Origin of the sequence: Streptomyces sp. NPDC091972 (genome assembly GCF_044756385.1) — a bacterium.
Taxonomy (GTDB): domain Bacteria; phylum Actinomycetota; class Actinomycetes; order Streptomycetales; family Streptomycetaceae; genus Streptomyces.
The window spans coordinates 1-55,397 of record NZ_JBIVSV010000023.1; the positions used below are offsets into that span (position 1 = coordinate 1).

A 55,397-nucleotide genomic window follows, 5' to 3' on the forward strand; every position below is an offset into this window, starting at 1 on the left:
CCCGGTTACATTCCGAACCCGGAAGCTAAGCCTTACAGCGCCGATGGTACTGCAGGGGGGACCCTGTGGGAGAGTAGGACACCGCCGAACAATTTGTGAGGAAACCCCCGTGCCATTCGGCATGGGGGTTTTCTGCGTTTAGGGTCAATGGCATGCGCTGTGACCTCGTGATCTTCGACAATGACGGTGTGCTCGTCGACAGCGAGCCCATCTCCAACCGGCATCTCGCCGCCTATCTGACGGAGCTGGGGCACCCGACCTCCTACGAGGACTCCATCCGGGACTACATGGGCTCCGCCATGCACCGGATCCATGAGCTCGTCCTGGAGCGGACCGGACAGAAGTTGCCGGCCGACTTCGACGACGTCTTCCACGCGAGGGTCTTCGCCGCGTTCGAACGGGAGTTGAAGGCGGTGGCCGGGATCACCGGCGTACTCGAGAAGTTGGCCGCGGACGGGGTGCCGTACTGTGTCGCGTCCTCCGGGAGTCATGCGCGGATTCGGGTGGGGCATCGGGCGGCCGGTCTCGACCGGTGGTTCGAGGACGGGCGGATCTTCAGCTCGGAGGATGTGGGGCGGGGGAAGCCGGCGCCGGATCTGTTCCTGTACGCGGCCGAGCGGATGGGGGTCGAGCCTCGCCGGTGCGTGGTCGTGGAGGACAGTCCCCTGGGAGTGCAGGCGGCCAACGCGGCGGGGATGGACGTGTTCGGGTTCACCGCGATGACGCCCGCGGCGAAGCTGGCCGGGGCCACCCAACTCTTCTCCGACATGGGTGAGTTGGTGGACCTGCTCGTCTGACATTTGTCATGCCGAGGTCCGGACGATCGTTTCTGTCGGGGGACCAGGCCCGGGCGAGAAGCTGAGGGCATGACGACGAAGACGAACTCGAAGCGCGCGAACCTGGCTCCTCTGATCGTGGACGTGGCTGTGCCGATCGGGGCGTACTACCTGCTGAAGGACGGGCTCGGGACGAGCACGTTGACGGCACTCGGCCTCAGCAGTGTCGTCCCGGCCGTGCGGACCGGCTGGAGTGTGGTGAAGGAGCGGACCGTCAACGGACTGGCCGCCCTGATCCTCCTGGTCAACATCGCCGGGGTGCTGCTCAGCTTCGTCGCGGGTGACCCGCGGCTGATGCTCGCCAAGGACAGCGGGGTCAGCAGTGTCGTCGGCATCGGCATCCTCGTGTCCGTCGCCCTCGGGAAGCCGATGATGACCGCCGGCATGAAGCCCTGGCTGGTGAAGGGGCTGTCCGAGCGGGAGGAGGCCTGGACGCGGCTCCAGGGCGGGTCGGCGGACTTCCGCCGGGCCGAGCGGCGGTTCTCCGTGGTGTGGGGCGTCGTCCTGCTGACGGAGTGTGTGCTGCGGGTCGTGGGGGCGTACACGCTGCCGGTCGACACGATGGTGTGGCTCGGGTCCGTGGTCATGGTCGTGTCGATGGCGGTGGCGTTCCTGGTCAGCGGGGCCGTCGGGGCCGGGCCCATGGCCCGGATGCTGATCGCCGAGACGAGGACCTGCGCTCCCGCGCGGCCCGAGGTCGCGCTCGCCCGATAAAGCTGAGGGAAATTCATCTTTGGCTGGATCTACCCACGAGTACGCCGGGGCCCTACGCTCGCCGCCATGACAGATGTGCTGCGGCGCGGCAGGGCCTCACTGGCGTTCAGCTTCTTCGCGCAGGGCGCCGCCTTTGCTCTGCTGGTGACGCGGATCCCCGCGATCCAGGACCGGTACGGGGTCTCCGACGCGCTGCTGCCCGCCTTCCTGGCCGCCGTCCCGATCCTCGCCGGGGTCGGGAGCGTCTCGACCGAGCATCTGGTGAAGCGGATACGCCCCAGTCGGCTGCTGCGGTTCGCCCAGCCCGTGGTGCTCCTGGCGCTGCTCGGTGTGGGAGCCGGGGAGTCGACGCTCGAACTGGGGGTCTCGCTCGCCGCCTTTGGGCTCGCCGTCGGCATGCTCGACGCGTCCATGAACATGCTCGGGGTGAGCCTCCAACGGGCGTACGGGCGCAGCATCATGCTCAGCTTCCATGCCGTCTTCAGCCTCGGCGGGATCGTCGGGGCCTCGCTCGCCTGGGTCGGGGCGCACTGGCATCTCGCGTTGTTCGTGTCTTATCTGCCGGTCGTGGCGGTGCTGGTGCCGCTGTGCCTGGTGGGGAGCCGCTGGTACGTCGACGGGGACGGGGCCGCCGTCGAGGAGAAGGCCGAGGGCGGGGACGGGGTCGTCTTCAAGCTGTTGCTGCCGCTCTGCCTGGTGATGACCTTCGCCTACATCGGGGACTCCACCGTCTCCAACTGGAGTGCGAAGTACCTCCAGGACGTGCTCGGGAGCAGTGAGCAGCTGGCGACCGTGCCGTACAACGTCTACATGGTGACGACCCTGCTGGGGCGGGCCGTCGGGGACTTCGGGGTGCGGCGGTTCGGGGCGGCGGCGGTCGTACGGCTGGGGGCGCTGGTGGCGGCCGGGGGGTTCGCGGTGGTGGCCGTGGCGCCCGGGCCGTGGGTGGGGATGCTCGGGTTCACGCTGCTGGGGATGGGGCTGTGTGTGCTGGTGCCGCAGACCTTCGCGGCGGCCGGGCGGTTGTTCCCGGGGGCGTCGGACGCGGCGGTGGCGCGGCTCAATGTCTTCAACTACGTGGGGTTTCTTGTGGGTTCGCCGTTGGTGGGGGCCCTGGGGGACGCGTGGAGCTATCGCGGGGCCATGCTCGTGCCGATGGTGTTGGTGCTGGTGACGCTGGTGTACGCCAAGTCGTTCGCGGCTCAACCGGACCGATACGGTGGCGGGCATGAGCGGCCGCGCACAGCTGATGTGGGACGAGGCAGTAACGGGCTATGACTTCGGCCCGGACCATCCGATGGATCCGGTCCGGCTCGATCTGACCCGGCGACTGGTGGACGCCTTCGGGCTGGACCGGGACGTGGAGGTCGTGGCCGCGAAGGCGGCGGGCGAGTCGACCCTGCGGCTCGTGCACCGGGAGGACTACGTCGAGGCCGTGAAGGCGGCTTCCGTGGACCCGGATGCGGCCGACCAGTCGTACGGGCTGGGGACCATGGACGACCCGGCCTTCGAGCGGATGCACGAGGTGTCCGCGCTGATCGCCGGGCAGTCGGTGGGGGCGGCCGAGGCCGTGTGGCGGGGTGAGGCGCTGCACGCGGTGAACTTCGCGGGCGGGCTGCACCACGCGATGCCCGGCGGTGCCTCGGGGTTCTGCATCTACAACGACGCCTCGCTCGCCATCGCGCGGCTGCTGGAGCTGGGGGCTTCGCGGGTCGCCTATGTGGACGTGGACGTCCATCACGGGGACGGGGTGCAGGCGGCGTTCTGGGAGGATCCGCGGGTACTGACGATCTCCTTGCACGAGCACCCCAGGACTTTGTTTCCGCAGACCGGGTGGCCGGAGGAGACGGGGGCGGACGCGGCCGAGGGCAGCGCGGTGAACGTGGCCCTGCCGGCGGGGACGGGGGACGCCGGGTGGCTGCGGGCGTTCCACGCGGTGGTCCCGGAGCTCATCGCCGACTTCCGGCCGGATGTGCTGGTGACGCAGCACGGGGCCGACACGCACTTCGAGGATCCGCTGGCCCATCTCGCCGTCTCGCTGGACGCGCAGCGGGCGGTGCAGGTCGCCTGCCACGAGCTGGCGCACGAGTACGCCGGGGGGCGGTGGATCGCGCTCGGCGGCGGGGGATATGCCGTGGTGGATGTCGTGCCCCGGTCCTGGACGCATCTGGTGGCGATCGCCGCGGGGCGGCCTGTCGAGCCAGAAGCGATGATCCCTGAGGGGTGGCGGCAGGAGGTGTTCGCGCGGACCCGGCAGTTGGCGCCGGCGCGGATGACGGACGGGCGGTGGCCGGTGTCCTACGCGGAGTGGGAGGCGGGGTACGACCCCGCGGACCGGCTGGATCAGGCGGTGCTGGCCACGCGGCGGGCGGTGTTTCCGTTGCGGGGGTTGTTGGCCTAGTAGTGCGCTGCCGGCTGCCGGCTGCCGGGTGAGGTCGTGAGGTCGTGAGGCGGCTGCGGGTGCGGGTGCGTCGTGGCCGGTAGCGCTCACGCGGCGGAGCCGCATGTCGACGCAGCCCCGCGCGCCTGCGTTACTCCGACTGTGCGGTGTTTTTCCGTTCCCCCGCCTTCCTCACTCCCCGTCCGCCACCATCACCCTCGTGTTGAGCACCGGCGCTCTCCGCGCCCATCTGCTGGCCGCTCGTCTAGCCGGGCCCGTGGCCACCTCGCGGGAGGAGAGTCTGCGGAGCTATCGGTTGTTCGCGGCCCGGGACCCCAGAGTGCTGATCGGGATTGACCCTGAATGGTCCTGGAGTGAGCGGGATCTGATCGGTCTCATGGCTGACAAGTGCGGAGTTTCGGGCGATCCGAGGTGTACAACTGGCCATGACGTGATCGATCCTGAACGGACGCTCGTCGCGCTGGACGCCTTCGCGGAGCGGCTCGCGGCAGTTTCCCAGCGCAGCGGGGCCGTGCTCCTGGGCACCGGCCACCCGCACCGACTGCTCGGTTTCTACGCCGCCCTCGCGGACGCCCTCTCGGCGGCGGGATGTACCGTCCTCACCCCTGCGCATGGTCGCTGTGTCGACATAACGACCCGGTTCGGTCTACGTACGTACAACCTTGAGTACGTACGAGGAGTCGCGCTCGTGCGGGAACCGGCCGCGGAGAGCTCCGGTGGTGAGACCGGCGCACACACGCATTCGCCGCTCCCGGTTCGTACTGCCCTGGCGGCCGCGGCGGAGAGCGGCGGGCCGCTTCCCGAGCTCGTGATCGGGGACCACGGATGGGTCTGCGGGGCAGGTCAGCTCGGGTGTGAGGCCATTGGGCTGGCGGATACGGACGACCCCGCGCTCTTCGTGGGGGAGGCGGAGGGGGCCGTGTCCGTGGTCGTTCCACTTGATGACGCTGTGCGGTCTGATTACTACCGGCCGCTGACCCGCTACGTACTCAATCGAGCGTGTCTGTCACAGTAGGCCGCCGATGGGTGCACCTCTTCCCCACTTGCATCACCCGCCCCTACATTGGGGAGTGAGCACGCAGCGACGAAGAGTCACCGGAAGGGGAAGCCGGTGGCCGTCGAGTGCGGAAGGTTCAGGTGTGTCATGGCTGCTGAACAGAGGCCTCTGAGTGAGGTTCAGTTCCTTACCGTGGCGGAGGTCGCCTCGGTGATGCGAGTGTCGAAGATGACCGTGTACCGGTTGGTGCACAGCGGTCATCTGCCCGCGATCAGGGTGGGACGGTCCTTCCGTGTCCCCGAGAACGCGGTTCACGAGTACCTCCGCGAGAGCTATGTGGGGGTGGAGACGGCCTGACGACGACCGGACTCGGGGAGGTTCCAAGGGGCCTCAGGGCACTCGTGGACCCCTGCCGGATCTCCCCGGTTCACCTCGATTACGACCTCAGCGCTCGGGCGGGTAGGCTAGCCCCTCGTAGGTCGTATGGGCCCATGGCGCCCAGCACCGAGTGATGAGAAGTGAGCGAGGGTAGTCGTGGGCTCTGTTATCAAGAAGCGGCGCAAGCGGATGGCCAAGAAGAAGCACCGCAAGCTGCTCAAGCGCACGCGCGTTCAGCGTCGCAACAAGAAGTAAGCGACGCCGCGTAAGCGTGGTTGTGGCCCCCCACCTGATATCGGTGGGGGGCCACACGCGTGTCATGGGGTGCGTTCGGGCCGGATGTCGTCACCTCGCGCAGTGGGCGGTCATCACAGGGCGACATCGAACCGCTAAGTTGGCGGGACACGGGGAACGCGGCACAGGACCGGGGCTGTACACGGGTCCTGTCAGGGCTGGACTACGGCTGGAAGGAAGGCGCGGATCTTGGGAAAGGTCGTGCTCGTCACCGGAGTGGCCCGACAGCTGGGCGGCCGGTTCGTCCGGCGCATACAGCGTGACCCCCAGGTGGACCGGGTGATCGCCGTGGACGCGGTGTCGCCGGAGCACCACCTGGGCGGGGCCGACTTCATCCAGGCGGACATCCGGCAGCCCGGCATCGCCCGGGTGCTGGCCGAGACGGCCGCCGACACGGTCGTCCACCTGGATGTGACGGCGATGGCGCTCGGCAGCGGGAGCCGGACCACGGTCAAGGAGACCAACGTCATCGGCACCATGCAGCTCCTCGGTGCCTGCCAGAAGTCGCCGAACGTGCAGCGGCTCGTGGTGAAGTCCAGCACCAACGTGTACGGCTCCGCGCCCCGCGACCCCGCCGTGTTCACCGAGACCACCCCGCCCAAGTCCCTGCCCTCCGGCGGCTTCGCCAAGGACACGGTCGAGGTCGAGGGGTACGTGCGGGGATTCGCGCGGCGGCGGCCCGACGTGGCCGTGTGCGTGCTCAGGTTCGCCAACATCCTGGGACCCACGGCGGACACCCCGCTCGCCTCGTACTTCGCGCTGCCGGTGCTGCCGACCGTGCTCGGGTACGATCCGCGGCTCCAGTTCGTGCACGAGGACGACGTGATCGACGTGCTCAGGATCGCCTCGCACGAGCCCGAGCGGGGCACGCTCAACAGCGGCACCTTCAACATCGCGGGCGACGGGGTGCTGCTGCTGTCGCAGTGTTCCCGGCGGCTCGGGCGGCCCACCGTGCCCCTGCTGCTGCCGGCCGTCACCTGGGCCGGCTCGCTGGTCCGTACGCTGGGGATGACGGACTTCTCGCCCGAGCAGATCCGGCTGCTCACCCACGGCCGGGTCGTGTCGACGGTCCAGATGCGCGAGACGCTCGGATTCCGGCCGAAGTACACGACGGCGGAGACCTTCGCGGACTTCGCGCGCAGCCAGGGTCCCGGGCTGCTGCCGCCGGAGGCCCTCGCGGGGGCCGTCGACCGGATCGCCGCGCTGCCCCTGGCGGGCGGCGGCAACCCCCCGACGCAGAGCGCCAACTGAGGAGCGCATCAACGATGGCGGACGCCAAGGTCATTCCGTTCGACGACGACCGGTCCCGCGCAGGCGCCGTACAGCGGCCGGCGCGGCGCCGGAGCGCGGGGAGTCGACGCAAGGGCTCCGAGCCCGCGCTGGTCCGTGAGGTCCAGCCCCTGCCCAGCGGGGCTTTCGCGCAGGATGATGATCCCGTGACGCGTGAGGAACAGCCGCCGCAGGCGCACGACGAGGGCGGCCTGGAGCGGCGGATCGCCGGGGGCCTCAGCTTCCTGCGCCGCCGGCTCACCGGGGACTACGAGGTCGACGACTTCGGCTACGACGAGGAACTCACCGACCAGGTCCTGATGTCCCTGCTGCGGCCGGTGTACGAGAAGTACTTCCGGGTCGAGGTGAAGGGCGTCGAGAACATCCCGGCGGAGGGCGGCGCGCTGATCGTCGCCAACCACTCCGGGACGCTGCCGTTGGACGGTCTGATGATGCAGGTCGCCGTCCACGACCACCACCCCGCGAACCGGCATCTGCGGCTGCTGGCGGCGGACCTGGTGTTCATGCTGCCGGTGGTCAACGAACTCGCCCGCAAGCTCGGCCACACCCTGGCCTGCGCGGAGGACGCCGAACGGCTGCTCGGGCAGGGCGAGCTGGTCGGTGTGATGCCGGAGGGCTTCAAGGGCATCGGCAAGCCCTTCAGCGAGCGCTACAAGCTCCAGCGCTTCGGCCGGGGCGGTTTCGTCTCGACGGCCCTGCGGCAACGCACCCCGATCATCCCGTGCTCGATCGTGGGAGCGGAGGAGATCTACCCGATGATCGGCAACGCGAAGACCCTCGCGCGTCTGCTGGGCTTCCCGTACTTCCCGCTGACGCCGACGTTCCCCTGGCTGGGACCGCTGGGCGCCGTCCCCCTGCCCACCAAGTGGACGATCCAGTTCGGCGAGCCGATCCCCACGGACGGCTACCCGCCGGAGGCCGCCGAGGACCCGATGCTGATGTTCAACCTGACCGACCAGGTGCGGGAACAGATCCAGCACACGCTGTACAAGCTGCTGGTGCAGCGCAGGTCGGTGTTCTTCTGAGGCTGTCTGTCCTCTCGTACGACGGTGGGGGCGCCCTTCACAGGAAGGGCGCCCCCACCGTCGTACTCGAAGGGCTAGTTCGCGTCCTCGCCCTGGATGCCCAGGCCCGGGAGGAGGCCCGGGAGGAGGGGCGGGAGGGTGACGTCCGGGTCGGCCGAGGGGGCCGGGGACGTCGGTGTGGTGGTGCCGGTGTCCTTCGGCGGGTCGAGGAGGCCGCCGGTGTCGCCGCCGAGCAGTCCGTCGTCCTCGCTGCCGGAGGGGGCGGACTTGCTGGGGCTGCTGTCGCCGCGCTTCTCGGCGGAGCCGCCGGTGCCGGGGTCCGTCGAGCGGCCGGAGCCGGTGGAGGTGTCCGAGGACGCCGAGCCGGAGCCGTCCTGCCGTTGACCGCCCGTGCCGCCGCCCTGGGCCGGGGGCTCGGGGAGCAGGGACTGGAGCGGTGCGACCTCTTCGTCTATGGCGTCGAAGACCTCGGACACCTGGTCGCTGACGTCGCCGAGCTGGACGGGCAGCCGGTCGCGGAGCGCGCCCCAGGCCTCGCGGTGCGAGCGCGAGAAGCCGGCGAGGGCCTGGATGGGGCCCAGCGAGTTCGGGTCGCGCTCGTACGCCGCGTGCAGCAGCCGGTGGCCCTCGGAGGCGTCGTGCTGCATGCCGGACAGGGCACGGCGGATCTCGCCCAGGGACTCGTGGTCGAGGTGGCCGCCCCGGCCGCGCTCCATCAGGCGCCGGGCCTCGTTCAGCCGGGTGGAGGCCTGGTCGAGGTAGGCGACACCGCGCTCGTCGTCCCCGTCGGACAGGTAGGTGAGCTTGAAGTCCTCGATGCCGCGTTTGAGGCCGTACAGCGAGTCCCCCGGCAGGGCGTCCGAACTGGCCGCGGCCACCCCGCCGAAGGCTCCGGCGGCGACGCCGACGCTCAGACCGCCCGCGGCCAGGCCCTTGGTGAGCCGGGAACGCGGGCGCAGCTTTCCGAGCGGACTCGCCCGGTGGGTGCCCTTGGCCCGATGGGAGCGCTGCTCGGGGACCGCGGGTTCCGCCCCGTCGCCCTCCAGCAGCATGGCCTCCATCGCGGCCACGAGCTGGGCTCGCTGGACCACCTTGACCTCGGGGTCCAGCTCAGGCCTGGGCAGCTCTTCGAGACACTCCGCGAGGGCCAGAAGACGGCCCGGATCGGGGTGTTCCTCGGCGGCCGACGCCTGTCCTTCGGACTGCTCGGCCGCCGGTTCCCGGTCGGACAGCTCCTCCAGGGCCTGGGCGAAGGCGTTCGCCCGCCGGTGCGCCGATACGTTCGCGATCACTGGCGGCACCTCCTCTCGTCATGACGGTCGACTCCCCAGGGGGTCCTGAGGGTTGCACACCCAGAGCACAAGCCCACGATCGGGTGATCGGAGCCGGTCGGGGGGTGACCACAGGGAGCCTGCATCCCGCACAACGAGTGGCGCGGCACTTGGGTTACGGACTGCGGATGATCGGATCGGGGAGTCAACGGACTTTCACCGAGAGCGAGTTGATGATTACCCGGTGTGCGCTCTCAGCGGGCGTCGTCCGGGAGGAGCCGGGCCAGGGTGCGGACGGCCCGGTACTGGAGGGTCTTGATGGCGCCCTCGTTCTTGCCCATCACCCGGGCGGTCTCGGCGACCGAGAGGCCCTGGAGGAAGCGGAGGGTCACGCACTCCTGCTGCTGCGGGTTCAGTCGGCGGACGGCGTCCAGCAGCGCGGCGTTGGAGAGGGACTCCAGGACGGAGTCCTCGGGCGAGCGCTCGACCTCGTTGGCGTCGAGCATCTCGCCGGTGGTGACCTCCAGCCGGAACCGGCTCGACTTGAAGTGGTCGGCGACGAGGTTGCGCGCGATGGTGACCAGCCAGGCGCCGAAGTCGCGGCCCTGCCAGGTGAAGGTGCCGATCCTTCTGAGCGCGCGCAGGAACGTCTCGCTCGTCAGGTCCTCGGCGGTGGCCTTGCCTCCCACTCGGTAGTAGATGTACCGGTACACCGTGTCGCTGTACTGGTCGTACAGGCGGCCGAAGGCGTCGGCCTCGCCGGCCTGGGCGCGTTCGACCAGGTCCATCATGCGGGCGCTGTCGCTGTCCGCGGCCGGACGGCGGGCCGGCGCGGCACCGGTCGAACGCCCTCGTCTGCCGACGGCCGCGGAGCCGTCGGCCAGTGCGTAGCACGGGCCGATCGGTGCCGCGGCTACGGCGAGGGCGGGGACGGCGTACGCGGTGGGGACGAAGCCGCGCAACAGGTCGAGGACCGTTGCGCGCAGCGTAGCCAGGCCCGAGGCGTCAACCCCGACGTGTGGGTACACGGGACTCCCAGAGGCAGAGCTTCCATCACGTGCAGTGCGGGACCGTTCACCCGTCGTAGCGACGGAGGGGTACCGGATTGCGTCTGAGGAGAATAACGCTTAGTGCAGGCGCTGCTACACCCAGTTGCTCTATTCATCGATTACGTCGCTTCTGTAACCGATTGAGAGCCGTTCAAGTGCCACAGAGTGACCGGTTGTTGATCGAAAACGGTCGCACTCTGTCAGGGAAGAGGGCGTGTTGTGGCCGTGTGCAGCCAATGTGCCTGCACACGGAGTTACGCGTATAAAACCCGTGGATTGGTGTGTTCGCCCGGTTACCGGCGGCGCTTGTGCAGGGCGATCGCCGCCGCCGTGCCGCCCGCCACCGCTCCCACACCCGCGGCCGCCGGGATGCCGACCTTCGCCGCCTTGCGGCCGGTGCGGTAGTCGCGCAGCCGCCAGTCCAGTTGACGGGCGTGCTTGCGGAGCTTGGTGTCCGGGTTGATCGCGTAGGGGTGGCCCACCAGCGAGAGCATCGGGATGTCGTTGTGGCTGTCGCTGTAGGCCGCGCAGCGCGACAGGTCGAGGCCCTCGGCCGCCGCCAGGGCCCGGACCGCCTCCGCCTTCGCGGGGCCGTGCAGGGGCTCGCCGACCAGCCTGCCGGTGTAGACGCCGTCCACCGACTCCGCCACCGTGCCCAGCGCGCCGGTGAGGCCGAGGCGGCGGGCGATCACCTGGGCGATCTCCACGGGGGCCGCCGTGACCAGCCACACCTTCTGGCCGGCGTCCAGGTGCGCCTGTGCAAGTGCGCGCGTGCCCGGCCAGATGCGCTCGGCCATGTACTCGTCGTAGATCTCCTCGCCGATCGACTGGAGCTCTGCGACGCGGTGGCCCTTGACGATGGAGAGCGCCGAGTCCCGGGCCTCCTGCATGTGTTCGGGGTCCTCGGAGCCGGCCAGCCGGAACCAGGCCTGCTGCCAGGCGAAACGGGCCAGATCGCGGGTCTCGAAGAACTTCCGTTTGTACAGGCCGCGGCCGAAGTGGAAGAGGGACGCGCCCTGCATCACCGTGTTGTCCAGGTCGAAGAAGGCGGCGGCCTTCTCGTCGCCCAGGACCGGGAACTGCGACTCCGGTCCCGCACCAGGGGTCTCCGCGACCTCCTGGGAGGACTTGCGCGCTGCCTCCGCCGAGGCCTCGCCTGCCAACACGCTTCGCGCCGTGGCGGAGCGCCTACGAGGAGTGAGCCATCCGAGAGCGGCCATGGCGTGAGCATAGCCAGTTTGTTCGGTGGTTCCGGAGTCGAGAGGTTTGGAGGGTGTGAACACTCCGGGACTGTGCCGTTAAGCAGGCGGTCCGGCCCGCTCCGACGCGCGGGACAATGGCCTGTATGAGTCCCATCTTCCGCCGAAAGCAGGCCGTGGCCCCCGAGGACCGGCTCGTCACACTGATCCGCAAGCCCGGGTGCCATCTGTGCGATGACGCACAGTTCGTGATCGAGAAGGTGTGTGGAGATCTCGGGGTTCCCTGGGAGCGCAAGGACATCGAGCAGGATCCTCAACTCCACGACCAGTACTGGGAACAGATCCCCGTCGTGCTCGTCGACGGCGAGCAGCACACCTTCTGGCGGGTGGACGAGCAACGCCTCCGCAAGGCACTGACGGACTAGTCCGGCCGGGCCGGTCGGTCGCTTAGGATCGATGGCGAAGTGGTCTTGGGGGCGGGATTGATGAGGGAAGTGTGCGGTTTTGCCTCCGAGAGAGACGCGCGTGACCCCGGTCACGTTGGCCGGGCAAATCGGACACCATCTTTGTGCACGCGTTCACAAAGACATAGCCTGCTATCGACGGGGCGGTCCGGGGACGTGTGGCCGCCTACAGCCCCGCTCTACCCGCAGGAGCACCGTGGCAACTGGCCGAACTCACCGACCGGCGACCCGTAGCCGAGGGATTCCCGAGGCCACCGTCGCCCGGCTTCCGCTGTACCTCCGCGCGCTGACCGCACTGTCGGAGCGCTCGGTGCCCACGGTCTCCTCCGAGGAGCTCGCGGCCGCGGCGGGGGTCAACTCCGCGAAGCTGCGCAAGGACTTCTCCTACCTGGGCTCCTACGGAACCCGCGGTGTGGGCTACGACGTCGAGTATCTCGTCTACCAGATCTCCCGCGAACTCGGCCTGACCCAGGACTGGCCGGTTGTGATCGTCGGAATCGGCAACCTCGGTGCCGCTCTCGCCAACTACGGCGGCTTCGCGTCCCGTGGCTTCAGGGTCGCCGCGCTGATCGACGCCGATCCCGCAATGGCCGGAAAGCCCGTGGCGGGCATTCCCGTGCAGCACTCGGACGACCTGGAAAAGATCATCGAGGACAACGGCGTGTCCATCGGTGTCATCGCCACCCCCGCCGGTGCCGCCCAGCCCGTCTGCGACCGGCTCGTGGCCGCCGGGGTCACCTCCATCCTGAACTTCGCGCCGACCGTGCTGTCCGTGCCGGACGGCGTCGACGTGCGCAAGGTCGACCTCTCCATCGAGCTGCAGATCCTCGCCTTCCACGAGCAGCGCAAGGCCGGTGAGGAGGCCGCCGCGTCCGACGGCGCCGGACCGGTCGCCGCAGGCCGCGACGGTTCCGCCGCCGCCGACAAGGGACCCGACGGGGACGTACCCGCCGTGATGCCGGCATGAGTCTCCTCGTCGTCGGGCTGAGCCACCGCAGCGCTCCGGTCAGCGTGCTGGAGCGGGCGGCGCTGCATGCCGATGCGCAGATGAAGTTGCTCCAGGACACGGTCGCCGCGGAGCCGGCCACCGAGGCCGCGGTCCTCGCGACCTGCAACCGGATCGAGCTGTACGCCGACGTGGACAAGTTCCACGCGGGCGTCGCCGAGCTGTCGACGCTGCTCGCCCAGCACAGCGGGGTGGGGCTCGACGAGCTCACTCCCTATCTCTACGTGCACTACGAGGACCGCGCCGTCCACCACCTCTTCTCCGTGGCCTGCGGGCTCGACTCCATGGTCGTGGGAGAGGGACAGATCCTCGGGCAGATCAAGGACTCCCTCGCCCGGGCGCAGGAGCTGCACACCGCCGGGCGGCTGCTGAACGACCTCTTCCAGCAGGCGCTGCGGGTCGGCAAGCGGGCGCACTCCGAGACCGGGATCGACCGGGCCGGGCAGTCGCTGGTGACGTTCGGACTGGAGCAGCTCGCGCTCGGTGCGGACGTGCCGGACTGGGCGCGGGGCAAGAAGGCGCTGGTCATCGGGGCCGGGTCGATGTCCTCGCTGGCCGCGGCGACGCTGGCGCGGGTGGGTGTCGCGGAGATCGTGATCGCCAACCGGACCGCCGAGCGGGCCGAGCGGCTCGCGGAGATCCTCAACGACGCCGGGGACGTGGTTGCCCGTGCGGTACCGATGGACTCGGTGTCGGACGAGCTGACACGTGCCGATGTCGTGGTGTCCTGTACGGGGGCGACGGGGCTTGTTCTGACTGCTGAGGCTGTTGCTGCCGGGCGGGGGTTGGACACGCAGCCCGGCACTGACGGGGTGCCGTCCTTCCGTGGGTCGGGAGCCGCCCGAGCGGCACGACTGCCCGCGGACCATGGGACGGAAGAAAACTGCCCCCTGGATTTGGCCCCCGTACAAGCCACCCCCGGTTTCTCCGTGCTCGGTGAGGCCGCCGTCGCCGGGATGGCCGCTTCCGAGCTGGAGCAGCATGCCGCGTGGGTGGACAACGCGCCCCGGCCGCAGGGGGCCGTCGCGCTGGTCGATCCCGTCGCGGAGGCCGACGTCATCGCCGCGCTCGCCGCCACCGCCGCCGCCATCGGGCGGGTGCCCGAGCGGCGCAGGCCCGAGCCCGTCGCCGAGATCCCCCGGCCGACCCCCTCGCTCTTCCTGCTCGACCTCGCCATGCCCCGGGACATCGACGCCGCCGTGCACCGGCTGGCCGGGGTCCGTCTCGTAGACATCGAGTCCCTCGCGGAGGCGTCGGCGGACGCTCCGATGGCGGCCGACGTCGACCAGGTCCGTCGTATCGTCGCGGACGAGGTGGCCGCCTTCGGGGCGGCGCTCAGGGCCGCGCACATCACGCCCACCGTCGTCGCGCTGCGGACCATGGCCGCCGATGTCGTCGCGAGCGAGATCGCGCGGCTCGACGGGCGGCTGCCCGGCCTGGACGACAAGCAGCGCGGGGAGATCACGCAGACCGTGCGGCGCGTGGTCGACAAGCTGCTGCACGCGCCGACCGTACGGGTCAAGCAGCTCGCGGCCGAGCCCGGCGGTGCCGGGTACGCGGACGCGCTGCGGACCCTGTTCGACCTCGACCCCGAGACGGTGGCCGCCGTCTCCCGCGCCGAGGACAGCACCACCGATGAGAAAGACCGAGGCTCGTCATGAGTACCAAGGCGCTACGGCTGGGGACCAGGCGGAGCAGACTCGCCATGGCCCAGTCCGGGCGGGTGGCGGAAGCCGTGAGCCAGGTGACCGGACGGCCCGTCGAGCTCGTCGAGATCACCACGTACGGCGATGTGTCCAGGGAGGCGCTCGCGCAGATCGGCGGCACGGGTGTGTTCGTGACCGCGCTGCGCGAAGCCCTGCTCAAGGGCGAGGTCGACTTCGCGGTGCACTCGCTGAAGGACCTGCCGACCGGGCAGCCGGACGAGCTTGCGCTGGCCGCGCTCCCCGAGCGCGAGGACCCGCGGGACGTCATCGTCGCCCGGGACGCCCTGAAGCTCACCGACCTGCCCCGGGGTGCCCGCATCGGTACCGGTTCGCCCCGGCGCACCGCGCAGCTGAACGCGTACGCCCGTGCGCACGGACTTGATATCGAGACGGTTGCGATCCGGGGGAACATCGACACCCGGATGCGGTTCGTGCGCGAAGGTGAGCTGGACGCGGTCGTGCTGGCAGCCGCTGGGCTGCAACGCATCGGCCGTATCGACGAAGTGACCGATTTCCTCTCGGTCGACACGGTTTTGCCCGCTCCCGGCCAGGGAGCACTCGCGATCGAGTGCACCGCGGACAACGCGGACCTGATCGCGGCGCTCGGCGAGCTCGACGACCCGTTCACGCGGGTCGCCGTGACCGCCGAGCGGTCACTGCTCGCCGCCCTGGAGGCCGGCTGCTCCGCCCCCGTGGGCGCGCTGGCCGACCTTCTGGCCGACGGGCAGATTGTCAAGGAAATGCGCCTGCGGGGCGTCGTCGGCACCACCGACGGCTCGCGCATGGTGCAGTTGTCCACCACCGGTCCCGTGCCCGAGTCGCACGACCAGGCAATGGCGCTCGGCCGTGAACTCGCGGCCGACATGCTTGCCCAGGGCGCGGCCGGTCTGATGGGGGAGCGAGCACAGTGAGCCCCACCACCCTTCCCGTCGGTCCCGAACACGGGCACGTCACCTTCCTCGGTGCCGGACCCGGAGATCCGGGACTGCTGACCCTGCGCGCCGTCGAGGCGCTCACGAACGCGGACGTCCTCGTCGCCGGGCACGAGGTGCTCGACGTCGTACGCGTCCACGCTCGGTCGGGCGTCGCCGTCGTGGACACGGACACCGAGTTGCCCTCGGCTCCGGGTCCGGGCACGGGCGCACCCCAACTGACAGTCGTTGACGGCACGTCAACAACCGCTCCAGTCCCCGCTGTACGGGATGCGGCACATCTTGTCATGGAGGCCGCGCGGGGCGGCAGGCGGGTCGTGCGTGCGGTGTCCGGGGACCCCGGGCTCGACGCGTACGCCGCCGAGGAGATGCTGGCCTGCGCCCGCGCGGGCGTGCCCTTCGAGGTCGTGCCCGGTGTGGCCGCGGCCGTCGGCGTGCCCGCCTACGCCGGTGTTCCGCTGCGGGACGCGCAGGGCGCGGACGTGCGGTTCGTGGACGCGCGCACGGCCTCCGACCGGTGCTGGACGGAGGTGGGGGTGTCGGACGGGACCGTGGTCGTGTCGACGACCCTGGACTCCGTGGGCGCCGCCGCCGGTGAGCTGGTCGCGGCCGGGCGCAAGCCCGACACCCCGATGACCGTCACCGTCGCCGGTACGACCACGCGCCAGCGGACCTGGACGGCCACCCTGGGCACCATCGCCCAGACGCTCAAGCAGGCCAAGGTGCTGCCCTCGCCCGAGGGCGGGCGGCCGGTGATAGTCGTGGTCGGTGAGCGCTCGGCCGCCGCGCAGCGCGACCAGCTCTCGTGGTTCGAGAACAAGCCGCTGTTCGGCTGGAAGGTTCTCGTGCCGCGCACGAAGGAGCAGGCGGCCTCGCTCTCCGACCAGCTCAGGTCCTACGGGGCCGTGCCGCACGAGGTGCCGACCATCGCGGTCGAGCCGCCGCGGACGCCCCAGCAGATGGAGCGCGCGGTCAAGGGGCTTGTCACCGGGCGCTACGAGTGGATCGCGTTCACCTCGGTCAACGCCGTCAAGGCCGTACGGGAGAAGTTCGAGGAGTACGGGCTCGACGCCCGGGCCTTCGCCGGGATCAAGGTCGCGGCGGTGGGCGAGCAGACCGCCAAGGCGCTGATCGCCTTCGGCGTGAAGCCGGACCTGGTGCCGAGCGGTGAGCAGTCGGCCGCGGGCCTGCTCGAGGACTGGCCGCCGTACGACCCCGTCTTCGACCCGATCGACCGGGTGTTCCTGCCGCGCGCCGACATCGCCACCGAGACGCTGGTCGCCGGGCTCATCGAGCTCGGGTGGGAGGTCGACGACGTCACCGCCTACCGGACCGTGCGCGCCTCGCCGCCGCCCGCGGAGACCCGGGAGGCGATCAAGGGGGGCGGGTTCGACGCCGTGCTCTTCACGTCGTCCTCCACCGTGCGCAACCTCGTCGGCATCGCCGGGAAGCCGCACAACGTCACCGTGATCGCCTGTATCGGTCCCGCCACGGCCAAGACGGCCGAGGAGCACGGGCTGCGGGTGGACGTGATGGCTCCCGAGCCGTCCGTGCACAAGCTGGCCGAGGCTCTCGCCGACTTCGGGCTGAAGCGGCGGGCGGCGGCGGTCGAGGCCGGCGATCCCGTGACGCGGCCGAGCGAGCGGCGGCCGGGGGCCAGGCGGCGGCGGTCGACGACCTGACGGTTCCGTTCCGGTGGCCGCGGCGGCCCGGTTCAGGCCGCCGGGGTCACCGTGTGGCCGTAGCGCAGGAGGTTCTCCGGGTCGTACGCCGACTTCGTGCGGCGCAGACGGTCGTAGACCTCGGGGGTCCAGGCCCGGGCGCGGTCCCTCTCGTCGCCCGGGGTGCCGTGCAGGTTGACCATGGTGCGGCCGGTGCCGTACGCGGCCATCGAGGTGTTGAGGGCGGTCGTGGCGCGTTCGACCGCCTCGGCCATGGGCGGTGCGGCCAGGACGCCCACCGCCTCCAGGAGGTACTCGGCGTCCCGGGCGCAGACCGCGTCCGCCACGGCGGCGGGGCGGGAGAGCGCCGCGCCCATGTGGCGGATCTCCACCATCAGCAGAGGGAAGTCCGCGACGCCGGCCGCCGGGCCCACCTGGTCCAGGAACGTGTCGATCGCCTGCGGTGTCAGCTCGCGCAGCAGCGTGCAGGACTCGCGGGCCGGCAGCGGGTCCTGGGGGTCCAGATAGATGCGGTCCACCGCCGCGTAGTCCATCTCCTCCACCGTGTCGATCACGACCGGTGCGGCCGCGCGGAGCGGGGCGAGCAGGTCCTGGCCCGCTGACGGGTCGCCGGTCCAGGCGAGGCAGACCCTGGCCCAGAAGCCGCCCCGGAAGGGTTCGGGGATCTCCGGGAAGGGCGGCAGGCGCAGGATGCTGAAGGTGCTGTTCATCTCCGGCGGGACGTCCTGGGTCCAGGGCGCCCAGGTGGTCAGCAGGGCCTCGGCGTCCTCGCCCGCGCAGTAGATGCCGCCGCCGAGGACGCGGGGCAGCGGGAGGAGCTCGGTGACCAGCGAGGTCACCACGCCCACGTTGCCCTTGCCGCCGCGCAGGGCCCAGAAGAGGTCGGGTTCAGTGTCGGGGTCGGTGTGGTGGAGCGTTCCGTCGGGGGTGGCGACCTCGAAGGAGCGGACCTTGTCCGCGGCGTAGCCGTAGGTCCGGCCGAGGACCGGGAGACCGCCGCCGAGGGTGTAGCCGACGACGCCGGCGTCGGTGGAGGAGCCGTTGAGGGTGGCCAGGCCGTGGGGGGTGGCGGCGGCCAGGACGTCCCGCCACTTGGCGCCGGCCTCGATCGTCGCGGTGCGGGTGTCCTCGTCGACGCGTACGCCGTTCATGCGGGCGGTGTTGATCAACAGGCCGTTCTCTATGGGGAAGTTGGCGCCGTGGCCGGTGGCCTGCACGGTGACGGGGGTGTGGGTGGCCGAGGCCCAGCGCAGGGCGGTGACGATGTCCTCGGCGCGGGTGGCGCCGACGACCACGTCGGGGGTGTGCAGGGCGGCCAGGTTGAAGCCGGTGACTTCTTCGGCGTAATCGGGTTCGCCGGGGTGGATCACCGGGCCGTGGATGTTGTCGAGGGTGGGGTGGGCGGCGGGGGTGTGGTGGGTGGCAGCCATGGGGTCCTCCTGCCTTTGTTCTTTCAGCTTGGACCTGGGGGTGGGGCGGCGCATGTGGGGGTGGATGGCTGCGGGTCTGGTGGGGGTTGATCGCGCAGTTCCCCGCGCCCCTGGGGGGGTGCGGTGGCGTGCGGGGGTGGATGGCTGCGGGTCTGGTGGGGGGTGCTCGCGCAGTTCCCCGCGCCCCTGATGCCTGCGGCAGCCCGCCCGGGTCCGTCGTGGCGAACGGTCCGTGGTGGCGCGGGTGACCGCAACCCCCAGGGGCGCGGGGAACTGCGCGGCCGGTCACCGCGTGCCCGCAGGCGCCCGGCGGCGTTGCACGGCACCCTCGTAGGCGCCCCGCCCCGGCCCAGCGCAGCGGGCCGTCCGACGTCGCGTCGGCAAAGGGGGTCTCGGGGCGGGCGTAGCGTAGGGACATGACGACGTACGGATCCTTTCCCGGTACCCGGCCCCGTCGGCTGCGGACCAACCCCGTCATGCGCCGCATGGTCGCCGAGACCCGCCTGCACCCCGCCGACTTCATCCTTCCGGCGTTCGTGCTGGAAGGGGCGAGCGAGCCCGTGCCGATCTCGGCGATGCCCGGGGTCGTGCAGCACACGCGGGACAGTCTGAAGAAGGCGGCCGCGGAGGCCGTGGCGGCCGGCGTGTCCGGGATCATGCTCTTCGGGGTGCCGGAGGAGTCGAAGAAGGACGCTGTCGGCACGCCGGGGACCGATCCGGACGGGATTCTTCAGGTCGCCATCCGGGACGTGCGGGCCGAGGTCGGCGACGAACTGCTCGTGATGTCCGACCTGTGCCTCGACGAGACCACCGACCACGGGCACTGCGGGGTGCTGGACGCCGAGGGACGGGTCGACAACGACGCGACCCTGGAGCGGTACGCCGAGATGGCCCAGGTCCAGGCCGACGCGGGCGCCCATGTCGTGGGGCCCAGCGGGATGATGGACGGCCAGATCGGGGTCGTAAGGGACGCCCTCGATCAGATCGGGCGGGAGGACGTCGCCATCCTCGCCTACACGGCCAAGTACGCGTCGGCCTTCTACGGGCCGTTCCGGGAGGCCGTCGCGTCCTCGTTGCAGGGGGACCGCAAGACCTATCAGCAGGACCCCGCGAACGCGCGCGAGGCGCTGCGGGAGCTCGCCCTCGACCTGGAGGAGGGCGCCGACATGGTGATGGTCAAGCCGGCCGGCCCCTACCTCGACATCCTGGCGCGGGTCGCGGACGCCGTCGACGTGCCCGTCGCCGCCTACCAGATCTCCGGTGAGTACTCGATGATCGAGGCCGCCGCCGAGAAGGGCTGGATCGACCGGGACCGGGCGATCCTGGAGACGCTGACCGGCATCAAGCGTGCCGGGGCGCGGAACATCCTCACCTACTGGGCCACCGAGGTGGCGCAGAAGCTCGGCTGACGAAGCCGCCGGGCGGCGTGTCGCGGCTACGGTTCGAGCTCGGTCCGGACACGGGCGGAGCTCGTTCCGGCCAACGTCCGACAACGGCCCCTGATCGGCGCGGTGATCTTCTGGCGGTCTGTCCGGAATCCGCCCTCACGGGTGGTGGATTTGTCGGACTCTGACAGGTGCGCGACTTGATGAACCGCTTACATCCGTCGAATTGACGAGTTCTCGACATCCTTCATATCTTCTGCGCCTGGCCTGATCCATTCGGAATGGTCCGAACGTCGATCCCTGGGGGACACCACCATGAACTACTTCCTCGATGTGCTGAAGAAGTACGCCGTGTTCAGCGGCCGCGCGCGCCGCAAGGAATACTGGATGTACACCCTGTTCGTCGCGATCATCTACATCGTGCTGGCCGTCATCGGTGTCGTGGCCAAGCAGGCGTGGATCCCGATCGTCTTCTACGTCGCCGTCCTGCTCCCCAGCCTCGCCGTCCTCGTGCGCCGCCTGCACGACACCGGCCGCAGCGGCTGGTGGGTCCTGTTCGGTCTGGTTCCGCTGGTCGGTGGCATCACCCTCTTCGTCTTCACCTGCCTCGACGGTGAGCCGGGCGAGAACAAGTACGGCCCCAACCCGAAGGGCTTCGCCCCGGCGCACGTGTGATGCCGTAGATCTGCTGCGAGGCCGCCCGGTCAGTCCCGGGCGGCCTTCTGGTTTTCCCCGGCGGTGACGGCGGCCGCCCGGTCGGCGGCCGGACCCTCGTCGCGCACGCCCTGGCCGTCCTTGCAGCCCGTCGCAGTGGTGAGGGCGAGGAGGACGAGGAGGGCGGTCGCGGTGAGCCTGCGGGGGGTGGGGGGTCGGCTGGGCATGGGATCAGGCTGCGGGGGAGCCGGGGCATTCGCCAGACCCTGACCGGGGATTCGGGACGGGCCTGCTCGGGCCACCACGCCGACCTGCGGGGACGTGGTTTCCCAAGTCCTCCGCGCGGGACGCGGGACGGAGCATCCGGCGTCCCGGGCACCATCAAGTCGCCCCGGGAGTTAGGTTCTTGACCAACGCGGTGGTTGTCCGTCGAAGGACCGACACATTCCCAGGGGAGACGCCATGTCCGGTGACGCGCTGAGCCATGACCCGGCCGAACTGGCCAAGAGGATCGACACCACCAAGGCACATCCGGCCCGCGTCTACGACGTCTTCCTCGGCGGCAAGGACAACTACCCCGCCGACCGCGAGGCCGCCGCAGCCGCGCTCGCCGCCAACCCCCGCGGCTACCTCGACGTGCGCCACAACCGCGACTTCATGCGCCGGGCCGTCCTCCGGCTGACCGAGCAGCACGGGATCCGGCAGTTCCTCGACATCGGCACCGGGCTGCCCACCGCGGAGAACGTCCACCAGATCGCCCAGCGGATCCGGCCCGACGCACGGGTCGTCTACGTCGACAACGACCCGGTGGTGCTGGCGCACGCCCGCGCGCTGCTCACGAGCGGGCCCGAGGGGCGCACGGACTACATCGACGCCGACTTCAGGAGTCCCGCGCAGATCCTCGAACAGGCCGCCAGGACGCTGGACTTCGACCAGCCGATCGCGCTGTGCCTGGTCGCGATCCTGCACTTCGTCGAGGACGACGAGGCCCTTCCGATCGTGCGGGAACTCGTGGCGGCCCTCCCGGCGGGCAGCAGGGTCGTGCTCAGCCACCTGACCGACGAGATGCACCCGGAGCCCGCCCGCGCGGTCCAACGGACCTACACCGAGCGCGGGTTCACCTTCGTCTTCCGGTCCAAGGCACAGGTGGAGCGCTTCTTCACCGAGGTGCCGGGGCTCACCCTGGACGAGCCCGGCGTGGTGCCCGCACATCTGTGGCACCCCGCTCCCGCGCCCGCGCCGCCCGCCATCGACGGGGAGGACTTCGACTCCCTCGACGACATCGAGAAGATCCGCTACCGCGACATCAACGACGTCACGGACGACGACATCAACGTCTACGGGGCCACCGGCACCAAGGCGTGAGCGGGTGCCCGGCGTCCGTATCGCGGAAAGGTGCTTGTAGGCGGCACTCAGTTCCTTAGGCTGCGCTGCACCGGCCGTCGCGGTCAGCGGGCGGCAGTCAGCAGACAGCAAGTCGAAGGAGCCGCGCCATGACGGTGCCCACATTCGCTTCCGTGCCGCCGCTCGCCGCCCGGGCCCGGGCGGTCGGCGGGTCGCCGGTGCGGGACATCCTCGCCGTCACCGCCCGCCCCGAGGTCATCAACTTCGCGGGCGGCCTGCCGGCGCCCGAACTGTTCGACGCCGAGGGCATCGCCCAGGCCTACCGGGCGGTGCTCGCCGAGACGCCCGAGCGGGCGCTCCAGTACTCGACCACCGAGGGCGAGCCCGTGCTGCGGACCGCCCTGGCGGAGCGGATGTCGGCGCGCGGGCTCGCCACCGACGCCGACGACGTCCTCGTCACCACCGGCTCGCAGCAGGCCCTGTCGCTGCTCGCCACCGCGCTGATCGAGCCCGGGGACACGGTCCTCGTCGAGAGCCCCTGCTATCTGGCCGCTCTCCAGGCCTTCGGGTTCGCGGGCGCCCGGGTCGTGGCCGTGCCGGGGGACGACGAGGGCCCCGACCCCGTCGCCCTGGAGGAACTGGTCGTGCGGGAACGGCCCAAGCTGCTCTACACCGTGCCCACCTTCCAGAACCCCACCGGGCGGACCATGTCCGCGGGACGCCGGGCCGCCGTGGCGTCCGTGGCCGCGCGGCGCGGACTGTGGATCGTCGAGGACGACCCGTACGGCGAACTCCGCTTCGAGGGCGAGCGGGTGCCGTGGATCGCCGCCCACGAGGAGGCCCGCGACCGGACCGTGCTGCTCGGCTCCTTCTCCAAGGTCATGGCCCCCGGGCTGCGGCTGGGCTGGCTGCGCGCTCCCGGCGAGCTGCGCCGGGCCTGCGCGGTCGCCAAGCAGGCCGCCGACCTGCACACCCCGACCGTCAACCAGCTCGCCGCCGCGCGGTACCTGGCGGACCGGGACCTCGACGCGCACGTGCGGCGCGTCGCGCGGGTCTACGGGGAGCGGCGGGACGCCATGCTCGCGGGGCTGCCGGCGGCCCTGCCCGAGGGGTCGGTCTGGACGCGGCCCGAGGGCGGCATGTTCCTCTGGGCGCGGCTCCCCTCGGCCTACGACACCACCGCGCTGCTGCCGCAGGTCGTGACCCGCGAGGTGGCCTACGTCCCGGGAGCGCCCTTCCACGCAGGTGAGCCCGACCGCTCGACCCTGCGGCTCTGCTTCGTGACGCAGACGCCGCAGGAGATCGAGGAGGGGCTGCGGCGGCTGGGGGAGGCGTTCCGCGCGGCGCGGGACCGGGTCGAGGGCGCCCAGGCGGCGCCGGCGGTGGTGGCCTAGGGCGAAGGTGGCAGGCGCGGTACGGCTCCGGACCGCGGACGGGGGCGGGGCCCTGTGCCTACGGTGTCGGCATGGCCGATGAGATGGTGCGGAGCCCGGGGTTCGACCTGGACGAGTATCTGGCGCGGATCGGGTGGCAGGGGGAGCGGCGGGCCGACCTGGCGACGCTCGCCGGACTGCATCTGGCGCACATGCGGGGCATCCCCTTCGAGAACCTCGACGCCCTGGGCCGCAGCGCCCCCTCCCTCGATCCCGGCGACCTGATGGCGAAGCTGGTGCGCGGCCGGCGCGGGGGGTACTGCTACGAGCACAACACGCTCTTCCTGCTCGCCCTGGAGGCGCTCGGCTTCCGGGTGACTCGGCTGGCGGCCCGTGTCGTCCTCGGCGCGGACAGCGTCGAGAGCCGGCCGCGCACCCACATGCTGCTGCTCGTGGAGATCCCCGACGACCCGCAGCCGTATCTCGCCGACGTCGGGTTCGGGGCGATCGGGGCGCTGCTGGAACCGGTGCCGCTGAGGCCGGACACCGAGTTCCAGGACGCCGGCCGCCGCCACCGGCTGACGCGGGTGCCGCACAGGGGGCCGCTGGACCTGTGGGTGCTCCAGGCCCACCAGGAGGGCTGGACGGACCAGTACGCCTTCACCCTGGAGCCCTTCGAGGAACCCGACTTCGAGGTCATCAACTGGCACATCGGGACCAACCCGCGCTCCCCCTTCACCCAGCGGATCTACGTCCAGGGCGTCACCCCCGAGCGCCATCTCCTCCTGCACGGCAGCCTCCTCACCGAGACCCGCGCCGACGGCACGGTACGCAAGCGGGAGCTGACCGATGAGGCGGAGGTGCGGCTGCTGCTGGAGGAGGAGTTCGGCGTCAGGGCGCCGGAAGGGCTGCGGCTGCTGCCGCCCGGCTGACGCCGGTCAGTCCCACCAGAAGGACCAGACCCGCTGCCCCCGCACCGCGTGCTCGGCGTACTCGCGCAGGGTCTCGTGGTCCCCCTGCGTGATGTTGTCGGGGCAGAACGCGAAGTGCTCGGCGGCGACGGCCTCCGCCTCGCCCCCGGTCGTGGGCGGGGCGGCGACGGACAGGACCAAGCGGTCGAAGCCGAGCGCGAGCACGCGTATGCCGAAGCGGTCCTCCCAGGAACGCAGGACCGCGCAGAGACGGGCCACGTCCTGCTCGTAGTTCAGCGGGCCCGTCCAGCCGATGGCCGCCGGGATGTCGGCGCTGCGGCGGGCCGGGACCAGGGCGAGGCGCGGCTCCTTGAACCACGAACCCTCGTCGAGGAGCGCGTCGGCGGTCTCGGCGGCACGGGTGTCGGGGTCGGCGGGGAGTGACTCGGGGGCCGGGGCGAGGCCGGGCCACGCCTCGGCGTACGGGGCGATGGCCGCGTCAAGCTCGTCGGGCTCGCCGATCGCGTACTCCCAGTACTCCGCGAGGAGTTCCTCCGGGTCGTGGTCGCCGGGGTACGACATCTGACCGGGCATCAACTCCCACTCGCCGGGCCCGCCCTGGCTGCCGCCGACCTCTATCAGCACCGGCAGCAGACCGGTGCGCGCCGCCCGAGCACCCAGCGCGGTCCAGGCCCCGGACGACGCCGCGTACTCGGCGTGCCACAGCAACGGCTCGTGCCACGGACCGTCGTCCGTCTCGTCGATCAGTCTCCCGAGGGGGAGCCCGAGTCCGAGCGAACGACCGCTCGGGTCTGCCGCCAGGGCGGGCAGCGGGTTGGGAAGAGTCGCCATGTCAGTGACTGTAGGGGCAGCCACTGACAACGCCCCCCGCGGTCAGAGCTTCTCGGGCGTCCTGATGCCGAGCAGGGCCATGCCCTGGTGGAGGGTGCGGGCGGTCAGGTCGCAGAGGAAGAGGCGGTTCTCCACCTGGGCCTGCGATTCGGCCTTCAGGACGGGGCACTTGTCGTAGAACGACGTGTACAGGGACGCCAGCTGGTAGAGGTACGCCGCCAGCTTGTGCGGGGCGTACTCCGCCGCCGCCTCGAAGACCGTGCTGCCGAACGAGTCCAGGTGCAGGCCCAACGCCCGCTCCGCGTCCGCCAGTTCGAGCTCCGGGTGGGCGGCCGGCCGGACGTCTCCCGCCTTGCGCAGGATCGACTGGATACGGGCGTACGCGTACTGGAGGTACACGGACGTGTCGCCGTTCAGCGAGACCATCTGGTCCAGGTCGAACTTGTAGTCCCGGTTCGGGGACGTGGACAGGTCGGCGTACTTCACCGCGCCGATGCCCACCTGAGCCGCCCGCTCCTGGATCTCCTCCTCGGTGAGGTCCTGCGCCTTCTCCCGTACGACCTCGGCGGCCCGCTGCACCGCCTCGTCCAGCAGGTCCTCCAGCCGGACCGTCTCGCCCTCACGCGTCTTGAACGGCTTGCCGTCCGCGCCCAGCACGGTGCCGTAGCCCATGTTGTGCGCGGTGACCTCGTCGGACAGCCAGCCCGCCCGGCGGGCCGTCTCGAAGACCATCTTGAAGTGCAGGGACTGGCGGACGTCCACCACGTACAGGAGGGACGTGGCGTGCAGGTCGGTGACGCGGTTCCTGATCGCCGTCAGGTCGCTCGCCGCGTAGCCGAAGCCGCCGTCCGCCTTCTGCACGATCAGCGGCACCGGCTGGTCGTCCTTGCCGCGGATCTCGTCGAAGAAGACGACCAGCGCGCCCTCGGAGCGCACCGCGACGCCCATCTCCTCCAGGAGGCGGGCCGTCTCGGGCATGCCCTCGTTGTACGCCGACTCGCCGACGATCTCGTCCTCGCGGATCTCCATGTCCAGCTTCTCGAAGACCGAGTAGAAGTAGACCTTCGACTCGTCCACGAACTGCTGCCAGAGGTCGAGGGTCTCCTTGTCGCCGGACTGCAGGGCGACGACCCGCTTGCGCGCCCGCTCCTTGAACTCGTCGTCGGAGTCGAAGACCACGCGCGACGCCTTGTACACCCGGTTCAGGTTCGACATGGCCTGCTCGCCGTCGACCTCCGACGCCGGGGCCAGCTCGCCGGGGTGCTCCATCAGGTACTGGATGAGCATGCCGAACTGCGTGCCCCAGTCGCCGATGTGATGCCGGCCGATCGTCTTCTCGCCCGTGAAGTCGAGCATCGCGCGCAGCGCGTCGCCGATCACCGCGGACCGCAGGTGGCCGACGTGCATCTCCTTCGCCACGTTCGGCTGGGCGTAGTCGACGACCGTGATGCCCGGGTCGGCGGCGAGCGGCACACCGAGGCGGCCGGTCTCGTCGGCGTACCGGGCGGCCAGGTTCTCGGTGATCGCCCGGTCGGTGAGCGTGATGTTCAGGAAGCCGGGGCCGGAGACCTCGATGTCCCTCAGCAGGTCGCCCGACTCGACCCGGGCGACCACCTGGGCCGCGAGGTCCCGCGGGTTGGCCTTCGTCCTCTTGGCGAGCGCCAGGATGCCGTTCGCCTGGAAGTCCGCCCGGTCGCTACGTCGCAGCAGCGGGTCCGCGGAGTCGGCGTCCGGCACGGCGGCCGAGAGGGCCGCAGCGAGACGCTGCTGGACGGAGTCGCTGAGGGACGTGACCGAGGCCATAAGGAGGGGTGCCGTTCTCCTGGTGAGGATCGATGGACACCGCCAGTATCCCATGGGGGGTAAAGCGGTTTTTCCGGCCGCACCCGGGTCTGTGACAATGGAGCGTCACCCGTTCAGAAAGAAGGACGTGCCGATCGTGGCTCAGAGCACCGAGACCACCGACTGGGTCTCCCGTTTCGCGGATGAGGTCATCGAGGAGTCGGAGCGTCGGGCCCCGGGCAAACCGGTCGTCGTCGCGTCCGGACTGTCCCCCTCGGGACCGATCCACCTCGGGAACCTGCGCGAGGTCATGACCCCGCACCTCGTCGCCGACGAGATCCGGCGCCGCGGACACCAGGTGCGGCACCTCATCTCCTGGGACGACTACGACCGCTACCGCAAGGTGCCGGCCGGTGTCGCCGGGATCGACGAGTCGTGGGCCGAGCACATCGGCAAGCCGCTGACCTCCGTGCCCGCGCCCAAGGGGTCCGCGTTCCCGAACTGGGCCGAGCACTTCAAGGCCGCCATGGTCGACGCGCTCGCCGAGCTCGGTGTCGAGTTCGACGGGATCAGCCAGACCGCGCAGTACACCTCCGGCGTCTACCGCGAGCAGATCCTGCACGCCATGGCGCACCGCGCGGACATCGACGCGATCCTCGACCAGTACCGGACCAAGAAGGCCCCGGCCAAGAAGCAGCAGAAGCCCCTGGACGAGGCCGAGGTCGAGGCCGCCGAGGGCTCCGGCGCGGCTGCCGAGGACGACGGGTCCTCCGGATCCGCCGGGTACTTCCCGTACAAGCCCTACTGCGGCAACTGCGAGAAGGACCTCACCACCGTCACCTCCTACGACGACGCCACCACCGAGCTGTCGTACACCTGCAACGCCTGCGGGTTCGCCGAGACCGTCCGGCTGAACGAGTTCAACCGCGGCAAGCTCGTCTGGAAGGTCGACTGGCCGATGCGCTGGGCGTACGAGGGCGTCGTCTTCGAGCCCAGCGGCGTCGACCACTCGTCCCCCGGCTCCTCCTTCCAGGTCGGCGGGCAGATCGTCGGGATCTTCGGCGGCAAGCAGCCCATCGGACCCATGTACGCCTTCGTCGGCATCTCCGGGATGGCGAAGATGTCGTCGTCGCGGGGCGGGGTGCCCACACCGGGCGACGCGCTGAAGATCATGGAGCCGCAGATCCTGCGCTGGCTCTACGCCCGCCGCAAGCCCAACCAGTCCTTCAAGATCGCCTTCGACCAGGAGATCCAGCGGCTCTACGACGAGTGGGACAAGCTGGACGCCAAGGTCGCCGACGGCACCGCGCTGCCCGCCGACGTCGCCGCGCACTCCCGCGCGGTGCGCACGGCCGCCGGCGAACTGCCCAGGACCGCGCGCGTGCTGCCGTACCGCACGCTCGCCTCCGTCGCCGACATCACCGCCGGGCACGAGGACCAGGCGCTGCGCATCCTCAGCGAACTGGACCCCGACAACCCGCTGTCGGCCCTGGACGAGGCCCGGCCCCGGTACGACAAGGCCGAGGCCTGGATCAACACCCACGTGCCCGCCGACCAGCGGACCATCGTGCGCGACGAGCCCGACGCCGAGCTGCTGAAGTCCCTCGACGAGGCCTCCCAGCAGTCCCTGCGCCTCCTGCTCGACGGGCTCGCCTCGCACTGGTCGCTCGACGGGCTCACCCACCTCGTGTACGGCGTGCCCAAGGTGCAGGCCGGGTTCTCCGCGGACGCCACCCCCAAGGAACTGCCCGCCGAGATCAAGACCGCCCAGCGGACGTTCTTCGCCCTGCTGTACCGGCTGCTGGTCTCCCGCGACACCGGGCCCCGGCTGCCCACGCTGCTGCTGGCCGTCGGACAGGAGCGGGTCCGGGCACTGCTCGGGGAGTAGACACCGGGAAACGCAGAAGGGGCCCTCGCCACCGGCATTACGGCGAGGGCCCCTTCTGTGTGCGACGTCCGCTAGGCGATGTGGTCTTCCTGGAGCTCCGCCGTGTGACGGTTCGTGAAGCGGTTGACCATGCGCTCGGCCTCGCGCTGCGGGAGCACGATGCCGTACGTGGCCTCCACGTCCCCCCTGAGCTGGCCGGGGGAGGGATAGCTGCCGTCTATCGACTTCTTGAAGACCTGGTAGAAGTCCTCCTCCGTCGGCTCCGGGGTCCCGCCGCCCTCGCCCAGCTCCCGGGTACGGCCGTTCGTCACCGGGATGGGAAAGCTGCCCGTCTCCTCCATCGAGGGCTCCCGGGGCGGCTCCTCGTACTGGATCTGCTGCAACTCGTACTGCTCGGCCTCGATCTGTTCCTCGTACCAGCGCTCGTACTGCTCGGCCGGGTCGTAGTTCGGGTTGTAGCCGCCCTGGTACTCGATCTGCTGGGGCGCCTCGAACCAGGGGCTCAGGTCAGGCTCCGGTTCCGGGGCCGCCTGCTGCGCCTGCGGGTTGGCGTCCAGCTCCAGGCGCTGCTCGCCGGGGGCGGCCGCCCGCTGCGGGGCCGGGGCCGGGGCCGGCCCGGCCGCACCACTGCCCGCGACCGCCTCGGGCGCCGGCGGGAGCAGGACCGGCTCGATGCCCGCCGCCGCCAGGCCCGCCGGAGCCGTCTCCGCCAGCGGAACCCCGTACCGCGCCAGCCGGAGCGGCATCAGGGACTCCACCGGGGCCTTGCGGCGCCAGGCCCGGCCGAAGCGGGAGTGCAGCCGGGCACGGTAGACGAGACGCTCCTGCTCCAGCTTGATGACCTGCTCGTAGGAGCGCAGCTCCCACAGCTTCATCCGGCGCCACAGCAGGAACGTGGGGATCGGCGACAGCAGCCAGCGGGTGAGGCGGACCCCCTCCATGTGCTTGTCCGCCGTGATGTCCGCGATCCGGCCGATCGCGTGCCGGGCGGCCTCCACCGCCACCACGAACAGGACCGGGATCACCGCGTGCATGCCCACACCCAGCGGATCCGGCCAGGCCGCCGCGCCGTTGAAGGCGATCGTGGCGGCCGTCAGCAGCCACGCCGTCTGCCGCAGCAGCGGGAACGGGATGCGGATCCAGGTCAGGAGCAGGTCCAGGGCCAGCAGGACACAGATACCCGCGTCGATGCCGATCGGGAACACATAGCTGAAGTTCCCGAAGCCCTTCTGGATGGCGAGTTCACGGACGGCCGCGTACGACCCCGCGAAGCCGATGCCGGCGATGATCACGGCGCCGAACACGACCACGCCGATGAGCACGCGGTGCATTCGAGTCAACTGCATGGGCGCGGCCACCCGTACTCCCCTCCCTGTACGTGTTGTTGCGCGCAACAGAGTGGCACATGTGTGCTGCGCACGGATGGCCGGTACAGGCCGTCAGTCCTTCTTCAGCCCGACTTCGCGGCCGACTTGGACGGAGATGCCGACTTCGTGGCCGACTTCGACGCCGACGGGGACGGGGACGCCGACTTCGACGGGGCCTTCGAACCCGACGCCGACGGGGCCGGGTTCGCCGTACCCTCGCCGTTCGCCGCCGACACCGCGGCCACCGCCTCCTTGGCGGCCTTCTCCGCGAGCTTCGCGAGCGTGTCCGCGCTCGGCGCCTTGTCACCGGCCAGACCCGCGCCGTTGTAGTCGACGGTGACGACGACGTTCTCCACGCGCGTGACCACCGTCTGCTGCTTGAAGGCGCCTTCCTTCTTCTTCAGGTCGTACCGCACCAGCGTCGCCGCGTCACCCGTCCCGGACACCGCCTGCGACTTGGCGTTCTTCGCACCCGCCACCGACTGCGCGTCCTGGATCTGCTGCGCGTAGTACTTCTGCGCCTGCGCCTCACCCGTACCGCGCGAGGTGTCCGACTCGAACCGCAGCAGCGAGACGTTCAGCCAGCGGAACTGAGAGCCCTTCACGCCGTTGTTGTCGAGGCTGCTCCACGAGCAACTGCCGCGCGTACCCGCCTCCGACGTGCCCTTCTTGCCGGCCTTCGCGGCCTCCGGGACCAAGGACTTCAGCGTCTTCGACGACAGCACCCCGCACGACTCGGGAAGCGACTTGTACGCCGCCGCCTGCACCGTGGGCGCCGCACTCGCGGACGCGGACGCACCGCTGTCCGCACCCTTGCCGCTGTCCGAGCCGCTGCTCGCGCTGTCGCCACCGGAGCCGGAGTCGGAGGAGCAGCCGGCGGCGATCAGCATCACCGGGACTGCGGCCGCGCAGACAAGGACGCGGTGAAGACGCTTCGCTTGCTGAACACCCTGGTCACGCTCTGCTCGTCGCTGCATGGTTCCTTCACTCATGACGCTTGTGGTTCCTGCCGTCGGATCGGGTCCGAGGGGCCACGGTACGCGGTGAGGACGGAGTGCGGGCCGGCATCGAAGGCTTTGTGCGCACGGGTGAGGGGTGTGTGGAGAGCGCTCAGCCGGACAGCGAACCAGCCAGCTGCGAGGCCAGTTTCCGGGCGTTGTCCTGCATTTCCTTGCTGTCCGGGGTCACGCCGAGCGTCGTCGGCTGCTCCTCGTACTCGATGGTCACGATCACGTTGGACGTGCGGAACGCCACAGTCACCTTGCGCTGCTGGGCCGTCGAACCCGAGCCGCCCAACACGTCGTCCAGGAACGCCTCGTCGCCCAGATCGTCCAGGAGGCGGGGCTGGAGATCGGACGGAGTGGCGGAGGCCGAACCGCTCGCGCTCGCGGAACCGCTCGGGGTGGCCGTCGGGGAACCCGTGGGACTGGCGGTGCCGCTCTCCGCCACGTCCGAGGTCGCGCTCGCCGTCGCCGCCGGCAGGTCGGCCTTCTCCTCGGCCAGCGCGAAGAGCTGCTGCGCCTGGGTGTCGTCGCTGACCGCGTTGTCGTACGACACCACCCGCTCGAAATCGACCGACAGGTACTCGGTGGCGTCCGTGGCCTCCACCTTCCAACGGCAGCCGACCTTGCGGTCCGTGTCGTAGGTGAGCGTGGCCTCGCCCTCGTAGGCCCTGGCGCGCCGGTCCGCGTCGGCGATCTGCTGGATGCCGGGCAGGAGCGTGTCGAGGGTGCTCTGGCCGACGACACCGCAGGGCTCGGGGAGGGTGCGGTACTTGCCGGGCTGGGCGGCGACGGAGGCGGTGCCCGCGTCACCGGGGTTCGCGTCGTCCGTCGTGCCGTCGCCACCGGAGCTGCCGGTGCAGCCGGCCAGCAGCGCCGCGAGGAGGGCGGCGACGCCGGGTACGTAGGCCTTCCGCTGCACGGTGGGGCTCCTCTCGGGATGTCTCCGGCTCGTGGGGATCTCAGTGTCCCCGCAGGTTATTCGGTTGCCGCACGGGGGCGTCCCCGGCAGACAATGTGTATCGCACGCACTGCCGTGAACGCCGGTCCGTCATCCCTTACGTCGACCTTGGCGCCGGTTTTGCGATTCGAGACTTCTGTTGTTTTTCCGGGGGAATGAGGACGATATGTCGTACGTGGAGATGCCGGGCGCCAAGGTCCCGATCCGTATGTGGACCGACCCGGCGACGGTCGAGGACGTGGCCCTCCAGCAGCTGCGCAACGTCGCGACCCTGCCGTGGATCAAGGGCCTCGCCGTGATGCCGGACGTGCACTACGGCAAGGGGGCGACGGTCGGCTCGGTCATCGCCATGCAGGGCGCGGTGTGCCCGGCGGCGGTGGGCGTGGACATCGGCTGCGGCATGTCGGCGGTGAGGACGTCCCTGACGGCGAACGACCTCCCCGGTGACCTGTCCCGCCTGCGGTCGAAGATCGAGCAGGCGATTCCGGTGGGACGCGGGATGCATGACGATCCCGTCGACCCGGGGCGGATGCACGGGTTCGCCACCGCGGGGTGGGAGGACTTCTGGGGGCGGTTCGACGGGGTGGCGGATGCGGTCAAGTTCCGTCATGAGCGCGCTGGGAAGCAGATGGGAACGCTCGGCTCCGGAAACCACTTTGTCGAAGTGTGCACGGATACGACCGGTTCTGTCTGGCTGATGCTGCACTCCGGGTCCCGGAACATCGGCAAGGAGCTCGCCGAGCATCACATCGGCGTGGCCCAGAAGCTCCCGCACAACCAGGGGCTGGTCGACCGCGACCTGGCCGTCTTCATCGCGGAGACCCCGCAGATGGCGGCATACCGCAACGACCTGTTCTGGGCGCAGGAGTACGCCCGGTACAACCGCACGATCATGATGGCGCTCCTCAAGGACGTGGTCCGCAAGGAGTTCAAGAAGGCGAAGCCGACCTTCGAGCCGGAGATCAGCGCACACCACAACTACGTGGCCGAGGAGCGCTACGACGGGATGGACCTGCTCGTGACCCGCAAGGGCGCGATCCGGGCCGGTTCCGGCGAGTACGGCATCATCCCGGGCTCCATGGGGACGGGGTCGTACATCGTGAAGGGTCTCGGCAACGAGAAGGCCTTCAACTCGGCCTCGCACGGCGCCGGTCGGCGCATGAGCCGCAACGCGGCCAAGCGGCGGTTCTCGACCCGGGACCTGGAGGAGCAGACGCGGGGCGTGGAGTGCCGCAAGGACTCCGGCGTGGTGGACGAGATCCCGGGTGCCTACAAGTCGATCGACCAGGTCATCGACCAGCAGCGGGACCTGGTGGAGGTCGTGGCGAAGCTGAAGCAGGTCGTGTGCGTGAAGGGCTGAGCCGCGCTCACCTCGGTGCGTGCGTCACGGCGTAGATCATGACGAACGCCACGATGTGGATGCCGAAGAGGAAGTAGGCGAGCCACCACCACATGTGGCGTTCGTCGTGGGGGTCCTTGCGGTCGGGGGTCACAGGTCGCGGTGGACCTTCGTGTTGGAGGCCTGGGCGCGGGGGCGCAGGACCAGGAGGTCGACGTTGACGTGGCTGGGGCGGGTGACCGCCCAGGTGATGGTCTCGGCGACGTCGTCCGCGGTGAGGGGTTCGGCGACGCCCTGGTACACCTTCTCCGCCTTCTCCTGGTCGCCGCCGAAGCGGGTCAGGGCGAACTCGTCGGTCTTGACCATGCCGGGCGCGATCTCGATCACGCGGACCGGGCGGCCGACGATCTCCAGACGCAGGGTCTCGGCGAGGACGTGGGCGCCGTGCTTGGCGGCGACGTAGCCCGCGCCGCCCTCGTAGGTACCGTGGCCGGCCGTGGAGGAGACGACGACGACCGTGCCGTCGCCGCTCGCGTCGAGCTTGGGGAGCAGCGCCTGGGTGAGGTTCAGGGTGCCGATGACGTTGGTCTCGTACATCGTGCGCCAGTCGGCGGGGTCGCCGGTGGCGACGGGGTCGGCGCCGAGGGCTCCGCCGGCGTTGTTGACGAGGACGCCGACCGTCTTGAAGGCCGTGGCGAACTCGTCGACGGCCGCGCGGTCGGTCACGTCCAGCTGGTAGGCGGTGGCCTGGTGCCCGGCCGCGTTGATCTCCTCGGCGAGCGCCTCGATGCGGTCCTTGCGGCGGGCGGTCAGGACGACGCGGTAGCCGGCCGCGGCGAGCTGCCGTGCCGTCGCCGCGCCGATTCCGCTGCTCGCGCCGGTGACGATCGCGATCCGGGACGCGGGGGACGGGGCGGCGGATGCCATGGGCTGCTCCTCGGGCGGGCGTGGGTACGGGCTCCCGCCAGGATAGGTCGGCCGTGGTCCGGGGCTCCGGGCGGTCCGGATGGCGGGCCGGTGGAGCTGTACGCGGAGAGTCGGTCGCCGTGGCCCCCGACGAGGGGGAGACCCACGGGCGAGAGGGAGTGTCCGGGGCGGCTGGGACCGCTGCCCGGCGGGGATTCCCGCGGGCGGCGCTCAGTCGCGCGGCGCGTACATGATCAGCGCCATGCCCGCGAGGCAGATCAGCGCGCCCGCGATGTCCCAGCGGTCGGGGCGGTAGCCGTCGGCCGTCATGCCCCACAGGAGCGAGCCGGCCACGAAGACGCCGCCGTACGCGGCGAGGATGCGGCCGAAGTGGGCGTCGGGCTGGAAGGTGGCGACGAAGCCGTAGGCCCCGAGGGCGAGGACCCCGCCCGCGGTCCACATCCAGCCGCGGTGCTCCCGTACGCCCTGCCAGACCAGCCAGGCGCCGCCGATCTCGAAGAGGGCGGCCACGACGAAGAGGGCGGCGGAGCGGGCTACGAGCATGGGGGCAGCTTCGCACGCCGGTCCGCCGGGGCCCGCGTCACCTGATGGAGGGCGCCTGCCGTTGGCCGTACGTGGGATACATCCCTGCGACCGCGGCGGTTCGGGCGGCTGGAGCGAGGAGTGGGTGGCATGCGGGTGCTTGCGGTGTGGGGTGCGGTGTTGGTGGCGCTGGTGGGCGGGGGTACGGCGGCCGCCGTCGGCGGGCCGGAGGCGGATCTGGCGTATCACGGGGCCGCGGCCATGTCGGGCGGGCGGGTGGACGTGCGGTTCACGCCGCGCAATCACGGTCCTTCCGCGGTGCCGGACGCGACCGTACGGCTGCGGTGGTCCGAGCCGCTCGTGAACGAACAGACGTTGCCGCGGGGGTGTGCGCGGTCGGAGGAGCGGGTCGTGCTGTGCGGGGTGGGGGCGCTGGCGGCGGACGGGGTGGGGGAGCGGGTCGAGATGCGGGTGCGGTTGCGGGGGGCACCGTCGGAGGTGCTGCTGGAGATCGACACGGTGTGGAACGGGGGCACGGTGGACCGCAACCGGGAGAACGACCGGCAGCGGGTGCTGGTGCTGGACAGCGGGGACGAGTACTACTTCTGACGCGCGGGAGGGGCACCGCCGGGGGCGTCGTCGTCCGGTACTCCCGGCGGGAATAGGCGGGGGCGGGGTCTCGTTCTCCGGGTACGCGGTTATAGTTGAACCGTCAACAACCTGGAGGATGAGCGACCATGCAGTTCGGGATCTTCAGCGTCGGCGATGTCACGCCGGACCCGACGACCGGCCGTACGCCGACCGAGCGCGAGCGGATCAAGGCCATGGTCGCGATCGCGCTGAAGGCCGAGGAGGTCGGACTCGACGTCTTCGCGACCGGTGAGCACCACAACCCGCCGTTCGTGCCATCGTCCCCGACGACCATGCTCGGCTACATCGCGGCGCAGACGGAGAAGCTCATCCTCTCGACGTCGACCACGCTGATCACCACGAACGACCCGGTGAAGATCGCCGAGGACTTCGCGATGCTCCAGCACCTGGCCGACGGCCGGGTGGACCTGATGATGGGCCGCGGCAACACCGGCCCGGTCTACCCCTGGTTCGGCAAGGACATCCGCGAGGGCATCAACCTCGCCATCGAGAACTACGCCCTGCTGCGCCGCCTGTGGCGCGAGGACGTCGTGAACTGGGAGGGGAAGTTCCGCACCCCGCTCCAGGGCTTCACGTCCACGCCCCGGCCGCTGGACGGAGTCGCGCCGTTCGTGTGGCACGGCTCCATCCGCTCGCCGGAGATCGCCGAGCAGGCCGCCTACTACGGCGACGGGTTCTTCCACAACAACATCTTCTGGCCGGCCGACCACACCCAGCGGATGGTCGAGCTGTACCGCACCCGCTACGCCCACTACGGGCACGGCACCCCCGAGCAGGCCATCGTCGGCCTGGGCGGCCAGGTGTTCATGCGCCGCAACTCCCAGGACGCGGTGAAGGAGTTCCGGCCCTACTTCGACAACGCGCCCGTGTACGGCCACGGCCCGTCCCTGGAGGACTTCACCGAGCAGACCCCGCTGACTGTCGGCTCCCCGGAGCAGGTCATCGAGAAGACGCTGAAGTTCCGCGAGTACGCCGGCGACTACCAGCGCCAGCTCTTCCTCGTGGACCACGCAGGACTGCCCCTGAAGACCGTCCTGGAACAGATCGACATGCTCGGCGAGGAGGTCGTGCCCGTGCTGCGCAAGGAGTTCGCCGCAGGCCGCCCGGCGGAGGTGCCGGAGGCTCCCACCCACGCGTCCCTGCTGGCCGCGGAGCGGAACAAGGAGGTCGTCGCATGAAGCTCGTCGTCGTGTCCGCGGGGCTGAGCGTCCCGTCGTCCACCCGGCTGCTGGGAGACCGGCTGGCCGCCGCCGTGGGGCGGGCGGCCGCGGTGGACACGCAGGTCGTGGAGTTGCGGGAGCTCGCCGTGGAGATCGCGCAGAACTTCACCAACGGCTTCCCCGGACGGGCCCTGGCCGCCGCGCAGGAGGCGGTGGCCGCCGCCGACGGACTGATCGTCGTCACGCCGGTGTTCTCGGCGTCGTACAGCGGACTGTTCAAGTCGTTCTTCGACGTGCTGGAGCCCGGCGTGCTGGAGGGCAAGCCGGTGCTGGTCGCGGCGACCGGCGGCACGGCCCGGCACTCCCTGGTGCTGGAGCACGCGCTGCGGCCGCTGTTCGCCTACCTGAAGGCCGTCGTCGTGCCGACCGGGGTGTACGCCGCCTCGGAGGACTGGGGCGCCGAGGGACTGGACGGGCGGATCGACCGGGCGGCGGGGCAACTGGCCGCGCTGATGACGGGCCTGTCGGCCGCCCCGGCACCGCGCGCCACCGGGGCCGACGCGTTCTCGGCCGTGGTGCCCTTCGAGGAACAGCTCGCCGCGCTGCGTCCCACGGGGTGAGAGGGCAGTAAGAAGGGCGTGCGGTGAGCAGCTCATCACGTCGTACGACTCGGTGGGCACGGCACACTGAGGGTGTGCCCCAGAATGTGCTGCTCGCTGAAGACGACCGTGCCATCCGTCACGCCCTGGAGCGCGCCCTGATCCTGGAGGGCTACCAGGTCACCGCGGTCGCCGACGGGGTCGAGGCGCTGGCGCAGGCCCACCGGACGCCGCCGGACGTGCTCGTCCTCGACGTGATGATGCCCGGGATCGACGGACTCCAGGTCTGCCGGGTGCTGCGCGCCGAGGGCGACCGCACCCCGATCCTCATGCTGACGGCGCTCGTGGAGACCCAGGACCGGATCGCCGGCCTGGACGCGGGCGCCGACGACTACGTGGTCAAGCCCTTCGACGTCGAGGAGGTCTTCGCCCGGCTGCGGGCCCTGCTGCGGCGGACCAGCCCCGACGGGATGGCCCCGGCCGGCGCCGCTCCCCGGGCCGCCGCACCCGAGCTGCCCGACGGGCGGATCGAGGCGGCCGGGCTGCGCATGGACATCCAGGCGCGGCGGGCCTGGCGGGGCACGCGCGAGCTGGAGCTGACCCGCACCGAGTTCGAGCTGCTGGAGCTGCTCGTGCGGAACGCGGGCATCGTGCTGGACCACTCGACCATCTACGACCGCATCTGGGGCTACGACTTCGGGCCCGGCTCCAAGAACCTCGCCGTCTACGTCGGCTACCTGCGCCGCAAGCTCGACGAGCCCGGTGCGCCGCAGCTCATCCACACGGTGCGTGGCGTGGGTTACGTGCTCCGGGAGGACTGAGTGGGGCGGCTGGCCCGGCTGTGGGCCCGGCCGCGGCCCCGGCTGCTGTCCCTGCGGGCCACGTTCGCGGTGTCCTTCGCCGCGGTGACGGCCGCCGTGACCGTGCTCGTCGGGGTGCTGTCCTACAGCGCCGCCGCCCGGCTCGTGCGGGTGGACCAGGAGTCGGTGTTCGACCAGGTCGTGCAGGATCTGCGGGACGAGGTGAGCCAGCACCGGATGGCGCCGGAGGACTTCTCGTCCTCGGCGCCGGGGCATGACCTCGTGCGGCCCGCCCGTACGGATGTGCAGGTGCTGGGGCCGACCGGGGCGGTCGCCGATCCCGGGCGGCCCGGGCTGCCGGTGGTCGCCGGGGACCGGCGGGTCGCGGCGGCGGACGCGGCCGGTCGGATGGTCCTGCACAGGGAGGTCTCGGTCGGCAGCGACGTGTACCGGATCGCCACCGTCTCGCTGGGCGACGGGCGGGGCGCCGTGCAGGTGGCCCAGGAGTTCAGTGACACCGAGGACCTGCTGCGGGCGCTCCAGCAGCGGACGTTCCTGCTCATGGCGGCGGTCGTGGTGGGCGCCGGTCTTTTCGGGTGGTGGCTGGCCCGGCGGATCACCCGGCGGCTGGTGATCCTCACGTCCGCCGCGGAGGACGTGGCCCGGACCCGGCGGCTCGGGATCGAGGTGCCGGTCACCGGATACGACGAGGTGGGGCGCCTGGGCCGGGCCTTCGACCGGATGCTGGGGCGGCTCGCGCAGTCGGAGGAGGACCAGCGGCGGCTGGTGCAGGACGCGGGGCACGAGCTGCGGACACCGCTGACGTCGTTGCGCACGAACATCTCCCTGCTGCGGCGGATCGACGAGCTGCCGCCCGCCACCCGCGAGGACCTGGTCGCCGATCTCACCCAGGAGGCACGGGAGTTGACCGACCTGGTCAACGAGCTGGTCGACCTCGCGGCGGGCCAGTCGGACAACGAGCCGCCGCAGCGGGTGGATCTCGCGGATGTCGCGGAGGAGGTGGCGGGGCTGGCCCGGCGGCGGACCGGGCGCCGGATCGTGGTGCACGCGCAGGGGTCGACGGTGACGGACGGGCGGCCGGGGATGCTCCAGCGGGCCCTGTCGAACCTGGTCGAGAACGCGGCGAAGTTCGACCGCGACGGCAGCGGTCCGATCGAGATCTCGGTGTCGGGGTTCACGCCGTCCGGGCCCGTGCGGGTGGAGGTGCTGGACCGGGGGCCCGGGATCGCGGACGCCGACCTCGTGCGGGTCTTCGACCGCTTCTACCGGGCGGCGGACGCGCGCTCGCTGCCGGGGTCGGGGCTGGGCCTGTCGATCGTGCGCGAGGTGGCGCTGTCGCACGGGGGAGCGCCGTTCGCGCACCCGCGGGACGGCGGCGGCACGGTGATCGGGTTCACGGTGGGGGGCGGGGGGTAGGACGCGGCGTCGGCGGGCGTGTGCGCAGTTCCCCGCGCCCCTGAGAGCCCATAGCGACGCCGGGAAGTGCAGCTCCCCAGGGGCGCGGGGAACTGCGCGACGGGCCACGACGCACCGGCAGCCGCCCTTCGACACAGACGTACCCCTTGGAGGCGCCCCTACGAGGGCTGTCGGCACAGAGGTGTCGTCTCCAGTGCCGTGCGTGCCGCCGCCAGTGCCGGGTGGGTCTGTTCCGCGACCCGGCGGAAGGTTTCCTGGGCGGTGCGGGCCGGCCAGGCCGGGGGCAGGTGGCGGGCCGGGAGCCGCGGATCCGTGCGGATGGTGCGGAGCCAGTCGCTGACCAGGCGCAGGCGGATGCCGATCGGGTCGTCGTCGGTGCCGTTGCCGAGGTGGGCGCTCCAGCGCTTGTCGAAGGTGACGTAGCGGGCGGCGATGGACTCCAGGTCCCAGGTGTCGCGGATCATCTGCTCGATGTCGGTGATCTCGGCGGCCCGGGCGTGGAAGATCTTGACGTGGGCGGTGAGTCCGAGGTCGGTGACCGCCTCGGAGACGTCCACGTGGCCCGGCGCGATCCACAGGCCGCTGTACAGGGCTCCGAATCCGGACCAGGTCAGCCGGGAGCGCAGGTCGTGGCGCTGGCGTTTCCAGGAGTCGGGCAGGGAGAAGCCGAGCAGGGTCCAGGAGCCGTCCCAGTCGTCGTTGACGGCGCCCTGCTCCCAGATGCGGGTGCGGCCGTCGATCAGGACCCGGGTGGCCTGCGGGGTCAGGCCGAAGAACATCTTGCGGCCCTCGCGCTGCCGCTGGAGCAGACCGCGGTTGACCATGCGGGTGAGGGTGGAGCGCACCGCCTGCTCGCCGACGCCGACGCGGCCCAGGACGTCGATGATGCTGCCCGAGTAGACGCCCAGGTCCCCCTCCTCCAGGACGTGGTTGCCGAAGAAGGTGAGCATGAGCGACTGCGGGCGCGGCTGTGGCCCCTCCGCAATGTCCAGGATGTCGTCGTCCTCCACGGGGGCAAGGGTACGACCGCCCCCTGACCGTGCGGCAGACGGTCGTACGAGGTCACCGGCGGTCGGCGGGGTGGGCAGGGCCGTTGCGGCGGAGGGAGACCCCGTACTGCGGCCCGTTCACGCCGCGCTCGCTCCGCTGATCGAGGAGGACGCCTCCGTGCTGACGTTCCTCGACCCGGTGGTCTGACCGGGGCGGCCCCGTGGGGGACGGTGGCGTCCGTCTTCCGGCGCGGGTCAGCCGTTCGCGCCCTCGTGTTCGCGGTAGGGGGTGGGCCTTCGGCCGCCCTGGGCGAAGAAGTCGGCGAGGGGAAGACTCGCCGCGCCGACCGTGACCGCGTCCGGGCCCAGCCGGCCGACGTCGATGGAGACGCGTTCGGCGGGGTGGCGCAGGGCGTACGCGTCGGCGTACCGGCGTACGGCGGGCAGGAAGTGGCGGCCGAGCTGGAGGCCCGCCCAGCCGCCGATGAGGATGCGCTCGGGCTGGAAGAGGTTGACCAGGTCGGACAGGCCGGCGCCGACGTACTCGGCGGTCTCCTCCAGGACGGCGACGGCCACCGGCTCGGCCTCGGCGTCCCCCTCCGGGTGGGCGGCGGCGAGCAGCGCCGCCAGCGCGGTCTCCTCGTCGGCGCCCTCCGGCGGGTGACCGCCCGCCTCCCGCCAGCGGTCGACGAGCGCCCCCGCACCCGCGTACGCCTCCAGGCAGCCCAGGGCGCCGCAGCGGCAGCGGCGCCCCCGGACCCGCACGGTCACGTGGCCCCACTCCAGGGCGCGGCCGTACTCCACCTCCTCGGTGACGAGACAGGCGCCGATGCCCGAGCCGAACAGGACGACGACCGCGTTCCGGGAGCCCCGGCCGGCCCCGAACCACAGTTCGGCCTGGCCCAGGGTGCGGGCGCCGTTGTCGATGAAGTACGGCACCGAGCCGGGGAGTTCACAGGCCGAACGCAGCAGGGACTCCAGCGGCACGGTGTCCCAGCCGATCGTCTGGCCGTGCACCACCGCGCCCTCGCCCGGGGTGCGGGCCACGATGCCGGGGACCCCGATGCCGACGCCCAGGAGCTGTTCCGGGGCGACGTCCGTGTCGGCGAGGACCTCGGTGATGCCGTCGCGGATGTGGCCGACGACGGCCTCGACGTCGTAGCCGTGGTGCTCCAGGGGCCGTTCGGTGCGGGCGAGTTCGGTGAGGGCGAGGTCGAAGAGCTCGACGCGGACGCGGGTCTCGCCGACGTCGACGCCGATCATGTGGCCGCCGGCGGGGGCGACGCGCAGCAGGGTGCGGGGGCGGCCGCCGTCGGACTCGACGGTGCCGGCCTCCTCGACCAGACCGTCCTCGACGAGTTCGGCGACCACGTTGCTGATCGAGCCGCCGCTCAGGCCGGTGGCGGGGGCCAGTTCGTAGCGGCTCATGGGGCCGTCGAAATACAACCGTTGCAGTACGGCGGTTCGGTTGCCCCGTCGCAGGTCACGCACCGTCCGCCCGCTCCGACCCGCCATGTGGTTCCCTTCCGACGCCGCCTCGACCTGCAAGATACCCTCGCGCCGACTCTTGACGCGACTTTCCTTCGCGTCTTAAATCACGCCATAAATTAACTCCGGGGTGGTGTTCGAGAAGCGAACGCACCGGGGTTCCCTGGAAGGGACACCAGAGCCATGCGCAGAACCCGAGCCGCGGCCGCCGGTGCGGTCACCGTTTCCCTCATGACTCTCGTGACCGCCTGTGGCGGCGGCTCGTCGACGAGCGGCGGGTCCAACGACTCGCCGAAGACCCTGACCTACTGGGCCTCCAACCAGGGCGCCAGCATCGAGGTCGACAAGAAGGTGCTCCAGCCCGAGCTCGACAAGTTCGAGAAGCAGACCGGCATCAAGGTCAAGGTCGAGGTCGTGCCCTGGTCCGACCTGCTCAACCGGATCCTCACCGCGACCACCTCCGGGCAGGGCCCCGACGTCCTCAACATCGGCAACACCTGGAGCGCCTCCCTCCAGGCCACCGGCGCGCTGCTGCCCTGGGACGCGAAGAACTTCGCCGCGATCGGCGGCAAGGACCGCTTCGTCGACTCCGCGCTCGGCTCCACCGGCGCCGAGGGCAAGGACCCGGCCGCGGTCCCGCTCTACTCGATGTCCTACGCCCTCTACTACAACAAGGAGATCTTCGCCGACGCCGGCATCACCAAGCCCCCGGCCACCTGGGACGAACTGGTCGCCGACGGCAAGAAGATCCAGGCCAAGGGCAAGTCCGCGCTCGGCGCCGAGGGCGCGAACCTCTCCGAGAACATCCACCACGTCTTCGTCTTCGCCAAGCAGCACGGCGGCGAGTTCTTCACCCCCGACGGCAAGCCCGACTTCACCAACGACAACGTGGTGGCCGCGGTCAAGCAGTACGTCGACCTGATGGCCAAGGACAAGGTCATCCCGACCGGCGACGCCGAGTACGCCCAGAACCAGTCGGTCAGCGACTTCGCCAAGGGCAACCAGGCCATGCTGCTGTGGCAGTCCGCCTCCGCCAACCTCAAGTCCCAGGGCATGAGCGAGGACAAGTACGGCATCGCGCCCGTGCCCGTGCAGTCCGGCACCCCCGGCGCCGGCACCCAGGTCAACTCGGCCGTCATGGGCATCAACCTGGCCGTCTTCAAGAACACCGACAACATCGACGGTGCCAAGAAGTTCGTGAAGTTCATGACCAGCGACGCCGAGCAGAAGATCCTCAACACCGCCTACAGCTCCATCCCGCCGGTCAAGACCGTGCAGGAGGACAGCACGTTCAGCACGGGCCCCAACAAGGTCCTCAAGGACACCCTGGCCACCAGCGCCGCCGCCCTGCCGCAGGTCGCCGACGAGTCGCAGTTCGAGACGGCCGTGGGAACCGCCGTCAAGGAACTGTTCGCCGACGCGGCCGCCGGACGCGCGGTCACCACCGAGTCGGTGAAGGCGGCACTGGAGAAGGCCCAGCAGCAGATGCCGACGAAGTGAGCACGATGACCACCACCGCGCCCGCAGAGGCCGCCGTGGGCGAGACCCCTTCCGGGGCGGCGCATCCGAATCCCCGCCGCCGCCCCGGAAGGATCCGCCGCATCGGGCTGCCGTACCTGCTCCTGCTGCCGGCCCTGCTCCTCGAACTCCTCGTCCACCTGGTGCCGATGGTGATCGGCATCGTGATGAGCTTCAAGGAGCTCACCCAGTTCTACATCCGCGACTGGGGCACCGCGCCCTGGTCCGGCCTCGACAACTACAAGGTGTCGGTGGACTTCGACGCCCCGGTCGGCGAGGCGCTGCTGCACTCGTTCCTCGTCACCGTGGCGTTCACGCTGCTGTCGGTCGGCCTGTGCTGGCTGATCGGCACGGCGGCGGCCGTCTACCTCCAGGACAACTTCCGCGGCCGGGGCCTGCTGCGGGCGCTGTTCCTCATCCCGTACGCCCTGCCGGTCTACGCGGCCGTCATCACCTGGGTGTTCATGTTCCAGCACGACAACGGCCTGGTGAACCACGTCCTGCACGACCAGCTCCACCTCACCGACAAGCCGTCCTTCTGGCTGATCGGCGACAACAGCTTCTGGGCCCTGCTGACCGTCTCGGTGTGGAAGGGCTGGCCGTTCGCCTTCCTCATCGTCATGGCCGGACTCCAGAACATCCCCGGCGAGCTGTACGAGGCGGCCGCCCTGGACGGCGCCGGGATGTGGCAGCAGATCCGCCGGATCACGCTGCCGTCCCTGCGGCCCGTCAACCAGGTGCTGCTGCTGGTGCTGTTCCTGTGGACGTTCAACGACTTCAACACGCCGTTCGTGCTGTTCGGCAAGTCGGCCCCGGAAGCTGCGGACCTCATCTCGGTCCACATCTACCAGGCGTCCTTCGTCACCTGGAACTTCGGCACCGGCTCCGCCATGTCCGTGCTCCTGCTGCTGTTCCTGCTCGTGGTGACGGGCGTGTACCTCCTGCTGACCTCCCGGGGAAGGAAGCCGGCCCATGGCTAGCACCAACTCGCCGATGGCACCGCCGCGTTCGTTCTTCTGGTCCCGGCGGATCTTCCTCACCCTGCTCACCGGCTTCGTCCTGCTGCCGGTGTACGTCATGGTCTCCAGCTCGCTGAAGCCGCTCGCCGACGTCACGGGTCAGTTCCACTGGCTGCCGAGCGAGGTGACCATCCGGCCGTACATCGACATCTGGTCCACCATCCCGCTCGCGCGCTACTTCGTGAACTCGCTGGTGGTGGCGGGCGCGGCGACCGTCTGCTCGGTGGTGATCGCGGTGTTCGCCGCGTACGCCGTCAGCCGCTACGAGTTCCGCGGCAAGCGCGTCTTCACGGTCACCGTGCTCTCCACGCAGATGTTCCCGGGCATCCTCTTCCTGCTGCCCCTCTTCCTGATCTACGTCAACATCGGCAACGCCACCGGCATCGCCCTGTTCGGCTCGCGCGGCGGGCTGATCCTGACGTACCTGACCTTCTCCCTGCCGTTCTCGATCTGGATGCTGATCGGGTACTTCGACTCGGTGCCGCGCGATCTGGACGAGGCCGCGCTGGTGGACGGCTGCGGGCCGTTCGGCGCGCTCTTCCGGGTCGTGGTCCCGGCCGCGATCCCCGGGATCGTCGCGGTCGCCGTCTACGCCTTCATGACCGCCTGGGGCGAGGTGCTCTTCGCCTCCGTCATGACCAACGACACCACCCGCACCCTCGCCGTCGGACTCCAGGGCTACTCCACGCTCAACAACGTGTACTGGAACCAGATCATGGCCGCCTCGCTGGTCGTCAGCGTCCCCGTGGTCGCCGGCTTCCTGCTGCTCCAGCGCTATCTCGTCGCCGGGCTGACGGCGGGCGCCGTCAAGTGACCGATCTTGAAAGGACTTTCGTGAGCATCGACCTCGCCGCACTCCCGCACGACTTCCTGTGGGGCACGGCCACGGCGGCCTACCAGATCGAGGGAGCCGTGTCGGAGGACGGCCGCTCGCCGTCGATCTGGGACACCTTCTCGCACACCCCCGGCAAGGTCGCCGGCGGCGACACCGGCGACGTCGCCTGCGACCACTACCACCGCTGGCGCGAGGACATCGACCTCATGCGCCGGCTCGGCACCAACGCCTACCGGCTGTCCGTCGCCTGGCCGCGCGTGCTGCCCGGCGGCGACGGCCCGGTCAACCCCAAGGGCCTCGACTTCTACGACCAGTTGATCGACGCCCTGCTGGCCGCCGGCATCACCCCGTCCGTCACCCTCTACCACTGGGACCTGCCCCAGGTCCTCCAGGACCGCGGCGGCTGGCCCGCGCGGGAGACCGCCGAGCACTTCGCCGCGTACGCCTCGGTCGTGGCCGAGCGGCTCGGGGACCGGGTCGAGCACTGGACCACCCTCAACGAACCCCTGTGCTCGGCCTGGATCGGCCACCTGGAAGGGAAGATGGCCCCGGGTCTGACCGACCTCACGGCCGCCGTCCGCGCCTCCTACCACCTGCTCCTCGGTCACGGCCTGGCCGCCCAGGCGATCCGCGCCGCCTCCCCGTCCGCCCAGGTCGGCCTCGTCACCAACCTCTCCACCGTGCACGCGGCCGGCGACAGCCCGGAGGACCTCGCCGCCGCCCGCCGCATGGACGGCCACACCAACCGCTGGTGGCTCGACCCGGTCCACGGCCGCGGCTTCCCGGCGGACATGCGCGAGGTCTACGGCGTCGACCTCCCGGAGCGGGACGGCGACCTCGCGGTGATCGCCACCCCGCTGGACTGGATCGGCCTCAACTACTACATGCCGGTCACCGTGGCCGACGACCCCACCGGACCGGCGCCCCGGGCCCGCCAGGTCGCCCGCCCCGGCGTCCCGCGCACCGGGATGGACTGGGAGATCGACGCGTCCGGCATCGAGACCCTCCTGCTCCGCCTCACCGACGAGTACGGCGCCCGCAAGATCTACGTCACCGAGAACGGCTCCGCCTACCCCGACGTCGTACGCCCCGACGGGACGGTCGACGACCCGGAACGCCAGCAGTACCTCGTCGACCACCTGGCCGCCTGCGCGTCCGCCGCCCGCAAGGGCGCCCCGCTGGCCGGCTACTTCGCCTGGTCCCTGCTGGACAACTTCGAGTGGGCCTACGGCTACGACAAGCGCTTCGGCCTGGTCCACGTCGACTACGAGACCCAGCGGCGCACGATCAAGGGCACCGGGTACCGCTACGCGGACATCATCCGGGCCCACGCGGAGAGGGACCGCAAGGCGGCCTGACACGCCTGCGCGGACAAGAAGGGCGGGGTCCCGGGACCCCGCCCTTTCGCCATGGCTCGGCCGACCGGTCTGAGCACCGCATTAACAGTCGCCTCAGGTTCGCTCGCTAGGAAGTCGGCATCCAGACAAGCGATGTGACCCGTATGCAGGAGGCTAGTGATGGCAGTCGACGCAGCGCCGCCCGGACAAGCGCCGGCCGGTCGGTTGGCAGGCCGGTGGGTGCCGTGGTTGGTGATCGGCCTGTGGCTGGTGCTGGCGGTGGGCATGGTGCCGCTGAGCGGAAAGCTCAGCTCGGTCACCACCGACAGCGCCGTGGACACCCTGCCGGCCGGTGCCGAGTCCACCAAGGCGGCGGTGCTGGACGACCGTCTCCCCGGCGGTGACGACAACACGTTCGTCTTCGTGTACCACCGTGCCGGCGGCATGACCGACGCCGACCGCGCGACGGTCGAGCGCCACTACAGCACCTTGGCCAAGCGGTACCCCCCGAAGGGGACGGCGGCGGCCGGCGAGGACGACGAGGGCTCACCGGTGAGCCCCTCCAGCGACCGCGAGGCGATGATGTTCACCCTCGACGTGAGCACGGCCTACGGCCCACCGGAGGAAGTGGTCGGCCCGTTGCGTGACGCCGCGAAGGACCGCCCCTCCGGCCTGGAACTCGACGTGACCGGCCCGGGCGCGATCGACGGCGACATGGAAGCCGTCTTCGACGGCATCGACGTGCAGGTCCTCCTCACCACCATCGTCGTCGTCACGCTCTTGCTCATCCTCACCTACCGCAGCCCGGTGCTGTGGATCATCCCGCTGCTGGCCGTCGGCGCGGCCGCACTGACCGCGATGGGGACCGTCTACCTGCTCGTCAAGGGCTTCGGCATCGTGGTCAACGACCAGAACTCGGCGCTGCTGACGATCCTGGTGTTCGGTGTCGGCACGGACTACGCGCTGTTGCTCATCGCCCGGTACCGGGAGGCACTGCACCACCACGAGAACGTCCGGGTCGCGATGGTCCACGCCCTGCGCGGCGCGGCACCTGCCGTCGTCGCGTCCGCGGCCACCGTGGTCGCCGGCCTGCTCTGCCTGCTCGTCGCGGACCTGAACAGCACCAGCGGGCTGGGCCCGATCGGTGCGGCCGGCATCCTGTGCGCGCTGGTGGCCATGCTGACGCTGTTCCCGGCGGTGCTCGTGGTGCTCGGCAGGCGGATCTTCTGGCCGGCCGTCCCGCGGTTCAGCACGGCCGTGGAGGCGAAGCCGGGGCTGTGGGGACGGCTCGGCGCCGCCCTGAGCCGCCGCCGGTGGGTGGCGGCGCTCGGCTCGGTCGGAGTTCTCGGCGTGCTCGCCCTCGGGCTGGCGGGCAACACCGGTGCCCTGCGGGAGCAGGACCAGTTCCTGTCCGCGCCTGAGTCGGTCACCGGGTTCGCCGTTCTCCGCCAGCACTTCCCCGAGCTCGGCGGCCAGCCGATGACGGTCTTCACGCGGCCGGCGCATCAGGAGCGGGTGCTCGACGTCGTCAAGGACACCCGCGGGGTGGCCCTGGCCGTCCCGGAGCAGACCAGCGGGGGCTGGGCCAACATCTCGGTGTTCCCGAAGGACGCGCCGGACACCGCCGCGGAGTACGACACGATCAAGCGGGTGCGCACCGCCGTGCACGCGGTGCGCGGGGCGGAGGCGATCGTCGGCGGGCCGAGTGCGGAGAACATGGACACCGAGGTGACCACCGAGCGCGACGAGAAGCTGGTGATCCCGCTGGTGCTCGTCGTCGTCCTGATCGTCCTCGGGCTGCTGCTGCGCGCGGTCGTGGCCCCGCTGGTCCTGATGGCCACGGTGATCGTCTCGTTCGCCGCGGCCTTCGGCGGCAGCGTGTTCGTCTTCGACACGGTCCTCGGGTTCGAGGGGATCGACTACTCGGTGCCGCTGCTGGCGTTCCTGTTCCTGGTGGCGCTCGGCGTCGACTACAACATCTTCCTGGCCAGCCGGGCCCGGGAGGAGACCGTGCGACTCGGCACGGCGGACGGCATGCTCAAAGCCCTCTCCGCCACCGGTGGCGTCATCACCTCGGCCGGACTGGTCCTGGCGGCCACGTTCGCGGTCCTCGCCACACTTCCGCTGGTGATGCTGATCGAGGTCGGGTTCCTGGTGGCCTTCGGCGTGCTGCTCGACGCCCTGCTGGTGCGGTCGGTCCTGGTGCCCGCCCTCACCCTGCTGATCGGCCGCCGGATGTGGTGGCCGAGCCGGCTGTCCCGGCCGGCGGCTGAGCTGCCGGCCGGTCAACAGCCGCTCACCGCCGACGAGGAGGCCGCGCTGCAACGGTGAGCGCGGCGGCACGGACGAGATCCGGGACGGGCCGAGGCCCGTCCCGGTTTGTTTCACGGATCCGGCGGACCCCGCCCTATGGTCCGGCGCCAGGGCCGAGCGGGGGCATGTCCGGGGGCTGCTGTTCCTTGTCCTGCTTGACCGGCGCCGGGTGGGGCGGCATCCCGTGGGGCCCTGTCCTGGCGTTGGGCCGCGCGGGGCCATGGCCGAAGTCCGCCGTCCTCTGTCCTGCGCCGAGTCGCCGGGTGGGTCGGCACCCTGTGGGGTCGTCCCCGGCGGTGGCCGGGCGGGCCATGGCCGAAGGCCGCTGTGCCTTACCCCGCGGGGTCCTCCCCGGTGGTGGGGCGGGCGATCGGGGTGGGCGGGGCCGCGGCCGGGAGGTCGATCCGAAGCAGGGCGCCACCGCGAGCGGAGCGGGCGACGGCGGTCCGGCCGCCGTGGGCGTCGACGACCCGCTGCACGATCGACAGCCCCAGACCGGACCCCGGCAACGCCCGGGCGCTGTCGGCACGGTAGAACCGGTCGAACACCCGCGGTACGTCGGCCGCGTCGATGCCCGGCCCGGCGTCGTCGACCTCGAGCACCGCCGACGTGCCCTCGGCACGGAGCCGGACCTGGACCGGCTGGTCCCCGGGGGACCACTTGCCGGCGTTGTCGATGAGGTTGAGCACCGCCCGCTCGAGCGCGGCGGGACGCCCGCTCACCCACACCGAGGTCACGTCGAGCGCGATCTCGACGTCGGGCACGCGGGAACGTGCCCGGGCCGCGGCGGCCACCACCACGTCGGCGAGGTCGAGCACCTCGGTGCTCTCGTCGCTGACGTCACCGCGCGCCAGGTCGGTCAGCTCGGCGACGAGGGTGCTCAACTCGTCCACCTGGGCGCCGAGATCCCTGAGCAGCCGGGTCCGGCTCTCCGCCGGCAGCGCGCTGTCCAGGGTGCCGCGCCGATCGAGCCGGATCAGCAGCTCGGCGTTGAGGCGCAGGCTGGTGAGCGGGGTCTTGAGCTCGTGGGCGGCGTCCTCGGCGAGCAGCCGCTGGGCCCGCCGGGAGTCGCGGAGCGCGGCGAGCATGTCGTTGATGGACCGGATCAGCCGCCGGATCTCCCCGCCGCCCTCGTCCGGGATGTCGGCGTCGAGATCCCGGGTGTCCGCGACCCGTACCGCGGCGGCGGTCAGCCGGTCGATCGGTGCCAGCCCGGCCCGTGCCACGGTCCGCCCGACAAGGGCACCGCCGACCACGCAGAGCAGCCCGATCAGCAGCATGCCCGCCCCGAACCGGTTGATCGGGCTGTCGTCGACGACGTGGGCCACCTGGACCGCGCCGTCGCCCGCCCGCAGCGTGTAGACGAGGTAGCCGTCCTCGTCGCTGTCGTTCGACTCCATCAGGTCGGCCGACGCGCCCCGCGCCACGCGCTCGGCGTGCTCGCTGACCGGGGGCAGCGAGGGTTGGCCGGCCGGCGTCCGGGTCGAGCCGTCGGGCAGGACGACCCGCACCAGCCGACCCGATCCGGGATACGGCGGCAGCCGGAGGTGTGCCGGACCGGCGCGTTCCGCGTCCGCCGCCAGGACGCGGGAGTCGGCGCGCAGCTGCTCCTCGGCGGTGTTCCGCAGCTCCCGGTCCAGTAGCTCGCTGGCCACCTGGAAGGCCACGAACACGCTGACCGCGATGGCCGTCGCCGCGATCACCGTCAGCCTGGTCCGCAGGGACCGCCGGCGCCACCACCGGGTCAGCCGGCGCGGTTCCCGTCCGGCGGGCCTGATCACGGAGGGGTCTCCCGCAACGTGTATCCCAGGCCGCGCAGCGTGTAGATCAAGCGCGGCTCGCCCTCGGCCTCCATCTTGCGGCGCAGGTAGCTCACGTACACCTGGAGGTTGTTGGCGGTGGAGCTCATGCCCCAGCCCCAGATCGCCTCGAACAGCGCCTCACGGGTCACGACCCGGGTCGCGTTGCGCACGAGGACCTGGAGGAGGGAGAACTCGGTCCGGGTCAGGTGCAGCGACCGCCCGCCCCGCCACGCCTCGAACCTGTCGGGATCGAGCCGGACGTCGGCGAACGACAGGATCTGCGATTCCTCGTCGGCCGGCGTGCGCCGGCGCAGCAGGGCCCGCACCCGGGCCAGCAACTCCTCGGTGGCGAACGGCTTGGGCAGGTAGTCGTCGGCGCCCGCGTCCAGCCCCGCGACCCGGTCGGAGACCTGGTCGCGGGCGGTCAGCATCAGCACCGGCAGATCCCGGCCCGCGGCCCGCAACCGCCGGCAGGTCTCCAACCCGCCGAGGCGGGGCATCATCACGTCGAGGATCAGCAGATCCAGCGTGTCCCCGCCGGCCGCGCCGACCCCGTCGAGCACGGCGAGACCGTTGGAGACGGTGCTGGTGTCGTAGCCCTCGACCTGGAGCACCCGCTCCAGGGAGTCCCGGATGGCCGCCTCGTCATCCGCGATCATGATCCGCACGCCCGGCCCGCCCCCTTCCCGTCGATGTTTTTGCGGCTCATTGTCCCCGGCCAACCTGAGGCCAGTGTTAGAGCGCCGCTGGGAACCCGAGGCGGGGAGCGGAAGACGACCGCACCAAAAAGGGCGAGGCCCGAAGACCCCGCCCGAAACCACCGAAACCCCAGGTCACGGCCACACGAGGCAATACGGCTGATGCCCCGCCTCATGCAACCGGTGGCTGAAGTCCTGCCATTCGTGCAGCAGTTGGTAGACGTTGAACGCGTCCCGCGGGCCGCCCCGGTCCGGGACCGTCGACCAGATGAACGCCGCCGCGCCGACCGCTTCCTCGCCTATGCCGCGCAGCGGGTCCACGACCGTCATGGGGAGCTTGACCACCGCGTAGTCGGGGTGCAGGACGACCAGTTCGAGCGGGGGGACCTTGTGCAGGGGGACGCCCTCGATGCCGGTGAGGACCATGGCCGCCATGGTCTCCGGCTTGATCTTGGTGAACATGCCGTTCATCCCGAGCTCGTCGCCGCCGAGTTCCTCGGGGCGCATCGAGATCGGGACCCGGGCCGCGGTCGCGCCGTCGGGCGCGCCGAAGTACTTGTACGTCACCCCCACCCGACCACCATTCCTGCTTCCCGCCCTCAACGGATCGATACGACGTTCGATACGTCGCTCGTCGCGTTCCGACTCATCCGGGGTGCCCGGAGCACCGCGTCCCTGACGTGTCTCGGCCGCTTCCTCCGCCTCGCGCCGGTGCCTTCCCCGCCGGGCACGTCGAGGACCCAGGTCGTCAGTCCCCTCGCCCAGTCCGCCACCGCGATGCATATCTCCACCCGACTGCTTTTCTAGGACGCGCAGGCCCCGCCGCGCAACCCGATCATCGTGTCAGTGACCTCCCCCACGGCCGCCCGCCGAAACGTGCGTTGAAACACCTGTCCGCAGGATCTTCGCAGCCCCTGAACACACGACTGCGCGCCATCGTCTCCGTGAGCTGTGTGTATCTGCATCCAGTTTCGCAGATCGCGGGGCGCCGGGGGGTTGCGAGGGCTGGCCTACCCTGAGGTAGTCACCGGCAACGGAGTCGAGAAAGCCGAACAAACCGGAGAAGGTCGGAGTAGTCGCAGGATATGAGTGAATTGCCCTATTCATACGAGGCGCCTGTCTCGCAGGCCCTGTTCGACCGCGCGTCCGCCGTCACGCCCGGCGGCGTGAACTCCCCGGTCCGCGCCTTCCGTGCCGTGGGCGGCACCCCCCGCTTCATGGTGTCCGGCACCGGGCCCTACCTGACCGACGCCGACGGGCGGGAGTACGTCGACCTCGTCTGCTCCTGGGGCCCCATGATCCTCGGGCACGCGCATCCCGAGGTCATCGCCGCCGTCCAGGAAGCGGTGGCGAAGGGCACCTCCTTCGGTACCCCCGGCGAGGGCGAGGTCGCGCTCGCCGAGGAGATCGTCGCCCGGGTCGAGCCCGTCGACCAGGTGCGGCTCGTCTCCAGCGGGACCGAGGCCACCATGTCGGCGATCCGGCTCGCCCGCGGCTTCACCCGCCGCACCAAGGTCATCAAGTTCGCCGGGTGTTACCACGGTCACGTCGACTCGCTGCTCGCCGCGGCCGGTTCCGGTGTCGCCACCTTCGCGCTGCCCGACACCCCCGGCGTCACCGGCGCCCAGGCCGGCGACACGATCGTGCTGCCGTACAACGACCTCGAGGCCGTTCACGAGGCCTTCCACCGGCACCCCGGCGAGATCGCCTGTGTGATCACCGAGGCCTCGCCCGGCAACATGGGGGTCGTGCCGCCGTTGCCCGGCTTCAACCAGGGGCTGAAGGACGCCTGCGCGCAGAACGGCGCCCTCTACATCTCCGACGAGGTCATGACCGGGTTCCGTACCAGCCGGAGCGGCTGGTACGGCATCGACGGGGTCCGCCCCGACCTCATGACCTTCGGGAAGGTCATGGGCGGCGGGTTCCCGGCCGCCGCCTTCGGCGGTCGCGCCGACGTCATGGCCCACCTCGCCCCCGCCGGACCCGTCTACCAGGCCGGCACCCTCTCCGGGAACCCGGTCGCCACCGCCGCCGGCCTCGCCCAGTTGCGGCTGCTCGACGACGCGGCCTACGCCAAGGTCGACGCCGTCTCCGAGCAGATCCGCTCGCTGGTCTCCGAGGCGCTCGGCAAGGAGGGCGTCGCGCACACCGTGCAGACCGCCTCCAACATGTTCTCGGTGTTCTTCACCGACCGGCCGGTGCGCGACTACGAGGACGCCAAGGCGCAGGAGTCCTTCCGGTTCACCGCGTTCTTCCACTCCCTCCTGGAGAACGGCGTCTACCTGCCGCCGTCCTCCTTCGAGTCGTGGTTCGTCTCCACGGCCCACGACGACCAGGCGGTTCAGCGCATCGCCGACGCCCTCCCGGCGGCGGCCCGAGCGGCGGCGGAGGCCACGGCAGCATGAGCACCCCCAGCAACAGCGACATCACCGTCGTCCACCTGATGCGGCACGGCGAGGTCGCCAACCCCGACGGGGTCCTCTACGGCCGTCTCGCGGGCTACCACCTCTCCGAGCTCGGCCGGCAGATGGCCGACCGGGTCGCCGAGCACCTCGCCCCCCGGGACGTCACCTATGTCTGCGCCTCCCCGCTGGAGCGGGCGCAGGAGACGGCCACGCCGATCGCCAAGGCGCACGGCCTCGACCTCGCGACCGACGAGCGGCTCATCGAGGCGGAGAACGTCTTTCAGGGCAAGACCTTCGGCGTCGGCGACGGTGCGCTGAAGAACCCGGAGAACTGGAAGCACCTCGTCAATCCCTTCAAGCCGTCCTGGGGCGAGCCGTACATCGACCAGGTCGTCCGGATGAAGGGCGCGCTGGACGCGGCCAGGGACCGGGCGCGCGGGCACGAGGCCGTCCTGGTCAGCCATCAGCTGCCGATCTGGATCGTGCGGTCCTACGTCGAGAAGCGGCGGCTGTGGCACGACCCGCGCAAGCGGCAGTGCACGCTGGCCTCCCTCACGTCCTTCACGTACCAGGGCGACCGGATCGTGTCCGTGGGGTACTCCGAGCCCGCGATCGACCTGGTGCCCGTGCATCTCCGTGCCGGGGCCAAGCCGGTGAAGGGCAAGAGCAAGGCGTTCGGGGCGTAGCGCTCCGCGGGGGACCGGGCAGGAGGGCCGCGGGGAGCTGCGGCGCCGTCGTGGCTGGTCGCGCCCGCGCGGCGGAGCCGCACCTGTCCGCGCCCCGCACCCCTTGCGGGGCGCGTCCCTGTTACCGGATCCGCACATATCGCCGGAACCTTCCCCCTCCTCACGTCCTCTGACTGGGTGACCACCGGAGAACGTGACGAATCGGGGAAGCATGCGCACTGTCAGCCGAAGGGGAGCACTCGGGCTCGGCGCGGGTGCCGCGGCCGCCGTGGGGCTCTCGGGGTGCGGGACCCCCACCGGGTCGGACGGCGTGACCCACACCTCGGCCCCCAGCGCCTCGCCCACCAAGAAGCCGGTCACCGTGCGCCCCATCGGCGACGGTTCCACCTCCTTCACCGGCAAGCAGCCCCACCAGCCCGGCAAGCCGGTGCCGCTGGAGCCCGGCCAGACCCCGCCGCAGTTCGTCGTCTTCTCCTGGGACGGCGCCGGCGAGGTCGGCAACGGCCTCTTCCCGCGCTTCCTCGACCTCGCCAGGAAGCACGACGCGCACATGACCTTCTTCCTCTCCGGGCTGTATCTGCTGCCCGAGTCGAAGAAGCGGCTCTACGACCCCCCGAACAACCCCCGCGGTGCCTCGGACATCGGCTACCTCACCGACGAGCACGTCAAGGCGACCCTGA

52 protein-coding genes and 1 rRNA gene (1 of these 53 running past the window's edge) are annotated in these 55,397 nt (G+C 71.0%); 35 read left to right on the forward strand and 18 right to left on the reverse strand.

Going from position 1 to position 55,397, the window contains the following annotated elements; genetic code table 11:
- The 10 genes from rrf to ACIQJT_RS40260 all read left to right on the forward strand — a co-directional run.
- A 5S ribosomal RNA gene (rrf, locus tag ACIQJT_RS40215) occupies positions 1-90 on the forward strand; the annotation flags it as partial.
- A 62-nt stretch (positions 91-152) separates the two neighbouring features.
- A complete protein-coding gene (locus ACIQJT_RS40220; RefSeq protein ID WP_402650444.1) occupies positions 153-797 on the forward strand; it encodes an HAD family hydrolase in 645 nt (214 codons plus the stop codon).
- Between the two features lie 69 nt (positions 798-866).
- Positions 867-1,550, forward strand: coding sequence for a VC0807 family protein (locus tag ACIQJT_RS40225; protein WP_402650445.1), 684 nt, complete (start codon positions 867-869; stop codon positions 1,548-1,550).
- 66 nt (positions 1,551-1,616) lie between these two features.
- Positions 1,617-2,828: an MFS transporter gene (locus ACIQJT_RS40230; protein WP_402650446.1), complete on the forward strand. Its 1,212-nt coding sequence runs from the start codon at positions 1,617-1,619 to the stop codon at positions 2,826-2,828.
- A complete protein-coding gene (locus tag ACIQJT_RS40235; protein WP_365465566.1) occupies positions 2,779-3,951 on the forward strand; it encodes an acetoin utilization protein AcuC in 1,173 nt (390 codons plus the stop codon). Before ACIQJT_RS40230 ends, ACIQJT_RS40235 begins: the two co-directional genes overlap by 50 nt.
- A gap of 199 nt (positions 3,952-4,150) precedes the next feature.
- Positions 4,151-4,966 carry a phosphatase gene (locus tag ACIQJT_RS40240; RefSeq protein WP_365465563.1) on the forward strand — a complete coding sequence of 272 codons (816 nt, stop codon included), beginning with the start codon at positions 4,151-4,153 and terminating at the stop codon, positions 4,964-4,966.
- Positions 4,967-5,095: 129 nt separating this feature from the next.
- The gene (locus ACIQJT_RS40245) at positions 5,096-5,305 is read left to right on the forward strand and encodes a helix-turn-helix domain-containing protein (protein WP_016437488.1); all 210 of its coding nucleotides are present in this window, start codon (positions 5,096-5,098) and stop codon (positions 5,303-5,305) included.
- Between the two features lie 177 nt (positions 5,306-5,482).
- Positions 5,483-5,581: a 30S ribosomal protein bS22 gene (locus ACIQJT_RS40250; RefSeq protein ID WP_003948845.1), complete on the forward strand. Its 99-nt coding sequence runs from the start codon at positions 5,483-5,485 to the stop codon at positions 5,579-5,581.
- Positions 5,582-5,809: 228 nt separating this feature from the next.
- Positions 5,810-6,871, forward strand: a complete 1,062-nt coding sequence (locus tag ACIQJT_RS40255) for an NAD-dependent epimerase/dehydratase family protein (RefSeq protein WP_053853255.1) — start codon at positions 5,810-5,812, stop codon at positions 6,869-6,871.
- Between the two features lie 14 nt (positions 6,872-6,885).
- A complete protein-coding gene (locus ACIQJT_RS40260) occupies positions 6,886-7,935 on the forward strand; it encodes a lysophospholipid acyltransferase family protein (protein WP_402650447.1) in 1,050 nt (349 codons plus the stop codon).
- Between the two features lie 74 nt (positions 7,936-8,009).
- On the opposite strand, the gene ACIQJT_RS40265 is transcribed toward ACIQJT_RS40260, so the two are convergent.
- From ACIQJT_RS40265 to ACIQJT_RS40275, 3 genes are all read right to left on the reverse strand, one after another.
- Positions 8,010-9,227 (reverse strand): DUF5667 domain-containing protein, encoded by a 1,218-nt coding sequence (locus ACIQJT_RS40265; RefSeq protein ID WP_365465556.1) that lies wholly within the window; start codon positions 9,225-9,227, stop codon positions 8,010-8,012.
- 233 nt (positions 9,228-9,460) lie between these two features.
- The gene (locus ACIQJT_RS40270; protein ID WP_020120729.1) at positions 9,461-10,234 is read right to left on the reverse strand and encodes an ECF subfamily RNA polymerase sigma factor, BldN family; all 774 of its coding nucleotides are present in this window, start codon (positions 10,232-10,234) and stop codon (positions 9,461-9,463) included.
- Between the two features lie 314 nt (positions 10,235-10,548).
- Positions 10,549-11,475 (reverse strand): HAD family hydrolase, encoded by a 927-nt coding sequence (locus ACIQJT_RS40275; protein WP_402650448.1) that lies wholly within the window; start codon positions 11,473-11,475, stop codon positions 10,549-10,551.
- 116 nt (positions 11,476-11,591) lie between these two features.
- Here ACIQJT_RS40275 and ACIQJT_RS40280 point away from each other — a divergent pair, with 116 nt between their 5' ends.
- The 5 genes from ACIQJT_RS40280 to ACIQJT_RS40300 all read left to right on the forward strand — a co-directional run bounded on the left by ACIQJT_RS40280 (position 11,592) and on the right by ACIQJT_RS40300 (position 17,244).
- Positions 11,592-11,879 carry a glutaredoxin family protein gene (locus ACIQJT_RS40280; RefSeq protein WP_402650449.1) on the forward strand — a complete coding sequence of 96 codons (288 nt, stop codon included), beginning with the start codon at positions 11,592-11,594 and terminating at the stop codon, positions 11,877-11,879.
- Between the two features lie 235 nt (positions 11,880-12,114).
- Positions 12,115-12,885, forward strand: a complete 771-nt coding sequence (locus ACIQJT_RS40285; protein ID WP_053848649.1) for a redox-sensing transcriptional repressor Rex — start codon at positions 12,115-12,117, stop codon at positions 12,883-12,885.
- Entirely contained in the window at positions 12,882-14,585 is a 1,704-nt protein-coding gene (locus ACIQJT_RS40290; RefSeq protein WP_402650450.1) for a glutamyl-tRNA reductase, read from the forward strand. The genes ACIQJT_RS40285 and ACIQJT_RS40290 overlap by 4 nt, the downstream gene beginning before the upstream one ends.
- A complete protein-coding gene (gene hemC, locus ACIQJT_RS40295; RefSeq protein ID WP_078959887.1) occupies positions 14,582-15,541 on the forward strand; it encodes a hydroxymethylbilane synthase in 960 nt (319 codons plus the stop codon). Before ACIQJT_RS40290 ends, hemC begins: the two co-directional genes overlap by 4 nt.
- Positions 15,538-17,244 (forward strand): uroporphyrinogen-III synthase, encoded by a 1,707-nt coding sequence (locus tag ACIQJT_RS40300; RefSeq protein ID WP_402650451.1) that lies wholly within the window; start codon positions 15,538-15,540, stop codon positions 17,242-17,244. Before hemC ends, ACIQJT_RS40300 begins: the two co-directional genes overlap by 4 nt.
- Positions 17,245-17,276: 32 nt before the next feature.
- Here ACIQJT_RS40300 and ACIQJT_RS40305 read toward each other — a convergent pair whose 3' ends face one another.
- Complete coding sequence (locus ACIQJT_RS40305; RefSeq protein ID WP_402650452.1) at positions 17,277-18,674, reverse strand: FAD-binding oxidoreductase; 1,398 nt, start codon at positions 18,672-18,674, stop codon at positions 17,277-17,279.
- A gap of 416 nt (positions 18,675-19,090) precedes the next feature.
- Between ACIQJT_RS40305 and hemB the strand changes: the two genes are divergently transcribed.
- A complete protein-coding gene (hemB, locus tag ACIQJT_RS40310) occupies positions 19,091-20,083 on the forward strand; it encodes a porphobilinogen synthase (protein WP_365465537.1) in 993 nt (330 codons plus the stop codon).
- A gap of 291 nt (positions 20,084-20,374) precedes the next feature.
- On the forward strand, positions 20,375-20,734 hold the full coding sequence (locus ACIQJT_RS40315; protein ID WP_365465535.1) for a DUF805 domain-containing protein: 360 nt from the start codon (positions 20,375-20,377) through the stop codon (positions 20,732-20,734).
- 29 nt (positions 20,735-20,763) lie between these two features.
- Here the strand turns inward: ACIQJT_RS40315 and ACIQJT_RS40320 are convergent, their stop codons facing one another.
- A complete protein-coding gene (locus tag ACIQJT_RS40320; RefSeq protein WP_402650453.1) occupies positions 20,764-20,940 on the reverse strand; it encodes a hypothetical protein in 177 nt (58 codons plus the stop codon).
- A gap of 235 nt (positions 20,941-21,175) precedes the next feature.
- Between ACIQJT_RS40320 and ACIQJT_RS40325 the strand changes: the two genes are divergently transcribed.
- The 3 genes from ACIQJT_RS40325 (at position 21,176) to ACIQJT_RS40335 (ending at position 24,362) form a co-directional block, all read left to right on the forward strand.
- Positions 21,176-22,078 (forward strand): SAM-dependent methyltransferase, encoded by a 903-nt coding sequence (locus ACIQJT_RS40325; protein WP_365465529.1) that lies wholly within the window; start codon positions 21,176-21,178, stop codon positions 22,076-22,078.
- A gap of 128 nt (positions 22,079-22,206) precedes the next feature.
- The gene (locus ACIQJT_RS40330) at positions 22,207-23,451 is read left to right on the forward strand and encodes a PLP-dependent aminotransferase family protein (protein WP_402650454.1); all 1,245 of its coding nucleotides are present in this window, start codon (positions 22,207-22,209) and stop codon (positions 23,449-23,451) included.
- Between the two features lie 71 nt (positions 23,452-23,522).
- On the forward strand, positions 23,523-24,362 hold the full coding sequence (locus ACIQJT_RS40335) for an arylamine N-acetyltransferase (RefSeq protein ID WP_402650455.1): 840 nt from the start codon (positions 23,523-23,525) through the stop codon (positions 24,360-24,362).
- Between the two features lie 6 nt (positions 24,363-24,368).
- Here the strand turns inward: ACIQJT_RS40335 and ACIQJT_RS40340 are convergent, their stop codons facing one another.
- On the reverse strand, positions 24,369-25,193 hold the full coding sequence (locus ACIQJT_RS40340; protein ID WP_402650456.1) for a DUF4253 domain-containing protein: 825 nt from the start codon (positions 25,191-25,193) through the stop codon (positions 24,369-24,371).
- Positions 25,194-25,235: 42 nt separating this feature from the next.
- A complete protein-coding gene (gene argS, locus ACIQJT_RS40345; RefSeq protein WP_402650458.1) occupies positions 25,236-26,996 on the reverse strand; it encodes an arginine--tRNA ligase in 1,761 nt (586 codons plus the stop codon).
- A 127-nt stretch (positions 26,997-27,123) separates the two neighbouring features.
- On the opposite strand from argS, the gene lysS reads away from it, so the two are divergent.
- Positions 27,124-28,863, forward strand: coding sequence for a lysine--tRNA ligase (gene lysS, locus ACIQJT_RS40350; RefSeq protein ID WP_365465515.1), 1,740 nt, complete (start codon positions 27,124-27,126; stop codon positions 28,861-28,863).
- Between the two features lie 71 nt (positions 28,864-28,934).
- Here the strand turns inward: lysS and ACIQJT_RS40355 are convergent, their stop codons facing one another.
- From ACIQJT_RS40355 to ACIQJT_RS40365, 3 genes are all read right to left on the reverse strand, one after another.
- Positions 28,935-30,209, reverse strand: coding sequence for a DUF2637 domain-containing protein (locus ACIQJT_RS40355; protein WP_402650460.1), 1,275 nt, complete (start codon positions 30,207-30,209; stop codon positions 28,935-28,937).
- 104 nt (positions 30,210-30,313) lie between these two features.
- Positions 30,314-31,222, reverse strand: coding sequence for a DUF3558 family protein (locus ACIQJT_RS40360; protein ID WP_402650461.1), 909 nt, complete (start codon positions 31,220-31,222; stop codon positions 30,314-30,316).
- A gap of 118 nt (positions 31,223-31,340) precedes the next feature.
- Complete coding sequence (locus ACIQJT_RS40365; RefSeq protein WP_365465506.1) at positions 31,341-32,153, reverse strand: DUF3558 domain-containing protein; 813 nt, start codon at positions 32,151-32,153, stop codon at positions 31,341-31,343.
- Positions 32,154-32,358: 205 nt separating this feature from the next.
- On the opposite strand from ACIQJT_RS40365, the gene ACIQJT_RS40370 reads away from it, so the two are divergent.
- Positions 32,359-33,552, forward strand: a complete 1,194-nt coding sequence (locus tag ACIQJT_RS40370; RefSeq protein ID WP_365465503.1) for an RtcB family protein — start codon at positions 32,359-32,361, stop codon at positions 33,550-33,552.
- A 7-nt stretch (positions 33,553-33,559) separates the two neighbouring features.
- On the opposite strand, the gene ACIQJT_RS40375 is transcribed toward ACIQJT_RS40370, so the two are convergent.
- The 3 genes from ACIQJT_RS40375 to ACIQJT_RS40385 form a co-directional block, all read right to left on the reverse strand.
- Positions 33,560-33,685, reverse strand: a complete 126-nt coding sequence (locus ACIQJT_RS40375; protein WP_365465500.1) for a hypothetical protein — start codon at positions 33,683-33,685, stop codon at positions 33,560-33,562.
- Positions 33,682-34,458: an SDR family NAD(P)-dependent oxidoreductase gene (locus tag ACIQJT_RS40380; RefSeq protein ID WP_053850216.1), complete on the reverse strand. Its 777-nt coding sequence runs from the start codon at positions 34,456-34,458 to the stop codon at positions 33,682-33,684. The genes ACIQJT_RS40375 and ACIQJT_RS40380 overlap by 4 nt, the downstream gene beginning before the upstream one ends.
- Before the next feature lie 210 nt (positions 34,459-34,668).
- On the reverse strand, positions 34,669-35,001 hold the full coding sequence (locus ACIQJT_RS40385) for a YnfA family protein (RefSeq protein ID WP_402650462.1): 333 nt from the start codon (positions 34,999-35,001) through the stop codon (positions 34,669-34,671).
- A gap of 129 nt (positions 35,002-35,130) precedes the next feature.
- Here ACIQJT_RS40385 and ACIQJT_RS40390 point away from each other — a divergent pair, with 129 nt between their 5' ends.
- The 5 genes from ACIQJT_RS40390 to ACIQJT_RS40410 all read left to right on the forward strand — a co-directional run bounded on the left by ACIQJT_RS40390 (position 35,131) and on the right by ACIQJT_RS40410 (position 39,627).
- On the forward strand, positions 35,131-35,589 hold the full coding sequence (locus tag ACIQJT_RS40390; RefSeq protein ID WP_402650463.1) for a hypothetical protein: 459 nt from the start codon (positions 35,131-35,133) through the stop codon (positions 35,587-35,589).
- A 128-nt stretch (positions 35,590-35,717) separates the two neighbouring features.
- Complete coding sequence (locus ACIQJT_RS40395) at positions 35,718-36,809, forward strand: LLM class flavin-dependent oxidoreductase (protein ID WP_402650464.1); 1,092 nt, start codon at positions 35,718-35,720, stop codon at positions 36,807-36,809.
- Positions 36,806-37,411 (forward strand): FMN reductase, encoded by a 606-nt coding sequence (locus tag ACIQJT_RS40400; protein WP_365461929.1) that lies wholly within the window; start codon positions 36,806-36,808, stop codon positions 37,409-37,411. The genes ACIQJT_RS40395 and ACIQJT_RS40400 overlap by 4 nt, the downstream gene beginning before the upstream one ends.
- 74 nt (positions 37,412-37,485) lie before the next feature.
- Positions 37,486-38,211: a response regulator transcription factor gene (locus ACIQJT_RS40405; RefSeq protein WP_365461931.1), complete on the forward strand. Its 726-nt coding sequence runs from the start codon at positions 37,486-37,488 to the stop codon at positions 38,209-38,211.
- The gene (locus ACIQJT_RS40410; RefSeq protein ID WP_365461933.1) at positions 38,212-39,627 is read left to right on the forward strand and encodes a HAMP domain-containing sensor histidine kinase; all 1,416 of its coding nucleotides are present in this window, start codon (positions 38,212-38,214) and stop codon (positions 39,625-39,627) included.
- A gap of 158 nt (positions 39,628-39,785) precedes the next feature.
- Here ACIQJT_RS40410 and ACIQJT_RS40415 read toward each other — a convergent pair whose 3' ends face one another.
- Positions 39,786-40,637 carry a PaaX family transcriptional regulator C-terminal domain-containing protein gene (locus tag ACIQJT_RS40415; RefSeq protein ID WP_365461935.1) on the reverse strand — a complete coding sequence of 284 codons (852 nt, stop codon included), beginning with the start codon at positions 40,635-40,637 and terminating at the stop codon, positions 39,786-39,788.
- 234 nt (positions 40,638-40,871) lie between these two features.
- Complete coding sequence (locus ACIQJT_RS40420; protein WP_365461937.1) at positions 40,872-42,131, reverse strand: ROK family transcriptional regulator; 1,260 nt, start codon at positions 42,129-42,131, stop codon at positions 40,872-40,874.
- A 156-nt stretch (positions 42,132-42,287) separates the two neighbouring features.
- Between ACIQJT_RS40420 and ACIQJT_RS40425 the strand changes: the two genes are divergently transcribed.
- The 5 genes from ACIQJT_RS40425 to ACIQJT_RS40445 all read left to right on the forward strand — a co-directional run bounded on the left by ACIQJT_RS40425 (position 42,288) and on the right by ACIQJT_RS40445 (position 49,144).
- Positions 42,288-43,604 (forward strand): ABC transporter substrate-binding protein, encoded by a 1,317-nt coding sequence (locus ACIQJT_RS40425; RefSeq protein ID WP_402650465.1) that lies wholly within the window; start codon positions 42,288-42,290, stop codon positions 43,602-43,604.
- A gap of 5 nt (positions 43,605-43,609) precedes the next feature.
- Entirely contained in the window at positions 43,610-44,602 is a 993-nt protein-coding gene (locus tag ACIQJT_RS40430; protein ID WP_365461941.1) for a sugar ABC transporter permease, read from the forward strand.
- A gap of 13 nt (positions 44,603-44,615) precedes the next feature.
- Positions 44,616-45,455 (forward strand): carbohydrate ABC transporter permease, encoded by an 840-nt coding sequence (locus ACIQJT_RS40435; protein WP_053848248.1) that lies wholly within the window; start codon positions 44,616-44,618, stop codon positions 45,453-45,455.
- A gap of 20 nt (positions 45,456-45,475) precedes the next feature.
- The gene (locus tag ACIQJT_RS40440; protein ID WP_402650466.1) at positions 45,476-46,834 is read left to right on the forward strand and encodes a GH1 family beta-glucosidase; all 1,359 of its coding nucleotides are present in this window, start codon (positions 45,476-45,478) and stop codon (positions 46,832-46,834) included.
- Between the two features lie 159 nt (positions 46,835-46,993).
- Positions 46,994-49,144, forward strand: coding sequence for an MMPL family transporter (locus ACIQJT_RS40445; RefSeq protein WP_402650467.1), 2,151 nt, complete (start codon positions 46,994-46,996; stop codon positions 49,142-49,144).
- 314 nt (positions 49,145-49,458) lie between these two features.
- Here ACIQJT_RS40445 and ACIQJT_RS40450 read toward each other — a convergent pair whose 3' ends face one another.
- From ACIQJT_RS40450 to ACIQJT_RS40460, 3 genes are all read right to left on the reverse strand, one after another.
- Positions 49,459-50,907, reverse strand: a complete 1,449-nt coding sequence (locus ACIQJT_RS40450) for an ATP-binding protein (protein ID WP_402650468.1) — start codon at positions 50,905-50,907, stop codon at positions 49,459-49,461.
- Positions 50,904-51,596 carry a response regulator transcription factor gene (locus ACIQJT_RS40455; protein ID WP_402650469.1) on the reverse strand — a complete coding sequence of 231 codons (693 nt, stop codon included), beginning with the start codon at positions 51,594-51,596 and terminating at the stop codon, positions 50,904-50,906. The genes ACIQJT_RS40450 and ACIQJT_RS40455 overlap by 4 nt, the downstream gene beginning before the upstream one ends.
- A gap of 165 nt (positions 51,597-51,761) precedes the next feature.
- Positions 51,762-52,409 carry a hypothetical protein gene (locus ACIQJT_RS40460; protein ID WP_078959859.1) on the reverse strand — a complete coding sequence of 216 codons (648 nt, stop codon included), beginning with the start codon at positions 52,407-52,409 and terminating at the stop codon, positions 51,762-51,764.
- Between the two features lie 302 nt (positions 52,410-52,711).
- Here ACIQJT_RS40460 and hemL point away from each other — a divergent pair, with 302 nt between their 5' ends.
- From hemL to ACIQJT_RS40475, 3 genes are all read left to right on the forward strand, one after another.
- Positions 52,712-54,031 (forward strand): glutamate-1-semialdehyde 2,1-aminomutase, encoded by a 1,320-nt coding sequence (gene hemL, locus ACIQJT_RS40465; RefSeq protein WP_053848243.1) that lies wholly within the window; start codon positions 52,712-52,714, stop codon positions 54,029-54,031.
- Positions 54,028-54,717 (forward strand): histidine phosphatase family protein, encoded by a 690-nt coding sequence (locus ACIQJT_RS40470; RefSeq protein WP_402650470.1) that lies wholly within the window; start codon positions 54,028-54,030, stop codon positions 54,715-54,717. The genes hemL and ACIQJT_RS40470 overlap by 4 nt, the downstream gene beginning before the upstream one ends.
- Before the next feature lie 211 nt (positions 54,718-54,928).
- Positions 54,929-55,397 carry the 5' portion of a hypothetical protein gene (locus ACIQJT_RS40475; protein WP_402650471.1) on the forward strand. 809 nt of this gene lie beyond the right edge of the window, so 469 of the gene's 1,278 nt are visible here — the first part of the coding sequence; it begins with the start codon at positions 54,929-54,931; its stop codon lies beyond the right edge, outside the window.

What these genes read in the sequence shown, in the direction of transcription:
- ACIQJT_RS40220 (WP_402650444.1), top strand. Translation starts at nt 153, where the DNA reads ATGCGCTGTGACCTCGTGATCTTCGACAATGACGGTGTGCTCGTCGAC.
- ACIQJT_RS40225 (WP_402650445.1), top strand. Translation starts at nt 867, where the DNA reads ATGACGACGAAGACGAACTCGAAGCGCGCGAACCTGGCTCCTCTGATC.
- ACIQJT_RS40230 (WP_402650446.1), top strand. Translation starts at nt 1,617, where the DNA reads ATGACAGATGTGCTGCGGCGCGGCAGGGCCTCACTGGCGTTCAGCTTC.
- ACIQJT_RS40235 (WP_365465566.1), top strand. Translation starts at nt 2,779, where the DNA reads ATGAGCGGCCGCGCACAGCTGATGTGGGACGAGGCAGTAACGGGCTAT.
- ACIQJT_RS40245 (WP_016437488.1), top strand. Translation starts at nt 5,096, where the DNA reads ATGGCTGCTGAACAGAGGCCTCTGAGTGAGGTTCAGTTCCTTACCGTG.
- ACIQJT_RS40260 (WP_402650447.1), top strand. Translation starts at nt 6,886, where the DNA reads ATGGCGGACGCCAAGGTCATTCCGTTCGACGACGACCGGTCCCGCGCA.
- ACIQJT_RS40275 (WP_402650448.1), bottom strand. Translation starts at nt 11,475, where the DNA reads ATGGCCGCTCTCGGATGGCTCACTCCTCGTAGGCGCTCCGCCACGGCG.
- ACIQJT_RS40280 (WP_402650449.1), top strand. Translation starts at nt 11,592, where the DNA reads ATGGCCTGTATGAGTCCCATCTTCCGCCGAAAGCAGGCCGTGGCCCCC.
- ACIQJT_RS40290 (WP_402650450.1), top strand. Translation starts at nt 12,882, where the DNA reads ATGAGTCTCCTCGTCGTCGGGCTGAGCCACCGCAGCGCTCCGGTCAGC.
- hemC (WP_078959887.1), top strand. Translation starts at nt 14,582, where the DNA reads ATGAGTACCAAGGCGCTACGGCTGGGGACCAGGCGGAGCAGACTCGCC.
- ACIQJT_RS40305 (WP_402650452.1), bottom strand. Translation starts at nt 18,674, where the DNA reads ATGGCTGCCACCCACCACACCCCCGCCGCCCACCCCACCCTCGACAAC.
- hemB (WP_365465537.1), top strand. Translation starts at nt 19,091, where the DNA reads ATGACGACGTACGGATCCTTTCCCGGTACCCGGCCCCGTCGGCTGCGG.
- ACIQJT_RS40315 (WP_365465535.1), top strand. Translation starts at nt 20,375, where the DNA reads ATGAACTACTTCCTCGATGTGCTGAAGAAGTACGCCGTGTTCAGCGGC.
- ACIQJT_RS40320 (WP_402650453.1), bottom strand. Translation starts at nt 20,940, where the DNA reads ATGCCCAGCCGACCCCCCACCCCCCGCAGGCTCACCGCGACCGCCCTC.
- ACIQJT_RS40325 (WP_365465529.1), top strand. Translation starts at nt 21,176, where the DNA reads ATGTCCGGTGACGCGCTGAGCCATGACCCGGCCGAACTGGCCAAGAGG.
- ACIQJT_RS40330 (WP_402650454.1), top strand. Translation starts at nt 22,207, where the DNA reads ATGACGGTGCCCACATTCGCTTCCGTGCCGCCGCTCGCCGCCCGGGCC.
- ACIQJT_RS40335 (WP_402650455.1), top strand. Translation starts at nt 23,523, where the DNA reads ATGGCCGATGAGATGGTGCGGAGCCCGGGGTTCGACCTGGACGAGTAT.
- ACIQJT_RS40340 (WP_402650456.1), bottom strand. Translation starts at nt 25,193, where the DNA reads ATGGCGACTCTTCCCAACCCGCTGCCCGCCCTGGCGGCAGACCCGAGC.
- argS (WP_402650458.1), bottom strand. Translation starts at nt 26,996, where the DNA reads ATGGCCTCGGTCACGTCCCTCAGCGACTCCGTCCAGCAGCGTCTCGCT.
- ACIQJT_RS40355 (WP_402650460.1), bottom strand. Translation starts at nt 30,209, where the DNA reads ATGCAGTTGACTCGAATGCACCGCGTGCTCATCGGCGTGGTCGTGTTC.
- ACIQJT_RS40360 (WP_402650461.1), bottom strand. Translation starts at nt 31,222, where the DNA reads ATGAGTGAAGGAACCATGCAGCGACGAGCAGAGCGTGACCAGGGTGTT.
- ACIQJT_RS40370 (WP_365465503.1), top strand. Translation starts at nt 32,359, where the DNA reads ATGTCGTACGTGGAGATGCCGGGCGCCAAGGTCCCGATCCGTATGTGG.
- ACIQJT_RS40380 (WP_053850216.1), bottom strand. Translation starts at nt 34,458, where the DNA reads ATGGCATCCGCCGCCCCGTCCCCCGCGTCCCGGATCGCGATCGTCACC.
- ACIQJT_RS40385 (WP_402650462.1), bottom strand. Translation starts at nt 35,001, where the DNA reads ATGCTCGTAGCCCGCTCCGCCGCCCTCTTCGTCGTGGCCGCCCTCTTC.
- ACIQJT_RS40390 (WP_402650463.1), top strand. Translation starts at nt 35,131, where the DNA reads ATGCGGGTGCTTGCGGTGTGGGGTGCGGTGTTGGTGGCGCTGGTGGGC.
- ACIQJT_RS40395 (WP_402650464.1), top strand. Translation starts at nt 35,718, where the DNA reads ATGCAGTTCGGGATCTTCAGCGTCGGCGATGTCACGCCGGACCCGACG.
- ACIQJT_RS40400 (WP_365461929.1), top strand. Translation starts at nt 36,806, where the DNA reads ATGAAGCTCGTCGTCGTGTCCGCGGGGCTGAGCGTCCCGTCGTCCACC.
- ACIQJT_RS40420 (WP_365461937.1), bottom strand. Translation starts at nt 42,131, where the DNA reads ATGGCGGGTCGGAGCGGGCGGACGGTGCGTGACCTGCGACGGGGCAAC.
- ACIQJT_RS40425 (WP_402650465.1), top strand. Translation starts at nt 42,288, where the DNA reads ATGCGCAGAACCCGAGCCGCGGCCGCCGGTGCGGTCACCGTTTCCCTC.
- ACIQJT_RS40430 (WP_365461941.1), top strand. Translation starts at nt 43,610, where the DNA reads ATGACCACCACCGCGCCCGCAGAGGCCGCCGTGGGCGAGACCCCTTCC.
- ACIQJT_RS40435 (WP_053848248.1), top strand. Translation starts at nt 44,616, where the DNA reads ATGGCACCGCCGCGTTCGTTCTTCTGGTCCCGGCGGATCTTCCTCACC.
- ACIQJT_RS40445 (WP_402650467.1), top strand. Translation starts at nt 46,994, where the DNA reads ATGGCAGTCGACGCAGCGCCGCCCGGACAAGCGCCGGCCGGTCGGTTG.
- ACIQJT_RS40460 (WP_078959859.1), bottom strand. Translation starts at nt 52,409, where the DNA reads ATGCATCGCGGTGGCGGACTGGGCGAGGGGACTGACGACCTGGGTCCT.
- hemL (WP_053848243.1), top strand. Translation starts at nt 52,712, where the DNA reads ATGAGTGAATTGCCCTATTCATACGAGGCGCCTGTCTCGCAGGCCCTG.
- ACIQJT_RS40470 (WP_402650470.1), top strand. Translation starts at nt 54,028, where the DNA reads ATGAGCACCCCCAGCAACAGCGACATCACCGTCGTCCACCTGATGCGG.